The sequence below is a fragment of the Novacetimonas maltaceti genome (assembly GCF_002906255.1).
GTDB classification, from domain to species: Bacteria; Pseudomonadota; Alphaproteobacteria; order Acetobacterales; family Acetobacteraceae; genus Novacetimonas; species Novacetimonas maltaceti.
Genome location: NZ_POTC01000022.1, coordinates 1 through 51,698 on the forward strand (window position 1 = coordinate 1; position 51,698 = coordinate 51,698).

Genomic DNA, 51,698 nt, shown 5'->3' on the forward strand with positions numbered 1-51,698 from the left:
GGGGGTGGCCCGCGTGGAGGTGGCTGGGACCGTGGCGGTTGGGGCGGCGGCTGGGATCGCGGGCCCGGCTGGGGCGTGCCTTACCCGTATTACGGATATCCCGGTTATGGCTATTACGGGTATCCCGGATATTACGGCTATCCCTATGGTGGTTGGGGATGGGGGGGCTGGTAAGCCCCGTTTCCGCCTGATGACGGCCCACGGCGCGGCTTCAGGTGCAGCGCCGTGGCAGGTATGAGATGACACGGTCAAGCAGGATATCCATTTCCGGGCGCTCGATCGGATCAATGCAGGTCATGATATAGGTCCGTGCTTGCCGCTTGATCGTGTTCGCCTGGCGCAGTCCCATGTCCCGCAGGCCGCTTGTGCCGATCATGTCCGCAATCGTCATGTTGTGGTGAAATGCGGTCCGGGCGATGTGAAAGGCCGCCCGGTTCACGATCGTCTCGAATTCGGCCCGGCCAAATGCGGACTGGCAACTGTCAAGCTGGGACCCGGCCTGGACATACATGTCCAGCGCAGGGCGGGTGATATGGCGATGGAAATGCCGCCTGTGCCATGCACGCGCCTGGATATGTTCCCGATGGGCGGTTTCATATTCCTGCACATTGGCATGGCTGTCGGCGATCAGCGCATGCACTGCCTGCGCTGACAGCCACATGCTGGCGAAATCGGGATAGGTCTGCCCGTTCCATAATGGCGCAAGGCCCACCGATCCTATGGCAAAGCGGAAACCGCGCTGCCCGTCGATACCGAACAGTACGCCCAGCGCCGGGTCCGTTCCGGTTTCCCCTCCCAGCACAAGGAGGTGTCCCGCATCGCCCGCATGCATGTAGCGCTGTACCGTCAGGAGGTCGAACAGGCTTTCATCCTCGAGCGAATGTTCGATATGCGCCTTTACATAGGCCATGAACAGCGGATTGCGGACATTGGTGACGCCGCGCGGACAGAAATCGAACCCCCACCAGCGTGACATCTTGACCAGGTGGAAAGCCAGCTCATTGCGAAGGCGCGTCAGTTCGGGCGGGGGGGCATGTTCGTCACACAATGCCTGAATATCGCGGAACCGCGTGACCAGTGTGTTGGCCTGTGCGGCGAAGGAAGTGCGCGGGTTGAAATAATCAAGGAACAGGGCGGGGCGGGAGTGCTCAAGGTGCCAGTCGGCGGAGCATCCTGTGGTTTCGGACATGGTGGCTTGATCCCTGCACGGAAAAAAAAGTGCGGCATCGCCCGTAGGCAGGTGGGCGATGCCGCAGAGTTTTCACGGCGATAGGGCTGGGAAATCGACGGTTGGGGAACTGTCTGATACGCCGTGAGTTCCTTTTTCATATTGCAAACGAATATCATTTGCAACAAGAAAGTGGCCACATGACAGGACATGCCCGGCAGGGGCGGGGGCCGGGCATGCGTTGGCATGCGCCGGTCCGGATACAGATCGTGCGGATGCGGGCAAGGTTCCCTGCCTGCGGGCGGAATTATGTTTCTAAAACGAAACATAGTTTCAGAAAACGTTCATAATTCCCGTGGGAAATCAGGACTATGGTCCGCAGGTCCATTGGTTCGGCAAAGGGTGGATCATGCAGGATACGTCACGTGAAAAGAAGCAGGACACCATTTGCGAATGGCGTCCCGCGCTTGTGCTGGTATGGAAGGGACGTCGGTATGAACAGGCCAGAAACACGCAGCCGCCTTCCTGCGACCTGTCCTCCTGCGACCTCCCGCCTGTGGATGATGAGGATGCCTATATCCACGACGAATTCTGAACATGGTGCATGGGCCATGCCCCTGCGGTGCAACCTGAACGGGATGCGGGTTCCTTCATGAATTACAGGTCTGGTCACGATCGCGACATGCCGGACAAGGTTCGCATGCGTGAAGAAATCCTTGATGACCTTGATGAGGAAATCGAACTCGAGCTTGACGATGCCCGCCTCGGGACGGGGGAGGGGTGTGATCCGCTGGATTTCCGGCAGACCTACTTCCGCGACCTCCTGCGCCTGCAGGGCGAACTGGTGAAACTGCAGGACTGGGTCAAGGAGACCGGGCACCGGCTGGTCGTGATCTGCGAAGGACGCGATGCAGCGGGAAAGGGCGGTGTCATCAAGCGGATCACACAGCGCCTCAACCCGCGCATATGCCGCGTCGCCGCCCTGCCTGCGCCCAATGACCGCGAACGCACGCAGTGGTATTTCCAGCGATATGTCAGCCATCTGCCTGCCGCAGGTGAAATCGTGCTGTTCGACCGCAGTTGGTACAACCGCGCCGGGGTGGAGCGGGTGATGAATTTCTGCACCGATGCGGAATATGAGGAATTCTTCCGCTCCGTGCCGGAGTTCGAGCGGATGCTGGTGCGCAGCGGGATCCAGATTGTCAAATACTGGTTTTCAATTTCCGATGATGAACAGGAACTGCGGTTTCGGGCCCGGATGGAAGATCCACTGAAACAGTGGAAGCTCAGCCCGATGGACCTTGAAAGTCGCCGGCGGTGGGAGGCCTATACCCTTGCCAAGGAAATCATGCTGGAACGCTCCAACATTCCAGAGGCCCCATGGTGGATCGTGCCTGCTGTCAACAAGAAGAAAGCGCGCCTGAACTGCATCAGCCACCTGCTGTCGCAGATTCCTTACCGGGACGTGGAAAAGCCCGAAGTCACCCTGCCGGAGCGCGTGTTCAATCCGGATTATATCCGCCAGCCTGTCCCTGATGACATGATCGTTCCGGATTTGTATTGAAAAAAGGGACAGGCATGTCACCGTCCGGAAGGAAGGCAGGGCCATGTCCTGCCTTTGGTGCGTTATCGTGATTTCATTATTGTGGGATGTCATGCGGAAACATTATCTATTGCCAGTGCTGTGTACGTCGTTGTTCATGGTTTCGGGAAATTGCGTGGCACTGGCGCCACAGCCTGCAAAAGTGCCAGATGCGGGATACCTGACCCCAGCGACACAGCCGGACGCGACCCGGTACCTGCCGCCGCCGCCTCAGGCCGGGTCGGCGCGACAGGCGGCCGACGACCATGCCTTTCAATCCACGCGCGGGTTGAAAGGGGGCGCGCGCTGGGCGCTGGCGACATCCGATGCGGACCTGAGCATGGAGTCCCTGCTGCGCAGTTATTCCTGTGCTGCCGGGTTTACGCTTGATGCCCGCAAGGCACCGCGCCTTGTCGCGCTGATCAGCAGGATGGATTCCAGCGAAGGCCCCGCCATGCGATACGCCAAGTCCACATGGCATCGGCCGCGTCCCTTCGTGGGGAACAACCAGCCGATCTGCACGGAATCGGACCGTGCCCATCTGGCCACGTCCGGGGCCTATCCGTCGGGGCATACGATCCTGGGGTGGAGTACGGCGCTGGTGCTGGCGGAACTGCTGCCGGACCGGTCGACCGAAATCCTGCAACGCGGGCGTGTGTTCGGTGAAAGCCGCATCGTCTGCGGCGTGCACTGGGCCAGTGACGTGCTGGAAGGATACATGAGCGCGTCGGCGGATATCGCCGCCATGCACGGCAATCCGGCGTTCCGTGCCGATCTGGATGCGGCGCGGACGGAACTGGCGGGCCTGCGTCAGGCGTCTTCCGCCCCCAATGCGCAGGCCTGCGCGATCGAGCAGGACGCCGCGACCCATTCCCCCCTCTGACCCATGTAACGGGGGCAGGGGCGAAAGCAGCGCCTGCCCCCGTTTGCATTGACGGGCATGATGCCCGGCATGTCGCGGCCCCGCCGTGGCATCTGTCGTGTTTAGGAGAGTCCCCGTTCCGCTGGTGTGCAAACGGGACCGCAACTGGAAAAAGACTGATGGACAAGGCCATGCTGACACGCAGGCGGGCACTCATACTGGCGGGGGGTGTCGCCATGTTCCCGGTAAGGCCGGGCCATGCCGCCCCCGCGCTGGCGCCCGTGCCGCTGGTCATGGCGCACCGTGGCGCGTCCGCCCTGCGCCCGGAACATACGCTGGCGTCCTATGCCCGGGCCATCGCGGATGGTGCCGATTTTATCGAACCCGACCTCGTCCCCACCAGTGACGGCGTGCTGGTGGCGCGCCATGAAAGCAACATTGCAGGGACATCGGATGTTGCCGATCATCCGGAATTCGCATCGCGGAAACGGACCGTTGTCATTGACGGCGTGTCGGAAACAGGGTGGTTCACGACGGATTTCACGCTGAAGGAACTCAAGACCCTGCGCGCGCGCGAACGCCTGCCCGCGGTGCGTGCGCACAACACGCGTTACGACGGGCATTTTGATATCCCCACATTTGAGGAGGTCATCGATTTCGTCGCGGCGGAGGCCGCCGCGCGGGGACGTGTGATCGGCCTGATCCCCGAAATCAAGAACTCGACCTATTTCCACAAGCTCGGCCATACGCCGGAGGAGACGTTCCTGCAGGTTATCGGCGCGCATGAATATACGCGTTACTGCCCGCTGGAAGTGCAGTCCTTTGAGACCACGAACCTGAAGATGCTGTATGGCAGGGTCAGGGCGATCAACCCGCAGGCACGCCTGATGTTCCTGATGGGGGAACGTACGCAGCGCGTACCCGACCTTGCCGCGTCCGGCCATGGCACGACATTCGGGGATCTGATGACGCCTGCGGCCCTGCGTGACGTGCGGCAGTATGCCGATGTCATCGGCCCGTCGAATGTCGATATCATCCCGCGCGACGGGTCCGGGGCATGGCTTGCGCCATCGTCCCTGATTGATGACGCACATCGGGCGGGACTTCTGGTCCATTCCTATACATTCCGCCCGGAAAACTGTTTCCTGCCGCTGCAACTGCGCAATGCAATGGGGGACAATGTCCGCAATCCCGAAGGGTCGATTGCGGAAATCCGGCGGTATCTCGACCTCGGGCTCGACGGGTTCTTCACCGACGATCCGGCCCTTGGCCGCCAGGCCGTGCGGATGTGATTTTGCTTATTAACATTGCCTTTATGGCCGGCTGATTTTTTACGGGCATAACGAAAAAAAAGGGGGCTGGCACATGATATGCCAGCCCCCTTTTTCATAACCCCTGCACGGGACGGGTTCAGCTTCCCTGAAGCCCGCGCAGCACGTCCGCCGGACGCACCGGCATATGACGCAGCCGCACGCCCACGGCATTGAAGATCGCGTTGCCAATGGCCGGACCGACCACCGTGGTGCCGGGTTCACCCAGGCCCATCGGTTTTTCGGTGCTCGGCAGGAACTCGATGTCCATCTCCGGCGTATCCGCAATACGCAGCGGGGTATAGGTGTTCAGGTTCCGGTCCACCGGCTGTCCGTTCACGATTTCCGTGTTTTCGAACAGGACCATGCTCAGGCCCCACAGGGCCGCGCCCTCGGTCTGCGCGCGTGCGCCGTCGGGATCGACCACGGTGCCCGCATCGACCACGATCGTCAGCTTTTCGCAGCGGACAACCCCGGTGGCACGGTCCACATGAACCTGCGCACAGCATGCGATCCATGTCGGCATGCCACGTTCCTGGCCCGCCGTGGTGCAGATGCCCAGCGCCGTGTCCTTGGGCAGCTTCTGCTTGCCCCAGCCAACCTTTTCGGCCAGACGGCGCAGCACCGCCGCCTGCCGCAGCGCACCACCGACCGCATCCGGGGCCTCGCCCTTGTTGCGGCCCGCACCGGTCAGCAGTTCCAGACGGAACTGCACGGGGTCCTTCTTCTGCGCATGGGCAACTTCGTCAAGGAAGCATTCCACCCCCCAACTGGTCCAGCCGGGACTGACCGAACGCAGCCAGCCGGGACGGAAGGTCTTTTCCGCCAGGTCGTTGCGCAGCGCGCGCACGCGGAACGCACCGACCTCGTACCAGTGGTCGGCACCCGCAATCGCGAACTGGTCATAGGGCACGTCATTGACGCCCTTGGACATGAACGCTTCGGCCATGACGCCGGTGGGCCAGCCCGCCGCCGCCTGGTAATCCATGGCGGTGATCTTGCTGGACGCATCGAACGCCATGCGCACCCGCTGCACCGAAGGGGAGCGGAAGGAATCGAACACCATGTCGTCCGAACGCGTCAGGATCAGCTTGACCGGCTTGCCACCCAGCGCCTTGGAGGCAAGGGCGGCCGGGATCATGTAATCCCCGTTCAGGCGACGCCCGAACCCGCCACCCAGCAGGTAGCTGCGCAGCAGCACCTTGCTTTCGGGCACTTCCAGCGCCTTGGCCAGTGTCGGCAGGATCAGCGACTGCCACTGGTTGCCGGCATGGATCTCGTACACGCCATCCTTGACGAAGGCGAGGGCATTCGTCGGCTCCAGCTGGTAATGCAGGACGGAGGCGCAGGTATATTCCTTGTCCATGACCGTATGGGCCGAACTGAATGCCTGGTCCACGCCATCGTCATTGAAGACGTAGACGCCACCTTCCTTGTGGTTGATCAGTTCGCGACCGCGATCCTGGATGTCGCGTTCGCTGACATGGGCGGTTTCGCCGGGGATCCAGTCCACCTTCAGCGCATCGGTCGCACGGATGGCGGCGGCATAGCTGCTGGCCAGTACCACGACCCATCCCTGCACGACGCCCGACGGGTCGTCGATCTTCAGGTAACGGATATAGCCCTTGACCTTGCGCGCCTCGCTGTCATCAACCGAACGCACCTTGGAGCCATAGCGCGTCGGCGGCATCTTCGGGCGGGCATAGACCATGCCCTCGACCTTCGCGTCGATGCCATAGATGGCCTCGCCCGTGGTCTTGGCAGGGATGTCCAGCGCCTTCTTGAGTTCGGAATTGCCGATCAGGCGACGCTCGCTCGCGGGCTTCAGGGGCAGCTTGGCCATTTCTTCGGGGGTGAAGGAATGGCTTGGATGGCCCTGTGCGACAATGTCGCCAAAGCTGATCTGCTTGCCGTTGGCGGCCGACACGATGCTCCTGCTGACGGTGCACTTGTCCGGTGTCGTGCCAAGCAGGCGTGCGGCCTCTTCCACCAGCGCCGTGCGCGTTGCAGCCCCCGCCTGGCGGAAGACGTCCCACGTCATCCACACCGACCAGCTCCCGCCCGTGACCATCAGGCCCCACTTGGGATCGGTATCGACGTAATTGATGCGGACCTTTTCCCAGTCGGCTTCCATCTCGTCCGCGATGATGCGGGCAAGGGCGGAGCCGATATGCTGGCCCATTTCCGCTCGGATGATGTTGACCGTGATTTCCCCATCCGGCGCGATCGAACACCAGATCGTGGGCTCGAACGCCCCGTCGCCGGGACCGGATTTGTCAAGCGGGAAAATCTGGTTGGCCGAAGCCTGCCGGGCAAAGCCGAACATGACGCCCGCGCCAAGCGAGGTGACAAGGAAGCCACGCCGCGACAGTCCCTGTCCAGCGCCGGAGCCTTTCCCGGTAAGAAAACGGTTCAGTCTACCCATTTGACGAATCTCCGCGTGCGGCTGCCGCGGCCTTCTTGATGGCCTCGCGTATGCGAATGTAGGTCATGCAGCGGCACAGGCTCCCGGCCATGACCGCGTCGATTTCCTCATCCGTGGGGGAGGGATAATCCTTGAGCAGGCTGACGGCCTGCATGATCTGCCCGGACTGGCAGTAGCCGCACTGCGGCACCTGCAGTTCGCGCCAGGCTTCCTGCACGGGATGCTTGCCCTCGGGGTCGAGGCCCTCGATCGTGGTGATGTCGGCGCCTTCGGCGGCGCTGACGGGCGTGATGCACGAACGCGTGGCGCGACCGCCGATATGCACGGTGCACGCACCGCACATGCCGATGCCACAGCCGAATTTCGTCCCGGTCAGGCCGACTTCGTCACGGATGACCCACAGCAGGGGGGTATCTTCCGGGACGTCAACGGTGACTTCGCGTCCATTGAGGTGAAAGGTCGTCATGTTCTAGCTCCGTCTTTCATCTCAATGAGAAGAGGCGACAGGAGAGGCAGCCAGCGTCTTGCGGACATCCGCGGCTTTCTTCTCAAGGTCGGTCCAGGGTTTCAGGGTCGTCCGCGTGGCGCGCAGGTAGGCGGCCAGACGTGCGAGGTCCGCGTCGGAGAAGGAATGATAGAAGCTCGGCATCGAGGCGGTGGAGATGCCTTCTGTCGTTCCGATCCCATGCAGGATCACCTGGTACAGGTTGGTCGGTTCATCCAGCCACAGCGCATTGTTCAGCGCCAGGTCGGGGCGGCCTTCGACCGGCTGCGGCCCGGCATTGGCGTGGCACGCGGCGCAGGCCCCGGCATACAGCCGTGCGTTCGGGTCCGTCTGCGGGCCGACCAGGTCACGCATGGAGGCCTTCATGGCCCAGGCGATGGCCTTGGGGTCCTCGCTGACGCGGCTTGACGCCTTGTCGATATCCGCAAGGTAGTGCGCGATCGCATGCACGTCGGATTCCGGCATCTCGCTCAGGCCGCCATGGACGACGGGCGACATCGGGCCGGCGGCACTGCCGTGCAGCGGGGCGGAGCCATAGCGCAGGTACTTGAAGAACTCGTCCTCGGTCCACACGACCGGGGTCGGGTTGTGTTCATTGAGCGGGGGCGCGATCCAGTTATCGACCGGCGCACCATCATAGGGCGCGCTGCTCTTTTCCGCGCCCATGGCGTTGCGTGGCGTATGGCAGGCGGAGCAGTGGCTCAGCCCTTCGGCCAGGTACGCGCCACGGTTCCATTCCGCATCCTTCGCGTTGTTGTTCTTCAGCGGCCCTTCATGCAGGAAGAGCAGCTTCCACCCGGCCTGTTCGAGGCGGATGTTGAACGGGAAGGCGACCGTGTTTTCACGCTTGACCGAATGCACCGGCTCACGCGTCATCAGGAACGCATAGACATCGTCGATGTCCTGGTCCGTCATGTGCGTGAAATGGTCGAACGGGAAGGCCGGGAACAGCTGCGTGCCGTCACGCGAAATGCCCTTGCGCATCGCACGCTTGAACGCCGCTTCGGACCAGTGGCCGATGCCGGTTTCCGGGTCTGGCGTGATGTTGGAGGAGAAGATGGCGCCAAAGGGCGTGTCCATCTTGTAGTCGCCAGCCAGTTCGATGCCGCGCTTGCCATCGGTGCGGGTATGGCATTCCGCACAGTAGCCGCCTGCGGCAAGCACGCGGCCGCGTTCGATCTGCGCCTTGCTGAAGGAGGAAGGAGGTGGCGGTGCGACCGGAGAAATCTCCGGATACCACGCGTAAGCAAGGAATCCGACGCCTCCGGCGACACCGATTCCCACAATCGCTGCTGCAATGCGTTTAATCACGATGTTCTCGCGGTTGTGAAAGTCATTAGATCACCCCGTATCATCCGCCCCGAGTTTCGGCGCTACGTCTTCAGAAACAACGAAATCAGCATGCGCGTGCACGCTGCCTTCCGGCACCGGATGGCAGGACGCGCATCGGCGCTCCTCCTCGCGGCGGACAGTAAGTCTTCTGTTTCCTAGTCAAGGGCTTCCACCCAACGTAAGGTGAAAACGCCTATAAGACTTATTTGGATTTTCATACCCCATGGGAAATCTTCTGTAAAAGCCTGAATAAGTGGCTTTTACAGGGGCCTGATGGCAGATGGGGCAGTGTGCACGGGGAAATGAATTTTCCCGGCGGGATGTCTATATCCGCTTATATACAGACACGCGCCGCCGGGTCAAGCGGGGACGACACGGATTGTCGTCCCCGGCATGTTGCGGGTGCCGGCTGTTATTCCGGCAGGCTGTAGGCGACCACGTAATCGCCCATCTTCGTGCCGAACGAGCCATGGCCGCCATCGGCCGTCACGATGAACTGGCGCCCGTTGACGGCATAGGTCATGGGCGTCGACTGCCCACCGGCAGGCAGGCGGTCCTGCCACAGCTGCTGTCCGGTCGTGACGTCATAGGCACGGATATAATAATCGAGCGTGGAGGTCAGGAACGCCACGCCACCTGCGGTCGTCAGCGGGCCGCCAAGGCTGGGCACGCCCATCTTGAACGGCAGCGGCAGCGGCGCGCTGTCACGGATCGTGCCGTTGCGGTGCTTCCACACGATCTTGTTCGTGCGCAGGTCGATGCCCGACATGTATCCCCACGCGGGCTGCTTGCACGGCAGGCCCAGCGGCGACAGGAACGCATGCAGGTCCACGCCATAGGGCACGCCGAACTGCGGCTGCACGCCACTTTCGCTGCCGGACGGCAGGGACTTGTCCGGGGTCGCGGGGTTGTTCGGGCCACGCGGGATCAGGGTGGAGACGAACGGGATGGCGATCGGGTTGGCGATCGCGATCTGCCGGACCGGGTCAACCGCAAGCCCGCCCCATTCGAACATGCCCAGGTTGCCGGGGAAGACCAGCGTGCCCTGAAGCGACGGCGGCGTGAACGGCCCGTCATAGCGAAGCTGGTGGAACATGATGCGGCAGATCAGTTGGTCGAACATCGTGCCACCCCACATGTCCGCATCCGTCAGATTCTTCTTGGGACGGAATGTCAGTTGGGAGAAAGGCTGCGTCGCCGACAGGTGATCCCCCGGCGCCGCACCCTGCGGGACGGGACGTTCGGGCGCGGGCACCACCAGTTTCCCGTTGCGGCGGTCCAGCACGAAGATGTTGCCGGTTTTCGCAGGGGCATACAGGGTGGGGACGATTTCGCCATCGGCATTGCGGATGTCCACCAGGCTGGGCTGTGCCGGGATATCCATGTCCCACAGGTCATGGTGCACGGTCTGGTAGCTCCACGCCAGTTTGCCGGTCGATGCGTTCAGGGCGACGATCGAACTGGCATAGCGTTCGGCATCCGCATTGCGGTTTCCGCCCCAGATGTCGGGGGTCTGCACGCCCATGGGGATATAGACCAGGTCCAGGTGCGGGTCATAGGACGCCGTGATCCACGAATTGGGTGAATTGGGCACGAAATGATGCTGCTCGGACGGCATTTCGTTCGGGTCCGGGTTGCCCGGGTCGAACGCCCATTTCAGTTCGCCCGTGTTGACGTCGAACCCGCGCGTGACGCCAGAGGGTTCATGCGTGGAATAATTGTCCGTCACCGCGCCGGAGACAATGACCATGCTGTCGGTCACCACCGGCGGGGATGTGGGTTCGTAAAATCCGGGTGTCTTGACCGTCATGCCGTCCTTCAGGTCGATTTCCCCGTCCTTGCCAAACCCGTGGCAGCGTTCGCCGCTATGCGCGTCAAGGGCGAACAGGCGGCCGTCATTGGTCGGCAGGAAGATGCGCTGCGCACATTCGGTAGGTGCGGCATCGGCGTCGGCCTTTGCCTCGTGGTAGGAGACACCACGGCAGGTCAGGTGCTGGAAGGTCGGGTTGTGGACGATCTGCGGGTCGAATTTCCACCGCTGCTTGCCCGTGGCGGCGTCAAGCGCGAACAGGATCTGGTGCGGGGAGCACAGATAGACCGTATCGCGGATCTTGATCGGCGTGACCTCGTCCGTCGTCTCGCCCGGGTCGCCGGGACCGCGCATGTCGCCGGTGCGGAAGGTCCATGCGACCTTCAGTTTGCTGACATTGGCGGCCGTGATCTGCTTGAGCGGGGAGAAGCGGTCCCCGAATTCCGTCCGGCCATAGGCCTGCCAGTCCGCGTCGGGCATTTCGTTCGCGTCACCCGGCGTCGGGGCGTTCTGCGCCACGGGCGGCAGGCTGCCGGCGATGTCCTGCGGGTCCTGCGTCAGGGCGATCCCGACCACGGCCACCGCCACGGCAATGACAGCGCCGAGCGCAAGGCGCGGCGGGCGCGCCTGCGTCGAGAGCGAGCGCGTGACACCCGGCAGGAAGAACAGGAGTCCGATCGGCACGAGGATATCGCCACGCGGGGCGAGCGCCCAGAAATCGAACCCGACCTCCCGCACGGCCCAGATCATCGTGCCTGCCAGCAGGACGGCATAGAGGCTCAGCGCGGCCTGGGAACGTATCCACAGCATCCATGCCGTTGCCAGCAGCGCCGCGCCAGCGAGGACATAGTAGAAAGACCCCCCGAGAACCGCCAGCCACAGGCCACCACCAAGCAGATAAAGACCGGATATCGCACATACGGCGATGACGATGAGGAGAGTGGGGCCGGGACGGGGAGGGGGCGTATTCATGATCATCCTGAACAAAGCGAAAAAAAGGCGCGCGAACGCTTTGCTCAAGGAGACAGCTTATAAAGCGCCCCCAGGTCAAGAGGTTATTTTTGACGATGACGTGTCATCCCGTCCCGCCATGGGGGTATGGCAGGCGGGAAGGGCGACAGTTCATGAAGGTGGGAAAGGGAGGGGGTTATTCTGCCGTGAGGACGACCTCCGCCAGTGTCCGGCGTGTCCCATGCGTGCGGATGGACTGCCGGATCGTGCGATAGCGCGTGACGAAATCTTCGGAGTCCGCAAGGCCCCAGCCGGAAAAGACCGTCATGCCCAGCGCCGCATCAATGTCCGCGCCGGTGGCAAGGGCACGGTCCTGCGCACTCAGGTGTGGCTCCACGATCGGATAGGTCGCGCCGTTATCGTCATGCCCACGCAGGTATTCAAGGTAGCATGCGATCAGGAACGCGATGCGCACGGGATTGCGGTGCGTCGCCAGCACCCCCATTGCGGTCTCGCGGACGAACATCTGCAGCTTGGACGTGCTGTCCGACGCGATGCGCAGCAACTGGTCACTGATCGCATGGTTGCGGAAACGCCGCAGCAGCAGCGGTTCGGCGTCATAGCCGAGGTAACGCTCCACCAGCGCCACTTCATACATGTCGGCCATGATGTCGCTGACGATGCGGTATCCCGACAGCACGCCCGACAGGCCAAGAAGCGAGTGCGAGGCATTGAGCATCCGCAGCTTCACTTCCTCATACGGGTGGACGTTGCCCGTGAACTGCACGCCCACCGCATCGAATTCGGGGCGGCCCGCGCAGAATTTGTCCTCGATCACCCACTGGATGAAATCCTCGCAGAAGACGGGGATGCGGTCGTCCAGTCCGCTGGCGCCGTCAAGGCGGCGCACGTCGTCGGGGCGCACCGCCGGGGTGATGCGGTCCACCATCGTGCACGGGAAGGTCACATTTTCTTCCATCCATTCCGCCAGTGCCGCATCGCGCGCGCGCGCCCACGACAGGACGGCCGTGCGTGCGACATGGCCATTCTGCGGCAGGTTGTCGCACGACAGGATGGTGAACGGCCCGACCCCGCGGTCACGGCGCAGGCGCAGCGCCTCGGTCAGGACGCCGAAGGCGGAGTGGGGGACGTCGCGTTTGAGGTCTTCGGCGATGACGGGAAGGTCGAGCGGGAAATGACCGTTTTCATCGACGTAGTATCCCCCCTCGGTAATCGTCATGCTGACGATGCGGATCGCGGGATCGGCCAGCCGTGCAATGACGGCCGCGCGATCAGCGGGGCCATGGACGTATTCGACGATCGAGCCGATGACATGCACCGTATCGGGCGCGTCGGGGGCGCAGACGGTCAGGGAATACAGGCCGTCCTGCGCCTTCATGGCGTCGGCCTTGTCCGTCTCGGCCGGGCTGTCCATCAGGCCGATGCCCACGATGCCCCAGTCCGCCTGTCCCGGGCGGCCAAGGATGCGTTCGATATAGACGGCCTGGTGGGCGCGGTGGAAATTGCCGACACTCAGATGCGCGATGCCCGGTCTGACCTTGGCACGGTCATAGGCGGGAACCGTGATCTCCGGCGGCAGGTGGGGCAGGGTAGTCGAATTGAGTATGGTCATGACCATTTTCCACGGCAAAGTATTCACGACGCCTAATCAGAAAAGGAAAATGTGACAACCCGCGAAAGTGATGTGCCTGCCGCCGGTTTTTGGAAAGGGGTGGCGCGGGGGACGCGCTTTGGCAGGATTTCGCGCATGGTGGGACATGGCGGGGCGGTATTACGAAATATTGCTGGGTAATCCGGGGCGTTTTTTCATGCGCCATGCAGATACTGGAAATAGGGGAAATGGCATGTTTCCCGGACGCCTGCCTGCCTGCCCGTTCCCCATGGCGACGGTCAGGCGGGAAGCCCGGCCGGCAGGGCCGGGGTGGGGCTGTCAGGCCGACAGTCCGCCGTCCACGTTCAGGGCCGCGCCGGTGATGTTGGCGCTTTCGGGACGGGCAAGGAACGCCGCCATGGAGGCGATGTCGGCGGGCCTGCCATATTCCGGCACGCACAGGAAACTGCGCAGCATGTCAGCACCCGCGCCATCGGCGGGGTTCATGTCGGTATCGATGGGGCCGGGCTGGATCACGTTGATGGTAATGCCCTCCGGCCCGAGGTCGCGCGCCGCGCCCCGCACGAATCCGCCAAGCGCCGCCTTGGTCGCGCTGTAAAGCGAGATGCCGGGGAAGGGCGCGCGTTCGCCAAAGGTGGAACCGATCAGGATGATGCGCCCGCCACGCTTCATGTGCTTCACGGCGGCCATCGTCTCCAGCATCACGGCGCGCACGTTCAGGCCGAGCGTCGCATCCACCTGCTCCACCGTCATGTCCTGTACCCTGGCATAAGGATAGATGCCCGCATTGCACACCAGCGTGTCCAGGCGCCCGAAATCACGCACGACCTGTTCGATCAGGTCCCGCGCCGCGTCGTTGCCTTCGCCCGCGCGATAGGCCCGCGCATCGCGGCCAAGCGCCCTGACCCGCGCCAGCGTCTCTTCCGCCGCCGTCGCGTTGCGGGCATAGGAAATCGCGATGTCGAACCCGTCCTTCGCCAGGGCTTCGGCAATGCTGGCCCCAATTCCGCGGCTGCCGCCGGTCACTATCGCCACGCGTCGTGCTGTCATGCTCGTTTCCTTCCGTCCGGGGGCTGTCCGCCCCCTGTTTGCCCCCACCTTATAGGCGCGCGGCAGGGGAGAGACAACGCGCCATGGCCGATCAGGGCTTGATTGGTGTCGCGGCCTTGTCTATAGGCAGCGATGTTCGCGCGTCCGGGCCTGAGTCAAGGGCATGCCCGGCCGCAATGTCACGTTCGCGTTCCCGCCGGCCCGATGGGCAGGCGGCGCGCGAAAAACCGATGGAGATGAAAATGCCCAAGATGAAGACCAAGTCGTCGGTCAAGAAGCGGTTCAAGATCACCGCGACCGGCAAGGTGCTGGCTGGCCCCGGCAACAAGCGTCACGGCCTTATCAACCGTTCGCAGAAGATGAAGCGCACCAACCGTGGTTCGCAGACCCTGACGGAAATGGATGGCCGCACTGTGAAGCAGTGGGCGCCCTACGGGCTGGCATAAGGAGCATCTGACACATGGCACGCGTCAAGCGGGGCGTTACCTCACACGCCCGTCACAAGAAGGTTCTGGAACTCTCCAAGGGTTACCGTGGCCGGTCTTCCACCAACTACCGCATTGCGCTCGAACGGCTTGAAAAGGCCCTTCGCTATGCCTATCGCGACCGTCGCAACAAGAAGCGTGAATTCCGCGCCCTGTGGATCCAGCGCATCAACGCCGCCGTGCGTGAGCATGGCCTGACCTACAGCCGTTTCATCAACGGTCTGGACAAGGCGGGGATCGAGATCGACCGCAAGGTGCTGGCCGCCATTGCGTTCGACGACGCGGCGACCTTTGCCGAAATCGTCAAGAAGGCGCAGGCCGCTCTGGCCTGAACCTGTCATCCACCCCGCGTGGTGACAGGTCCGCGAAACGGGTCGTCCTGCCGGGCGGCCCGTTTTGTTTTTAAGTTCCCCGGGTGCATCCCCGCGCGCGACAGCGGCGCCGTGGTCGCATCCCACCCTATCCAATGACCGGCATGGCCGCCATTTGTCGAATGCGCCTCGGCCTGCCAGTCCGGTGAGCCTGTGCGAGGTAGCATGAGTGACGATCTCGAAACCCTGAAGCAAGACACTCTCAAGGCGCTGGCCGCAGCCCCCGACCTGCGGGCATGGGACGAGGTGCGTGTCGCGACGATGGGCAAGTCAGGGCGCCTGACCGGCCTGCTGAAGGAACTCGGCCGGATGTCGCCGGAGGAGCGCAAGGTCCGCGGCAGCGCGCTCAACCGCCTGCGCGACGAACTCTCGCGCGAGATCGCGGCCCGTGGGGAGGCGCTCGAGGCCGAGGCCCTCAATGCCCGCCTCGCTGCCGAACGGGTCGATGTCACCCTGCCTGCCGCACCGCAGGCCGAAGGCACGCTGCACCCGATCACCCGCACGATCGAGGAAATGACCGCGATCTTCGGCGCGATGGGCTTCAAGGTCGCCGAAGGCCCGGATATCGAGACCGACTGGCACAATTTCGCGGCCCTCAACACGCCATCGCACCACCCCGCGCGCACGGATCAGGACACGTTCTACCTCCCGCAGGAGGAAGGCGGCACGGTGGAGCGCGTGCTGCGGACCCAGACTTCGGGCGTGCAGATCCGCACCATGCTGGCGCATGAACCCCCCATCCGCATCATCGCGCCGGGCCGCACCTACCGCGCCGACCATGACGCGACCCATTCGCCGATGTTCCACCAGTGCGAGGGGCTGGTGATCGACCGTGACATCACGCTCGGCCACCTCAAGGGCTGCCTGTCGGATTTCCTGCGCGCGTTCTTCGCACAGCCCGACCTGCCGGTGCGTTTCCGGGCCTCCTACTTTCCCTTTACCGAGCCGTCGATGGAGGTCGATATCGGCTGGTCGCGCAGGACGGGGCAGATCGGCGGCGGCGGCGACTGGCTGGAGGTCCTCGGTTCCGGCATGGTGCATCCGCGCGTGCTGGCGAACTGTGGCCTCGACCCGCGGGAATGGCAGGGATTCGCGTTCGGCATGGGGATCGAGCGCCTGACCATGCTGCGCCATGGCATTCCCGACCTGCGCTCCTTTTACGACAGCGACGTGCGCTGGCTGCGCCATTACGGAACCAGCCCCCTGTCTCCCGCCCTGCTGCATGAAGGTCTGTGATCGATGAAGTTTTCACTGTCATGGCTGCGTGAACATCTGGATACCACGGCAAGCCTTGAGGAACTGTGCGCACGGCTGAACACGATCGGGCTGGAGGTCGAGGGGATCGAGGATCGCGGCGCGGTCCTCGCCCCGTTCCGCACCGCGCGTATCCTTACGGCGGAACAGCACCCCAACGCCGACCGCCTGCGCGTCTGCCAGGTGGACGCGGGCGAGGGGTTCGAGCGCGTGCAGGTCGTCTGCGGCGCGCCCAACGCGCGCGCGGGCCTGTCGGTCATCTTCGCACCGCCGGGCACATGGATCCCCGGCAGCGACATCACCATCAAGGCGGGCAAGATCCGGGGCGAGGCCAGCGGCGGCATGCTGTGCTCCCTGCGTGAACTGGGGCTGGGTCAGGAAACCGGCGGCATTGCCGAACTGCCCGACGGTACGGTGGTGGGGCAGTCCTATGCCCTGTTCGCGGACATGGATGACCCGGTCATCGAAATCGCCATCACGCCCAACCGGGGCGATGCGCTGGCCATCCGTGGCATCGCGCGCGACCTGGCGGCGGCGGGGATGGGAACGCTCAGGCCATGGCTGGCCGAAACGGTGGAGGGACACTTTGCCTCTCCCCTGATATGGGCCGACAGCTTTGCCGAGGCCTGCCCGTGGGTGCTGGGGCGCACGATCCGTGGCGTGCGCAACGGCCCCAGCCCGGAATGGCTGCAGCGTCGTCTGGAATCCGTGGGCCTGCGCCCGATTTCCGCGCTGGTGGACATCACCAACTATTTCGCGTTCGACCTTGGCCGCCCGCTGCACGTCTTCGACGTGGCGAAGGTGGGGGGCAATGTCCTGACCGTCTGCCGTGGCGCGGGCGAGACGCTGCGCACCCTTGACGGGGGCGAGCATGTGATGACGGTGGATGACTGCGTCATCGCCGATGCCAATGGCGTGCAGTCGCTGGCCGGCATCATGGGGGGCGAGGCGACCGGCGTGGACGAGGGGACGACCGATGTCTTCGTCGAATGCGCGCTGTTCGATCCCGTGCATATCGCCCTGAGCGGGCGGCGGCACAACCTGCATTCCGACGCGCGCCAGCGTTTCGAACGTGGTGTGGACCAGGCCCTGCCTCCCGCGGCGCTCGAAGCCGCGACGCGCATGATCCTCGACCTGTGCGGGGGGGAGGCCAGTGAGGTCGTCTCCGCCGGGACGCCGCCTGCATGGCAGCGTACGGCGCACCTGCGCTTTGACCGGATCAGGACGCTGGGTGGCCTGACGGTTGCGCCGGATCATGCCGTGGCCTCGCTCGAAGGGCTGGGGTTCGAGGTGCGCGAGCGTGATGCGGAGCATGTGGTCGTCAGCGTCCCGTCATGGCGCAATGACATCGCAACGCCGATGGTGCTGGACCAGGGACGCGACCTGCCGCCCGAACAGGCCGCCCGTGCGGCGCAGGGTGCGATGGCGGTGGATTCGGAAGTGGACCTGATCGAGGAGGTCCTGCGACTGGAGGGCATGGATGCGATCCCGGCGGTTTCCCTGCCGCCGGTGTCTGCCGTGCCGGTGCCCGCGCTGACGCCCGCGCAGGTGCGTGCGGCGTCTGCGCGGCGGCATCTGGCTGCGCGTGGCCTGCTGGAGACGGTCGGCTTCTCCTTCGTCGCGCACGCGCAGGCGGCGGCTTTTGGCGAGACGCCCGAAAGCCTGCACCTGCTCAACCCCATTGCTGCCGACCTAGACCAGATGCGGCCCACGCCGCTGGTGAACCTGCTGAATGCCGTGCATCACAACGCGGCGCGCGGCTATCCCGACCTGGGCCTGTTTGAAATCGGCGCGGGCTTTGGCGAGGCCGGGCAGCGTCAGATCGCGGCCGCCATCCGCAGTGGCCATTCGGCGCGCACCCCCGGCCATGCGGCAACGGCAGTGGACCTGTGGGCCGCAAAGGCGGACATCCTTGACGTGCTGCGTGTCGCCGGTGCCCCGATGGAGGGGCTGAGCATCACGCCTGACGCGCCCGCGCATTACCATCCGGGCCGTTCCGGCACGGTGCGGCAGGGGCCGAAGCTGGTGCTGGGCCATTTCGGGCAACTGCATCCGGCGCTGCTGGCCGAACGGGGGATCGACCTGCCGGTGGTGGGATGCGAGGCGTTCATCGAGGATGTGCCGGAACCCAAGCGCCGTCGCCGCGCGGTGCCCAACCTGTCGCCATTCCAGCCGCTGCACCGGGACTTCGCCTTCATCGTTGCAGGCGACGTTCCGGCGGAAAAGCTGCTGCGCGCCGTCAGGGGGGCTGAACGCAACCTGATTTCCGCTGTCAGCCTGTTTGACGTGTATGAAGGCGACAAGATCCCGGCGGGCCACAAATCCATGGGCATCGAGATCACGATCCAGCCCACGGACCGCAACCTGACCGATGCGGATATCGAGGCGGTATGCGCGCGCGTGATTGCGGCTGCGCAGAAAACCTGCAATGCCGAACTGCGTGGCTGAAGGCGCGCGATGCGATGGGGCGCCGTGCCGCGTCGCATCCGTGCATCTGTCATGCGTATGTCCATCAGGGGAGAGACTCCATTGCGCGCCATAGGGGGATGGATCGGGACGGGGCTTGCCGTCCTGGTGGCGGGATATGCCAGCACCGCGGACGCCACGGCGATCACGGGGGCCGGGTCCAGCTTTGGCGCGCCAATCTATGGCGCGTGGGGCGAGGATGCGGCACGGGATGTGGATATCACCCTGAACTACCAGACGATCGGGTCTGGCGCGGGGCAGAACCAGGCGCGTGCGCGCACGGTTGATTTTGGTGCGTCGGATGCGCCGATGTCGGCCGCCGCGCTGAAGGATGCCCGGCTTGCGCAGTTCCCGACCGTGATGGGGGCGATCGTCCCGGTCATCAACCTGCCGGGGATTGCCGATAACCAGTTGCGCCTGACCGGGGCGCTTGTGGCGCAGATCTATGACGGGGAAATCACGTCATGGAACGATGCGCGTATCGCCGCCGTCAACCCGGGACTGGCCCTGCCGGACATTCCGGTCGCCCCCGTGCGCCGGGCCGACGGGTCGGGGACGACCTTCGTGTTCACGACCTACCTGTCGCAGTCCTGGCCGCAATGGAAAGCTCAGGAAGGGGCCGGGACCTCGATCCAGTGGCCGGTGGGAGAGGGCGCGCGTGGCAATGACGGCATCGCCGCCGCCGTGCGCAATACGGAAGGGAGCATCGGCTACCTCGAATATGCCTATGCCGCAGGGAACCACATGGTCATGGTGCGGATGCGTAACAGCCATGGCGAGGACGTGGCCGCCGACAACGACAGTTTCGAGGCCGCCGCCCATTCCGCGAAATGGGAGGATGACGCCACGCGCCGCGTCGATATCCTTGACGCGGCGGGGGAAGGCGCATGGCCGATCATGTCCGCGACCTATGTCCTGATTCCCACCGATCCCACGGACCGTGCGCGGGGACGGGCGGTGCGCGATTTCTTCATCTGGGCGTTCGAGCGCGGGGATGACACGGCGCGCAAGCTGCAATATGTGCCCCTGCCGCAGGAGGTGAAGGCCGGGATCGAAAGCTTCCTGAAGCAGGAATAGCGAAGATGCAGGTGCGGATTTTTTTTCAAAAGGCGGGGTTCTTTGAAGCTTTTTGGAAAAAAGCTTCACCAAAAACTTTTGAATGATGATTACGTGTTGAAATGTCCCTTGCAATGAATTGGAGGGATATCGGACCTGTGAATTAAGTCATGGTTTCCAAAGGGCAATGCCCTTTGGCGGGTTTCAGGGCAGAGCCCTGGGAGGCTGCATGAAGCACCTGACAGCAGCATTTGAAAAAAGCACATGAAGTCGGCATGACGGGCGCGGATATGGCACCATGCCGTGACCATTTTCCGGGAAACAGGCATTGATGACACCACCGACCCCTTCCGCCGCGCCCGCCCCCGCCCCCACAACAAAGCGGACGATCTGGATACTGGCGGGAGAGGCGAGCGGCGACGTGCTGGGCGCGCGCCTGATGGGCGAACTGGCGCGACGCGACCCCGGCCTGCGGTTTGTCGGGGTTGGCGGCGCGCGGATGGAGGCGGCGGGCCTGCAAAGCGAATTTCCCATGCGTGATCTTGCGGTCATGGGACTGGTGGAAGTCCTGCCGCGCCTGCGTTTCCTGTCGCGTCGACTGGCGCAGGCGGTGGCGCATATCCATGCGGTCCGGCCCGACCTGATCATCACGATCGACAGCCCCGGATTCGCCCTGCGCCTGCTGCGGCGGGTGGCTGCGCTGTCGGTGCCACGGGTCCATTATGTCGCGCCGCAGGTCTGGGCATGGCGCGAACATCGTGTGCGCAGATTCCCCGGCCTGTGGGAACGCATGCTCTGCCTTCTGCCGTTCGAGCCCGCGTTTTTCGCCCGCCACGGGGTGGAAGGCCGCTTTGTCGGGCATCCGGTGGTGCAGTCCGGGGCGGATACGGGCAATGGGGCGGCGTTTCGTGCGCGTCACGGCATTGCGCCCGATGCGCCGGTGCTGGTCCTGATGCCCGGCAGCAGACGATCGGAGGCACCGCGCCTGCTGCCCGTGTTTGGCGAGGTGCTGCGCCTGTTGCGGTCACGCTGTCGCGGCATCGTGCCGGTCGTGCCCGTGGCCCCGGTCATTGCCGATACCATCCGCAGGGGGGTCGCCAACTGGCCCGTGCAACCCATCATCGTGACCGACCTGCAGGACAAGCACGATGCCTTTGCCGCCGCAGGGGCCGCCCTGACCAAATCCGGGACATCCACGCTGGAACTTGCCCTGGCCGGGGTGCCGATGGCGGTGACATACCGCGTCAATCCCATGACCGCCGCGATCGCGCGACGCCTGATCCGGGTGCCCTATGTCGCGATGGTCAACCTGCTGGCCGGACACCGGCTTGTGCCCGAACTGCTGCAGGAACGCTGCCGGGCGGACCTGCTGGCGGAGACCATCGTGCGCCTGCTGACGGACGGGCACAGCGCGCGCATGCAACGGGCCGGGTTCCGGGACATTATCGCAACATTGCACGGGCCGCAGGGCGACCCGACGGCCGCCGCGGCGGATGAAATCCTCGACCTGCTGCAGGTCGAGGCATCCGTGGCGCCGCCGCAGTAGGAAACGGCGGGCTGCACCCGGTTCTTACTGCTCGTTGTTGGGGGTCTTCGACGGTTGCGGGCTGCCGGCGGGCGGAACCGGGGTGGCCGGGGGCGTGGGCTTGTCGCCATCGGGTTGCTGCGGCAGTTCCACCTGCGCATTCACAAGCGCGCGCACCTGAGAGACGACCATGTATCCGCCAAGCAGGACGGTCAGGAAAATCGTCAGGATAATCCAGGCCAGCTTGGCGCGAGGATCCTGTTCCGGGGGAAGGTCGGCGGGCATGTGCTCTCTACTTTCCTGCTGCGATGATGGGGATCAGGCGTGTTTGTACAGTTCGTCCGCCCCGATCAGCGGCTGCGAAATCTCCACCAGTCCTTCGGGCCGCATGGCGTTGAAGAAACAACTGCGCCGCCCGGTATGGCATGCCACGCCCTTCTGATCCACCAGCACGAGGACCGCGTCACGGTCACAGTCGAGCCGCGCATCCACCAGCGTCTGCACCTGTCCCGATGTCTCCCCCTTGCGCCACAGCGCCTGGCGGCTGCGTGAAAAATAGCAGACCCGGCCCGTGCGCAGCGTCTCCTCAAGGGCGGCGGCGTTCATCCAGGCCAGCATCAGCACCTCGCCCGTATCATGCTGCTGGGCAATGGCGGCAACCAGCCCGGCATCGTTGAAACGGACCTGTGCGATCATGCGGGCGCAGGTGGCGGCGTCGGGCGGGGTATAGGCCATGGCGATCAGTCAATCCGGTAAAGGGAACATGCCCCAGTCACATGCCCGCAACATCGGGACATGTCTAGCCTTCGCCATCCTTTTGCGGCAGGCGGAACCAGTCGGGCACGCGCACGCTGATGGGGTGTCCCGCCGCCGTCAGGCCCGGGCTGTGGATGTGGGTGCTGCGGATCATGGCCATGCCCGCCTGATCGCGCGAGGAGCGGAGTTCGCCGACCTCACGCCCCTCATGCACGATGGGGGTTGCCGGCGGGGGCAGGTCGCGTGTGCCGGCAACCGGCAGGAGGTGGCGCTTGACCAGCCCGCGATAGCGGGTGCGTGCCGTCAGTTCCTGACCCATGTAGCACCCCTTGGTCCAGGAAATGCCGTTGAGTCGGTCGAAATTGGCCTCCAGCAGCAGCGTTTTCCCTGATTCGCAGTCGCGCACCCCATCGGGCAGGCCGAGCGAGAGGCGGTGGCGGTCGTAATCGACATCGTCCGCCGTGGCATCCGTCGCGGCATGCCCGCGCAGGGTGCGCCACCCGGCCTGCGGCAGGCGGGGGTCGGCGCTGGTGGGGAACCGCCCGTCATCAGGTGCCGCGCTATCCCATCCCGCGTGCACGGCGTATCCGGTTTCACCGATGTCCACATCGGCGCGCAGGCGATAGCGCGAGAGGCGCTGGCGGAGCATCTGCGCCTGCGACGCATCGCAGTCGAGCAGCAGGCGTTCGCCATGCTGGTCGGCGAAGACGAAGAAATCCGCCAGCCATTTCCCCTGTGCGGAGAGGAAGCCGGTCCATGCGGCTTGGGCCGGGGTTACGGTTGTCATGTCATTGGACACAAGTCCCTGCAGGAAGGAAACCCGGTCCCTGCCGGAGACAGCCAGCACCGCGCGGCCCGGCAGATACGCAAACTTCACCATGGCATGCACTGTGCTGACATGCGCGCCGCCAGGCAAGGGGATAACGGAGATTTGGCATCCCCGCTGAAGACGCATATGCACCGTTGCATGCGCATCCTGTTCATTACCTCCACCCGGTTGGGGGACGCCGTGATCTCGACCGGACTGCTGGACCACCTCCTGCACCGATATCCGCAGGCGCGGTTCACCATTGCCTGCGGCCCCGTCGCGGCGGGCCTGTTCGCGCACATGCCGCGACGGGAGCAGACGATCGTCATGACCAAGCGCCCCTATGACATGCATTGGGTGGACCTGTGGCGGCAGTGCATGGGGACGCGGTGGGACCTGTGCGTGGACCTGCGCGGGTCGGTCATTCCGTTCCTGCTGCGTGTGGGCAACCGGCGGGGCATGCGTGGCGGGCGCAGGCCGGGGCCGCGCGTTGCGCATCTGGCGCAGGTGCTGGGCCTGTCGCCGCCGCCCGTGCCGGTGGTCTGGACCAGCGCCGCCGAACGTGACCGCGCGCGCGCGCTGCTGCCGGGGGGGGAGGGGCCATGGGTCGCACTGGCCCCGACCGCGAACTGGGCGGGCAAGGTCTGGCCCGCCGAACGATTCGTCGCGTTCTGGCATGAATTCGTGGCAGCCCATGGCCCCGCCCGGCCCGTGATCCTGTACGGGCCGGGCGATACCGAACGCCGGATGGCGCAGGGGGTCATCTCCGCGCTTGGCAACGCGCTCGATACCGGGGGGGGGCTGTCGGTGACACAGGTCGCGGCGGTGCTGCAGCGCTGCATGCTGTTCGTGGGCAACGATTCGGGCCTGATGCACCTTTCCGCCGCGGCGGGCACGCCGACGCTGGGCCTGTTCGGGCCAAGCCGCGTCGATGAATACGCCCCGTGCGGGCGCGCCGTGGCCCATGTGGTCGCCCCCGGCCCGGCGGGGCAGGCGGACATGCGCGACCTTGGCGTGGCCAATGTCGTTGATGCAGCGCTGAACCTGCTGGCGGACAGCCGCGAAGCAGGGTAAAGGCGCGCCGCGCGTCCGTGGCGGCGACAGGGCGGTGGCTGCCCCGTTCTTGCCACGACGCGCCTTTACACCCCTGTGCCAACATAATTTTCGCAAGGTCCGAGGACGATACATGATGCACATGCGCGGCGGTTTCATGGCCCGTGGTTTCATGGCCCTGTGTGGGGTCGCAGTACTGCACTGCGTGCTGCCTTTCGCTGCGGCGCGGGCGCAGCCTGCGGCGGGGGGATGGGTGCCCAGGGGGTGCGGGGCCGCCCCGGTCGCGCCAAAGGTCGATTCAGCCGACGTGTCGCGTTTCAACGCCAGCGTCGACCGGGTCAACGCCTATGAAAAGGCCGCCCGGACCTATGCCACATGCGTGTCCGCGGCGTCGGCGAAGGAACAGGCGGCCATCAGCGCGGATGCCAGCGCACGCATGCACCGTGTCCATGATTCCGCGACACAGGTGCAAAAGCAGGTTTCCGAGCAGTTCACGCGCCTGTCAGCGGAAATGAAAAAGGGCCATGACCGCCTGGCCGCCCGTTAGCCCCGTCACCGCGACGGTGCGGGGAATGGCGTCGGCCCGGTAATGGGGCCGGCGGCGCCACGTGGGGGCTTCACGACGCCTGCAGGATCGGTACATCCGGGTTTGCTGTCGCCGCGCAGGACAGGTATGGTCTGCCATTCATGACAGGTATCGTCCAGGCGGGACGGGCGCCGTGCATCCTGCGCGGCAGCAAGCGGAGAGCGGGTTAAACGTGGCTGACGACATCTTCAGGGAAGTCGATGAGGAAATGCGCGCCGAGCGGCTGCGCGCACTGGCGCGGCGCTACATGATGCTGGCTGGCGTCATTGTCGTGGCCATCTGCATCGGTGGCGGGGCATGGCAGTACAACGCATGGCGCGTGCAGCAGGCGGACCAGGCCAGCGCCGACGCCTATTTCGCGGCGCTGAAAAATGCGACGGCGGCGCATGCCCCCGATGGGGACGTGACCGCGCTCAACGCCCAGCAGAAAACCGCGCTGACGCAGCTTGAAACGCTGGAAAAGACCGCCCGTCCGCCGCTGCGCGCGCTGTCGCGCATGGAACGCGCCGCCCTGCTGGTCAACAGTGGCGACACCACGCAGGCGCTGGCGCTGTGGGCGCAGGTGAACGCGGATCAGGCCGCCGATCCCACCATCAGTTCGCTTGCCGGACTTTTGTGGGTGCAGCACCAGATCGACACGGCGGATCCCGCGATGCTGCGGTCGCGACTGGCGCTGCTTGACGGGGCGCAGCAGCCGTGGCGTGGCCTTGCGCTGGAGTGCGAGGCCCTGCTGGACCTGCGCCAGGGGCATGAGGATGATGCCCGCCACCGGCTGGAACGGCTGAGCATGGACATGAACGTGTCTGACGGGGTGCGCACCCGCGCCGATGGACTGCTGCAGACGCTGGGGACCGGCCATGCCGGCGGATAAGGTGTCCCCCGGCATGGTACGCTCCCCCCACCCGACAGGCATGAACGCAATGAAAAAGACCCTGACCCGCCGCCGTACCCTGCTCGGGGCGGCGCTTCTGCCGCTGCTTGCGGAATGTACCGGCGGGACGCAGAAGAAAAAGCCGCTGCTGATCGGGCGACGGACGGATGTGCTCAGCACCGGGGCGGGCCTTACGGTCGATACGGACGAAACCGCCGCCGTGACGGTGCCCGCCGCGACACCGGTCAGCGCATGGCCGCAGCCGGGACTGACGTCGGGGCATGGGGGTGTGAACGTCGCATGGGCCGGCAACATGCAGCACCAGTGGAGCCACCGGATCGGCGCGGGCAATTCGGAACCTGAATTCCTGTCCTATGTCGCGCTGGGCAAGTCGGGGCGCGGCATGATCCAGTCGCCACCCGTGGTCCAGAACGGGCGGCTGTATGTGGCGGACGCGCAGGGCGTCATCCGCGCCTTCACATGGCCCGGCATGCACAAGGTCTGGGAATACAACCCCAAGCCGAAGAAGATGCTGTCGAACAACATCGGTGGTGGCCTCACCATTGATGGCGACACGCTGTATGTGGTCGATGGCATCGGGCAGGCGCTGGCGGTGGATGCGCATACCGGCAAGCTGAAATGGCGGCTGCAACTGGGGACGCCGGGACGTTCCGCGCCGACCTATGCCAATGGGTGCCTGTTCTTTGGCACCATTGATGAAAAGCTGTTCGCCGTGAATGCGTCCAATGGCGACATCCTGTGGACCTATACCGCCACGTCGGCCGACACCATCATCGCGGGACAGCCCGCACCCGCCGTGATGGACGGCGTCGTGCTGGCCGGGTTCGGCTCGGGCGACCTTGTCGCGCTGCGCGCCGAAGGCGGCGAGGTGGTGTGGGCCGATACGCTGGCCAGTTCCAACGGGCAGGGGGCGCTGATCGATTTTTCCTGCGTGCATGGCATGCCGGTCATCAGCAACGGCACGGCATACGCCATCAGCACCGGCTCTGTCCTTGTCGCGATCGACATGCGTTCGGGGCGGCGCCTGTGGGAACGCGCGATTTCGGGGCAGAACACTCCCGTTGTGATCGGGGACTGGATCTTCCTCCTGTCGATGGACGAGGAACTGGCCTGCCTTGACCGGGAATCTGGACATGTGCGCTGGATCACGCAGCTGCGCCAGTATGAGAACACCACCAAGCAGAAGGGCGGCGTCGTATGGACCGGCCCGCTGCTGGCGGGGGGGAAGCTTGTGTGCATCTCCAGCCTGCCGCAGAACGGTGTCGTGATCATAGACCCCGCGGTGGGGCACATCATGTCGCTGCATACCCTGCCTGATATCGTTACCGTGACCCCGATTGTTGTTGACGGGCTTATGCTCCTGCTCAACAACAGCGGCGGCCTCATGGCCTATAGTTGAGAAAGTTCCAGTCGTGACCTCATCATTCCCGTCCGATCCGGGGCACGACCTGCCCGTCGTGGTCATCGCCGGCCGCCCCAATGTGGGCAAGTCGACGATCTTCAACCGTCTGGTCGGCCGCCGTCAGGCGCTGGTCGCGGACACGCCCGGCGTCACCCGTGACCGCAAGGAGAGCGAGACCACCGTGCGTGGCCGCCGTATCCGCCTGATTGACACGGCCGGGCTGGAGGAAGCCGCCCCCGACACGTTGTTCGGGCGCATGCGTGCGTCGTCCGAATCCGCCGTGGCGATGGCGGACCTCGTGCTGTTCTGCATAGACGCGCGCGCGGGCATCACGCCCGCAGACGAACATTTCGCGGCATGGTTGCGCAGGCAGGGCCGTCCGGTCCTCGTCCTTGCAAACAAGGCGGAGGGGCGGCAGGGCGCCGCCGCCGCGATGGAGGCATTCTCCCTCGGGCTGGGCGCGCCGCTTGCGATCTCTGCCGAGCATGGCGAAGGCCTTGCCGACCTGATGGGCGAAATCGCCGACCGTATCCCCGACGGCCCGACACAGCCGCGCCGCCCGTCCCGGCGCGAACGGGCCGAGGGCGAGGATGAGGAGGATATCCGTCCGCCCGGTCCGCTGCGCCTTGCCATCGTGGGACGGCCGAACGCGGGCAAGTCCACGCTGCTCAACCGCCTGCTGGGCGAGGAACGGATGATCACCGGCCCCGAACCGGGGCTGACACGGGATTCGGTGTCCGTCATGCTGCATGACGACGAAGGTCCGATCCAGCTTGTCGATACCGCCGGGCTGCGACGCAAGGCCCGCATTGACGAGACGATGGAGAAGATGTCCGTCTCCGCCTCCATCGAGGCGCTGAAGATGGCCGAAGTCGTCATCCTCGCGCTTGATGCGACGCTCGGCGTGCATGAGCAGGACCTCCAGATCGCCCGCCTGATCGAGCGTGAGGGGCGGTGCTGTGTCCTTGCGCTGAACAAGTGGGACGCGGTGGAGGATCGCAACGCCACCCGGCAGGCCATCCGTGACCGTATCGAGACATCCCTCAGCCAGATGAAGGGCATTCCCGTCGTGGCGTTTTCCGCCCTGACCGGGGCCGGGGTCAACAAGCTGCTGCCGACCGTGCGCCGTGCCTATGATGTCTGGAACCGCCGTGTGCCGACGGGGGAACTGAACCGCTGGTTCGAAATGATGGTTTCGCGCCATCCGCCGCCGCTGGTGCAGGGACGGCGGCTGAAGCTGCGCTATATCACGCAGGCCAAGTCGCGGCCGCCGACCTTCATCCTGTTCGGCACCCGGACCGACCAGATGCCCGAGGATTACCAGCGTTACCTGGTCAATGGCCTGCGCGAGGCGTTCGACCTGCCGGGCACGCCGATCCGCCTGCTGCTGCGCGGTTCGCAAAATCCTTACGCGCCGACGAAATGACACTCTGAGCCAGAGGTAAAAGTTTTTGGACGCCGCCTTTTTTGAAAAGGCGGCGTTCTTTGAAGCTTTTTGAAAAAAGCTTCACCAAAAACTTTCTTATGATTCTGCGGTATGTCAGGCAACCAGTGACGCCAGCAGCGTAAACAGCAGTCCCAGCACGGCGATCAGGGTTTCCACGACCGACCATGTGCGGATGGTCTGCCCCACCGTCAGGCCCAGATATTCCTTGATCTGCCAGAACCCCGCATCATTGAGCGGGCCAAGGGCGACCGACCCCGCGCCCGTGACGATGACCATCAGTTCGGGCGAGACCCCGTGCGCATGCAGCAGGATCGGCCCCACGATTCCCGAAGCCGTGCTCATCGCCACGGTGGCGGATCCTGTGGCGACGCGCACCACGACCGCCAGCAGCCACGCCAGCACCAGCAGAGGCACATGCGCGCCCAGCGCCAGCGTGGTGATGGCCGATGAAATCCCGCTATCGACCAGTTCGCGCCCGAACCCGCCACCCGCGCCGACCAGCAGCATGATCAGCGCGGTCGGGCCAAGGCACTCATTGGTGAATTTCAGGATGGTCGCGCGTGAAAAGCCCCGCGCGATTCCCAACACGTAAAACGACAGCACTGTCGCGACGGCCAGTGCGATGTCGGTATTGCCGATGAAATGCAGGAAACCGTTGGCCGTCCCGCCCGGATGTGACAGCAGGTCCGCCATTGATCCCACCAGCATCAGCAGGACCGGGCACAGGATCGAAAATACCGTGGTCAGGAACGGTGGCAGGTTCGTGGGGGCCTTGTCGGTGACGAACTGGCTGGCAAGCGCCGCCTCGTCCGTCGGTCCGATCCGTGGGGCGATGAACCGGGCATAGACGGGGCCGGCTAGGGCCGCGACCGGTGTTCCGATCACGGCGCCCCACAGGATGGTGCGGCCCGTATCCGCGTGATAGGCCGCCAGCGCCAGCAGCGTTGCGGGATGGGGCGGGATCATCGCATGGGTAACCGACAGCGCCGCCCCCATGGGGAGCGCCACCATCAGCAGCGGTGTCTGCGTGCGTCGCGCAAGGGTGAAGGCCAGCGGGATGAGCAGGACGAACCCGACCTCGAAAAAGACCGGGAGGCCGACCAGAAGGCCGATGACCATCATGGCCCAACTGACGCGGCGCGGGCCGGTGATGCGGGTGATGGTCAGGGCGATCTGGTCCGCGCCGCCGGATTCCGCCAGCATCTTGCCCAGCATCGTGCCCAGCGCGATGACGGTGGCGACATGGCCAAGCACCTTGCCCGCGCCTTCCTCGAAGGAGGAAATGGCCTTTTGCGGCGGCATGCCCGCGCATAGTGCAAGCAGTACCGACACGCCGAACAGCACGATGAACGGATTGATCCTGCAACGCCCGATCAGCACGACCACGGCGAGTATGGCCATGGTGGCCAGGGTAACGGCAATGAAAGGGGACATCATCACATCTGGAAAATTATTATTGTCGGGTGATCTGTCGCGACATGTGCCGCATGCGGAGGCGGAAGGCGATCATGGAACACGACCATGGCATAACATGGGCGATGTTACGCACGACGCGGCGGTACGGTGTCCCCGTGTCGGGATGGTGACTGGAAAAATAAATCCTTTTCCATAAGCTGCCCGGACATGCCCGACATGGGGAGACATCCGTGTGGCGGTAGCATCGCGAGCAATGACAACAGTTGCAAATAACAAGACAGAATGAAAGACGCCCGCGCTTTCATCATAAGAACCGGATAAGGAAACTGTCATGTCGTCACTTCAGCCCCCGGAACCGGTAACACGGCAGGAGGGGGCGCAGGCCTCTTCCGAATTCCTGGCCCGTTCCGTGGGTGTCAGCCTTCTGGCGGCCCTTGCCGGACTGATGTTCGGCCTTGATACGGGGGTCATCGCCGGTGCCCTGACCTTCATCGGCGATGAATTCCATGCCTCGGCACAGATGCAGGAATGGATCGTCTCCTCCATGATGGCGGCTGCCGCCGTGGGGTCGATCGTGGCGGGGAACCTTTCGTTCCGTTTCGGACGGCGCAGGGCGCTGATGGGGGCAGCGATCCTGTTCCTTGCCGGGTCGATCACCTGCGCGCTGGCGCCGTCCGTCTTGGTGCTGGTCATCGGCCGCGTCTTCCTGGGCCTTGCGGTCGGGATCGCGGCATTTACCGCGCCGCTCTATATTTCCGAGGTGGCGATGGAATCCGCGCGCGGGTCGCTGATTTCATGTTACCAGCTGATGATGACGCTGGGCATCTTCCTTGCCTATGTCGTGGACAGTTTCCTGTCCTATGGCGGGCACTGGCGGTGGATGCTGGGACTTATGACGCTGCCGGCGGTGGTGTTCTGCATCGGGTGCCTGTTCCTTCCCGACAGCCCGCGCTGGCTGATGATGCGTGGCGATACGCGCCATGCGCGCCTTGTCATGCGCTACCTGCGTTCCAGCCCGCAGGAGGCGGATCGTGAAATCGACGACATCGCCACGGAACTGAAGAAGGAACACGGCAATGTGTGGACCTTCTTTCGCACCAATCCCAATTTCCGCCGCTCCGTCGGGCTGGGGATGCTGCTGCAGGTGATGCAGCAACTGACGGGCATCAACGTGCTGATGTATTACGCGCCCAAGGTGTTTCAGGCCGCGCATTTCGGGGTCGCGGCCGCCACCTGGTCCACGGCCATCATCGGGCTGGTGAACATGGCGGCGACGGGGCTTGCGATCCTGTTCATCGACCGCTGGGGGCGCCGGCCGCTGCTGCTGCTGAGTTGCGTCGTCATGACGCTGAGCATGGCGGTCGCGGGCGCGCTGGTGGCGATGGGGGCCTCGACCCTGCCGCAGGAAATCGGGATGGTGGTGGCGCTTTTGCTGTTCGTCGCGGGATTCGCCATGGGGGCGGGGCCGCTGGTGTGGACGCTGTGTTCGGAAATACAGCCGCTGCGCGGGCGTGATTTCGGCATCGCATGTTCGACATTCACGAACTGGGCCGCCAACTGGCTGATCAGCAACACGTTCCTCTCGGTCCTCGAGATGCTGGGGGAGGCGCGGACCTTCTGGCTTTTCGCGCTGATGAACGCGATATTCATCGTCATTACCCTTGGCTTCGTGCCAGAGACCAAAGGTGTTTCCCTCGAGGCGATCGAGGATCACCTGATGAAGGGGCGCAGGCTGCGTGACCTTGGTCGCTGATGCCGGTTGCCGGGGGAGTGTTGACCCAATGGCGGAATTGCAGGTTTCATGATTATCCGGACTGACGAAACATTCGATATCGACACGCCCTCAGGCCGGATGCGCCTGCATGTCTTCCGCCCCGTGGCGGAGGGCCGATACCCCGGCATTGTCCTGTTTTCCGAGATCTATCAGGTCACGGCCCCCATCCGCAGGCTTGCGGCCATGGTGGCGGGGCAGGGATATGTCGTCGCGGTGCCTGAGGTATACCATGAATATGAACCCGCGGGCACGGTGCTGGCCTATGACAGGGCGGGCACGGATCGGGGTAATGAGCTGAAATATACCAAGCCGCTTGCGGCCTATGACCATGATGCCCGCGCCGCGGTGTCGTGGCTGGTGGATGACTGCACGGCCTGTTCCGGGCAGGTTGGCACGCTGGGTGTCTGCCTTGGCGGGCATCTGGCGTTTCGTGCCGCGTTCGATGCGCGCGTGCGGGCGGCGGCATGCTTCTATGCCACCGATATCCACTGTGCCTCCCTTGGGGCGGGGAAGCATGATGATACGCTTGAACGCATGTCCGGAATCGGTGGGGAGGTGATGATGGTCTGGGGGCGTCAGGACCCGCATGTCCCGTTTGCCGGCCGGCAGTTGATCCGTGAGCGGATGGAGCAGGCCGGGCTACGGTACGAGTGGCATGAGTTCAATGCGCAGCATGCCTTCCTGCGTGATGAGGGGCCACGTTACGACGCGGCGCTGTTCCTGCAGTCCATGGACATGGCCAGGGCGCTGTTCCATCGCAACCTGACATGATGATGACAGGGCGGGGGAACATGTTTCCCCGCCCGCAGCGGTTCAGGGCGCGCCGCGCGTCAGAAGTCCGGCCACCAGCACCAGTGCGACGGCAAGGCCCGTTTCACGGTTGAAGCGGAACAGGCGCAGGCATTGCGGTGCGTCATGTTCGTCCAGGCGCATGACCTGCCATGCCAGCAGGGCGGCCGGCAGCGGCAGCCCCGCCCAGAACCCCAGCCCCTGATGCGACAGGGCACCTGCCGCCGCAATCCCCACGAGTGCCAGCGCGTAACACGTCCCGACGAATCCACGCGCCCGGTTCACCATCAGGCGCGAGGTGGATTTCACCCCGATCCGGGCATCGTCTTCCATGTCCTGAAAGCCGTAGATCGTATCGAACCCCAGTTGCCAGACGATGGTGGCGGCATAGAGCACGCCCTGCGCCATATCGATCCGGTCCGCCGCCGCCGCGTATCCCAGCGGCGCGCCAAACCCGAACGTAAAACCCATGACCAGTTGCGGCCACCACGTCACCCGCTTGGCCAGAGGATACAGCGCCACGAGCAGGAGCGAGGAGGCGCCGAGCACCCGTGACAGCGGATTGAGGCACATCAGGATATTGAACCCGATCAGCAGCAGCGCGATCAGGAACAGCCCGGCCTCGCGCATGCGCAGCGCGCCGCTGGCCAGCGGGCGCCCGGCAGTGCGCGCGACCATGCGGTCGATGTCGCGGTCCCACATGTCATTGACCACGCACCCCGCCGCGCGCATGACGATGCTGCCGATGCCGAACAGCACGATCAGGCGCAGGCGTTCGCGTGGTGCCACGCCGGCGGGCAGCAGGATGCCCCACACACCCGGCAGGAACAGGAGCCACGTCCCGATGGGCCGGTCGAGGCGCGCAAGCAGCGCATAGGGACGCAGGGGCGCGGGAAGACGTCCGATCCAGCCGTCAGTACGGATGTCGGTATGCGACGCGGACTGGGTCACGACATGTATTCTCCCGGCTGTGCGGCCCGACATGACGATGACGCCGGGCGACCTGGCTGCTAATGCGGACACAGATGGGCCGGATGATCGTGCATGGTCAAGTCCGCGCCATGACGTGAACCACGAAGACAGGCGGAAACGCCACGGAGCGAAGGAAACATCATGAGGGACAGTCCCCGCCTGTTCATGGACCCGCAGGCATACCCGCAGATGCAGTCCGGCATGGTGATCCGGCTGGAGGCGGACCGCGCGCATTACCTGGGCAATGTCCTGCGCCTGGGGGCAGGGGCGCGCGTGGTCGTGTTCAACGCCCGCGATGGCGAATGGTCCGCCACCATAGAGACGCTGCGCCGTGATCGCGGGGAAATCCGCCTTGTGCACATGGATCGCCCGCCCTGCGTGACGCGGGGGCCGGATATCCTGTTCGCGCCGCTCAAACGCGATGCGACCGAAATGGTCATCCGCATGGGAACGGAACTTGGCGTAGGCTGTTTCCATCCCGTCATTACGGAACGCACCAATACCCATCGCCTGAACGGGGCGCGCCTGTCGGCCATCGCGCGGGAGGCCAGCGAGCAGTGCGAACGGCTCGACGTGCCCGCCATCCGTCCCATCCGGCCGATGACGGATGCGATTGCGCACTACCCGGCGGATATGCAACTGTTCGTTGCACTTGAACGTCTGGACCCCACGGCACAGGAAGATGAAATTCCCCGTGCGCGTCCCGGCGATGCCCTGCTGATCGGTCCGGAAGGCGGGTTCTCGCCCCCGGAGCAGGCGTTCCTGCGCCGCCAGCCTGTCACACGGGTCCTGTCGCTCGGCCCGCTCGTGCTGCGGGCGGATACGGCGGCGGCGGCGGGACTGGCCCTGCTGGGGGCTGGCATCCGCAGGGAACCGGCCGGAGGGGATTGATCCGGTCGCTCTCTGGCATAGGGACCAGATCCGGTCCACAATGGTTTCGCACTTTTCTGTAACGAGGATTCCCGCCACGTCATGTCCAATCCTGGCGACCAAGATACAACTCCGATCGAATCGGTTACCCAACTGGCCGGCCTGCTGGCTGCGGGGTCAAAACCACAAGATGCGTGGCGGATCGGCACGGAACATGAGAAATTCGGCTTCATACGGCCCCAGGCCACGCCGCCGGGCCATGCGCCCTGGCTGCCCCCCCCGTATGAACCCGGTGGCATCCATGCCGTCCTGTCGGGCCTGCGGGATCAGGATCGCGGGGCATGGCACGATATCCGCGACACGGGCGCGCTGATCGGCCTGAAGGGGCGCGAGGCGCACAGGGGGGCGTCAATCTCGCTGGAGCCTGCCGGGCAGTTCGAACTTTCGGGCAGGCCGCTGGTGGACCTGCATGAGACCCGGGCGGAGATGCAGGAACATTTCGACAGCCTGCGTCCCATCAGCGACCGGCTGGGGCTGGGGTTCGCGCCGCTGGGCTTTCATCCCTTCGCCCGGCGCGAGGACATGCCCGCCATGCCCAAGAGCAGGTACGCCATCATGCGCAACTACATGCCCAAGGTCGGCACGCTGGGGCTGGACATGATGCTGCGGACCTGCACGGTGCAGGTCAATCTCGATTTCGCGTCGGAACAGGACATGGCGCGCAAGATGCGCGTCTCCCTCGCGCTGCAGCCCGTGGCCACCGCCCTGTTCGCGAACTCGCCATTTTACGAGGGCCATCCCAATGGCCTGCTGTCGAACCGTGCCCATGTCTGGACCGACACGGACAACCGGCGTTCAGGCATGCCCCTCGAATTCTTCGCCCCCGGTTTCGGGTTCGAGGCGTATGTCGAATGGCTGCTGGACGTGCCGATGTATTTCGTCATGCGCGACGGGCGGATCCACGATGTGGCCGGCCGTTCCTTCCGCGCATGGATGAAGGGTGACAGCCAGCAGGGCCTTGAAGGGCTGACCCCGACCGTGGGCGATTTCGAGGACCACATGACCACGGCCTTCACTGATGTCCGGCTGAAGCAGTTTCTGGAAATGCGTGGCGCGGATGCCGGGTCGCCGGCGATGATGCTGGCGCAGTCCGCGCTGTGGGTCGGCCTGCTGTATGATGATGCAGCGCTGGCCGCAGCGGATGCCCTTGTGCATGAACAGCCGTGGGAAAGCTATCGCGCCCTGCGTGCGGCGGTGCCGCGCCTTGGTCTGCATGCGCCGTGGGCGGGGGGCGTGCTGCGTGACCTTGCGAAACGCATGGTCGAAATCGCCACGCAGGGGCTGCGTGCCCGCGCGCGAAAGGATGCCGCCGGACGGGACGAGGCACATTACCTTGACCCCCTGCATGAAATCACCCGTGGCGGGCCGACGCAGGCCGAGGCCTGGCTGCAGGCCTATCATGGCCGCTGGGGCGGGGATGTGACCCGTATCTTCGACGAAGCCGCGATCTGAACCCATCGCATGATGGGATTTGCATGGGGCCGGTCATCAGGAATTGATGGCCGGCCCCATGTATGTACGGACCCTGTCTTGTATTGCGACGCGCTCTCAATTCCTGGTGCCAGTAATGTTCTCGTGTTATTGATCGTTCTTGTGGGCTGTTATTGTATAATGAGAATTATTTTCGTCTTGTGAAATGGCTTGAATGCGATAACTTCTTTCTGCATACAGTAATTCATGCGCAAATTCTCGACATTGACGGATCAGGAAATCCTTGCCCTCGCCATTTCGAACGAGGAAGAGGATGGTCGCATCTATTCTGATTTCGCCTATGCCATGCGGGAGAAATTTCCCGACACCTCGAAAATCTTTACCGACATGGCGAAGGAGGAAGACCAGCATCGCCGTGACCTGATCGACCTGTACGCCAGCAGGTTCGGGCAGCATATTCCCCTGATCCGGCGGCAGGACATTGCGGGCTTCCTGATCCGCAAGCCCGCATGGCAGATCCAGGGGCAGGGGATCGATGCGGTGCGCCGCCATGCGCGGCAGATGGAACTCGACGCGGCGCGGTTCTACCGTCAGGCGGCGACACGCACGACCGATATCGCGACACGCAAGCTGCTTGGTGACCTCGCGCTGGCGGAGGACCGGCATGAACAGGCGGCGGGCGCCATCGAGCTCGACCGGCTTCCCGCCTCCAAGCGTGAGGAGGAGGATGAGGACGCCCGCCGCCGCTTTGTCCTGCAGATCATACAGCCCGGCCTTGTCGGGCTGATGGATGGCTCCGTCTCCACGCTGGCGCCGGTCTTTGCCGCCGCCTTTGCGACGCACCTGCCGTGGAATGCGTTCCTCGTCGGAATGGCGGCTTCGGTCGGGGCAGGGATTTCCATGGGCTTTGCGGAGGCGCTGTCCGATGATGGCAAGCTGTCTGGCCGTGGTGCGCCGCTGCTGCGCGGGCTGATCTGCGGGCTGATGACGACGGCGGGGGGAATCGGCCATACGCTGCCGTTCCTGATCGATAATTTCACCACCGCCCTGATGGCTGCCGTTGTTGTTGTGGTGCTCGAACTGTTCGTCATTTCATGGATACGCTGGCGGTATCAGGATACGCCGTTCGGGTCCGCCATCGTGCAGATCGTCATTGGCGGTGCGCTGGTGTTCGCCGCAGGCGTCCTGATCGGCAGTTCCGGCTGATGCGCCAGCCCCTGTCCGCGCTTTGCCTTGATCTTGACGAAGTGATGGGGCACGCACGTGCATGTGCTTTTTCTGGCCGGACAATTTCCCGATGAAACACCCTGACCGTTTCCACCTTTCGCGCCTGTGGGGCCTGTGCCCAGTCGTGCTGGCGATGCCGTTGATGCTCGGCCTGGGGACATATGCCCATCCGGCCCGGGCACAGGCGCAGATGGTCGTGGGGGCGTCGGATCAGGATCATGCCCTGATCACCCGAATCGAGGAACACCTCAATACCATTACGCTGCTGACCGCGAAGTTCCACCAGGTCGCATCGGACGGGAAGCAGTCCACCGGCACCGCATGGCTGGACCGCAGGAACCGCCGCATGCGCTTCCAGTATGACCCGCCCAGCCCGCTGCTGCTTGTGGCCAACCATGACCAGGTTGTCTTCAATGACAGTGAACTGGGCCAGACGACCACGATGCCGATGGACAAGACGCCGATCGGGCTTCTGCTGCGCCCGCATCTGGCGCTGTCGGGGGATGTGCAGGTCACGGCGCTGCTGCATGAAGGGCCTGAGGTCGAAATCACACTGGTGCGCACGGACTCGCCCGGTGATGGCAGCCTGACGCTCATTTTCCATGAGGACAGGGGACTGCTGCTGCGGGGATGGATCGTTCAGGACGCGCAGGGGGAAAGCACGCGGGTGGACCTGCTGCATGCGTCCGTGGGCGGGGCGGAACCGCCGGACAGCCTGTTCAATACGGATATTGGCGACAAGTAAGGGCAGCGGCCCTGCCGGTTGCCTTAATCCTGCGCGCGCGTCAGTTCCAGTGCGCGGGCATAGACGGTGCGCCGGGGCAGGTTGACGATCCCGGCCACCAGTGACGCCGCATCCTTGATGGACAGGGACTTCAGGGCCTCGCGCAGGTGGGTGTCGAGATCCTGCGGCCCCGTATCGTCGGCAGGTGGCGGCCCGAGGATGACCGTTATTTCCCCGCGTGGGGCATGTTCCTGGTAATGCTGCGCCAGTTCGCCCACCGGACCACGCCGGACTTCCTCAAACCTCTTGGTCAGTTCTCGTGCGACCGCCGCCGGGCGGTCCGGGCCGAACACCGCCGCAAGGGAGGCGAGCATGTCCGCGAGGCGATGCGGGGCCTCGTGCCAGATCAGCGTTGCGCAAAGTCCCGCCTGCTCCGCCGCGCGCAGGACCGACAGGTTTTCGCGCCGCGCGGTGTCGCGTGGCGGCAGGAAGCCGGAAAACAGGAACGGATGGGGGGGCAGGCCCGACAGGGTCAGTGCCATGACCGCCGCATTGGCGCCCGGCACGGCCGTGACGTGTCCGCCACCCGCAATGACGGCGCGTACCAGGCGGTATCCGGGGTCCGACATCAGGGGCGTGCCGGCATCGGAAATGACCGCGATCCTGCGGCCTTCATTCAGCAGTTCAAGCAGCGCGGGAATGCGTTCCTGCTCGTTATGGTCATGCAGGGGGCAGGTGCGGGTCCTGATGCCATGCGCCTGCAGCAGTTTCGCGCTTGTGCGCGTATCTTCGCACAGGATCAGGTCGGCTTCGTTCAGGCACTGTACCGCGCGCGTGGAAATGTCGCCCATATTGCCGATCGGCGTTGCCACCAGCGTCAATATGCCCCCATCATGTGATGACATGACCTGTATATCCTCTCTCTCCGCATGACGCGGCTTCGCATCTCCGCTATGGATCGTCGCTGGTCGAGATTGCAAAGGCGAAAGACATGAGTCGTCAGACATTGGTAACCCGCAAGCTTGGACAGGATCCTGTTTCTGCCATGCAGGGATTTCCTTGCAAGGCCTTATTGCTGGCCGGGGTGCTTATGTCCACGCTTGCGGCGTGTGCCGGTGGGGGGGAAGGGGGAAAAACACCCCATGCCGGACGCAATGTCGGCGTGTTGCTGCCGCTGACCGGCAACAATGCACGGCTGGGCCAGGAAATGCTCAGCGCGGCGCGCATGGCCATGAACACGCCCACGGCGCCCAAACTCGACGTCCATGACACGACGGCACCCGGTGGGGCCGCCGCCGCCGCGCAGGCCGCGGTCAAGGCAGGGGACGGGATCATCCTGGGCCCGTTGACGGCAGGTGATGCAACGCAGGCGGCAGCCATGACGGCGCAGGTCAACCTGCCGATGCTTGCCTTTACGTCAGACGTGTCCGTCGCGCGCCCCGATGTCTGGATACTGGGGATTGCGCCCGAACAGCAGGTGCGCCGCATGGTCGGGGCCGCCGTGAGGGAAAACCGGCAGCATTTCGCGGCCTTCCTGCCCAATACGGCGCTGGGCCACGCCATGGGCGATGCCCTGAAGCAGAGCTGTAGCGAACATGGGCTGCAATCGCCCCAGATCATGTATCATGGCGCGACCGCCGCTGAAATTACCGAGCAGTTGAAGACGCTCTCCGCCTTTGAAAGCCGGGCCGCCACTGCCGCGGCACAGGCGGCAGCGGCAGCACCAGCGCAGTCCGCGCCGCCGGAGGGTGTCGATCCGGCCAGTCCCGAAGCCGCCACGATGGATGCGGCTCCCTCCGCCACCACCACCCAGCCATCCACTGACGTGCCCCTGCCGCCACCGCCATTCGATGCGCTGCTGCTGGCGGATACGGGACTGCAGCTGGGCCATGTGATCGAGGGGCTGCGTGCGGCGCAGGTGTCCTCCACCCAGACGCGCATCATGGGGCCGGGCCTGTGGGGGGCGTTCGCGGGCAAGCTGGCCTCGTTGCAGAATGCCTGGTATGCCGCGCCGGACCCGGCAAGCCGGCAGCATTTCGTGCAGCTTTTCATGGCGCAGTACCATCACATGCCGACCCCGCTGGCCGACCTGTCCTATGACGCGGCGGCACTGGTGAAGGCACTGGACCAGGCACCACGGACGGGTGGTGCGAAAAATGGCTATTCGTTGCAGGCCCTGACCCGCAACGAAGGTTTCTCAGGGGTGGATGGCGTTTTCGGCTTCACGGCCAATGGCCGCACACGCCGCGACCTGGCGATTTTCCAGATCCTGCCCGAAGGTGGCAGCCAGATGGTGCAGGCCCCTTCAGGGCGGTTGCAGAACGGAACGAACTGACGGGAACTCTGCCCGTTCGGAGGCGTCAGTTGGGATAGCGGGCTGCGGCAATCATGCCGCAGCAGTCGCGCCACAGGACAGCACCGGACGGATGGCATACAATGCCGCTTCGAAACTGCGATACGATGACAGGCGGCGGTCGCGCAACTGGTCGATCAGGACCCAGCGCATGCCCTCGGGCTGGATCATGTAGGCCGGGTCAGCATTTTCACGCACCCAGACCAGCACATGTTCAATGCCATCGCCTTCCTCGGCGGAGGCGACATCGACATCGCACAGTCCCATGCAGGTGCCTGCTTCCAGCCAACGCATCAGGTATTCGTAATGACGGGGGAGAAACCCCTGCCGAAGCGGAATAACATTGGAGGCAGAAATCTGATGATCCATCATGCTCATAATGTCGGCCCTCTGACATATCCTATGCGTTAACGGCACGTCTCGACCGTAAGTCTTGCATGAGTGCTTGCCAAACTGAATCTGTCTCGGGAAGCCGCAGAAAGAGGCAGAAATTGCCGACCGTGACAAAAAAGCAATGCTTTGTTGCGCTTTAGAGTCATTAAATGGTTATTTATTGTTCAGATGCCTATTCCATCGGCGGTGCAGCCAGAGCCAGTTGCCCGGATGTTGGCGTATTTTCTGTTCAATGTAGTCATTGACCATCTGTGTCAGCAGTTGCTGGTCGCGCTTGCGTTCGCCCGTATCGGGAAGTTCCAGCGGCGCGGAAACATGGACGCGCAGGCGCGCGGGGCCCAGTCGCTCCACATATCCGGCAATCACCGGGCATTTCTGCCGCAATGCCATCGCGGCCATGGCACTTGCCGTCATGGCGGGCTTGCCAAAGAATCGGGCCTCGATTCCGTCATTCATCTTCTGGTCGACCAGCATCCCCAGGTTGCCGCCACGGATCAGGTGTGCAAGCGCCTGCCGTGCGCCACGCGCACCCTTGGCGAACAGGGGGACGGCCTGTCCCATGGCCTCGTCACGCAGGTCGCACAGCATCCGGTCCACGTAGGGATTGTTGGGCGCGCGGTAGAAGGAGGAGAATGCAAGCCCGTAGCGTGCCACGGCGGGTGGCAGCATTTCCCAGTTGCCGATATGTCCAGACACGAACATGACCGGCTGTCCCGTATGGGCATGGGCGCGCAGGTGTTCTTCCCCCACGACGTCCCATCCCGGACCGGAGGCCGGGTTGTGCGGCAGGCTGGCAAGGTGGGGGAGTTCCCCCGCATTGCGGCCGATATTTTCCCACATGTCGCGGATGATGCGCCATCGCGACCGTCGGCCCAGGTGCGGCATGACATATTGCAGGTTGGCGTCGGCCACCTTTGAAACCGGCAGCCATGGCCCGACCAGTCGGCACAGCCATCCCGCCGCGTTGGAAGCATGTTCGGGCTTCATGCGCCGCAATCCGGCCAGCAGCAGGGACAGCAGCGCCGCCTCCACCCACATGCGGCGTGGTAGCCTCCGGTCGCGCGACGCGCTCATCGGCCCGCTCCGCGCAGCCATGCGTCCAGCAGGCGTTCGGGCGCCTGTGGGTCGGCCCAGCGGAGGGAAACGCCAACCGGCGTGACCCGTGCCTGAAAATCGGCGGGCAGGCGGACAAAATCCTTGGGTGTCGTCACCAGTCGGGCCTTCATGTCGTGGGCGGTCTTCAGCAGTTGCGCCAGTTCGGCGGGACGGTAGGGGTGGTGGTCGGCAAAGGCGACGGTGTGCTGCACATTGACGCCTGACTGGCGCAGTCCGTCGAAGAATTTGGAAGGCCGTCCGATCCCCGCGAACGCCACGACAGGACAGTGCGGGGGAAGGGCGGTCCCGTCCTGTTGCAACATTGCATGATGGCAGGGCAGGACGGATGGCAGGGCATGCAGCAGGCCTGTCCGGTCCGCCCCGATCATGAGCAGCGCCTGCGCGCGTGACAGGCCAGTGGCCACGGGTTCGCGCAGGGGGCCTGCCGGCAGCACGCAGCCATTGCCGAACCCCTGGTATCCATCCACCACCACGAGCGAGAAATCACGCCGCAGGCCCGGATTTTGCAACCCGTCATCCATGAGGAGGCAGTCCGCCCCGTCCGCGATGGCAAGGCGTGCCGCCTGCGCCCTGTCCGCACCGGCATAGCATGGGGCCACGGTTGCCAGCAGCAGGGCCTCGTCCCCCACGTCGCGTGCGGTATGGCGTCCCACCTGCACGCGCGTGACCTGCCGGATGTTGCCGCCATATCCCCGTGTCAGGAAGACGACCCGGTGGTTGCGGGCGACAAGGCGGCGGCCAAGGTCCAGCGCCACGGTCGTCTTGCCGGTGCCCCCCACCGTCAGGTTGCCACAGCACAGGACGGGAACGGGCGCGCACCACGGACGGCGGCGCTGGCGCCACATGCCGATGGCGGCATAGAGCCATGAGAACGGAGACAGCAACAGTAACGGCACCCTGCGGGAGCCTGCCTGCCATTCCCAGAAGCGGGGGGCCTGCATCAGCGATACACCACCTTCAGGATGCCTGCGGCGACACGTCGGGCAACCTGCGTATCACTGGTCGCGGCAGTGCTGCTGGCGGCGATGGCGGCGTGCATCCTGTCTTCGTCTGAGAGCATGTCCACCACCCAGCGCGCCAGTTCATGCGCGTCCGTCACATAGGTCACGGCGTCCCCCAGCATCGCGAAGGCCTGCCGGAAATTGGCGATGGCGGGACCGCTGGCGATGGCGTTGCCAAGGCGTGCGGGTTCCATCGGGTTATGGCCACCGCCCTGTAGCGCGGGCAGCAGGCTGTTGCCCATCAGGACAGGGCAGTGCAGGGCGTAGAACAGCCCCATTTCCCCCAGCGTATCGCAGATCCATATGTCATCGCGTGCAGTGGGGACCTGCCCCAGCGCGCGGCGCGGCGTCTGCGGCCCCGCAAGCGGCATCAGGGCAGCGCCGCGTTCGGGATGGCGCGGCACAATGATCGTCAGCAGGTCCGTGACCTGTTCACGGGCGAGTGCTGCGGCCTGCAGGACAATCTCTTCTTCCCCCGGATGGGTGGATGCCGCGATCCAGACAGGCCGGTTGCCAATCTGCCGTTTCAGCAGGGCAGGGTCGATGTCGCTGCGTGATGCCGGGACCGCATCCTTGAGGTCGCCCAGCAGCGCGATATCGGACCGGCCCAGCGCCTGCAGGCGCCGCGCATCTTCCACCGAACGGGCGCAGACCCATGCAATCGCGCGGAGCATGGCGCCCACAAGGCACGGCAGTCGCCGCCACATGGCATAGGACCGATCGGACATGCGTGCGTTGACCAGGATAACGGGCACGTCTTCCTGCCCGCAGGCCGCGATCATGTTCGGCCACAACTCGCTTTCCGTCAGGATCGCCCCATCGGGATGCCACGTACGCACGAACCGCCTCATCCATGCCGGTACGTCAAGCGGCATGAACTGGTGGATGACCCGTATGCCAGTCGGCAGTTCCGCCATGCGCCGTGCCAGCAGGGATGCCGACGTGGTCGTGGCGGTGGTGACAAGGAAATGCAGGTCGGGCCGGTCATGATGCAACGCGGCGATCAGCGGAAGGATGGACAGGGTTTCGCCCACGCTGACGGCATGCAGCCACAGGAGCGGCCCTTCGGGACGCACATGGGTGGCGATGCCCCGCCGTTCGCACACACGGGCGGCAATTTCCTTTCCCCGCCTTATGCGCCGGTCAAGGTATGGCCGGAGCATGGGGGCGAGTGCCGTGGCAATGCCCGCCCACAGGGCACACGACAGTCGGGCACATATCCTGTCGCGGAAGGTCAGGCTGCCTCGTTGCGGTACGCGCGTCTGCATGTCCCTGCGGTAGCATGGGCAATGCCGGGGTGAAAGCACAAGCTCATGCCTGTGGCTTCACCCCGTAAGGGCCTCAGGCATCCAGAAAGCGGCGAAGGCCAAAGCCCTGGGGCTTTTCGTTCAGGACGGAGGGCTGGTAGGCCACGGTGAAACGCGTATGTGCCTTTTCCCATACGGACGGGTCCGCCCCGTCGGCAAGTTCGACCGTGGTGATGCCACAGCGCAGCATGAACTCATACTGGTCAGGCAGGGCATGGCCCGTGGCGCGGATTTCCCCCGTGAAATGCAGGTGTTCACGCAGGGCGCGGGCCTGCGTGAAGGCCCGCCCGTCACGAAAGCCGGGGAAATCCACACTCACCAGCGCCAGTCGTGGCAGCACGGTGCGCAGGGCCGCAACATCCTCGTCAGGCGTCAGGCGCACCCCCACCGGGGCATTGCCCGCGCGCGCCAGCGCCTCTTCCACCCGGGCAAGCGGCACGATGACAGCCCCGTCCGCAGGGCAGGGGGCATCATCGGCAGGCTGTGTCCACGTATCCGCGACAATCCGGCCATTTTCAAGTAGTGGCATAGACAGCATCCTTGAAGACGGCAGCGCCAAGCCGCCGATAGGTATCAACAAACCGCTCACCTTCATGCCGATGCACGAGATACGCATCAATCAGGGCCGCGATGGCGTCCACGGTCTCGTCCTCAGGCAGGGCCGGGCCGATGATCTGGCCGATGGCCGCATCGTTTTCCCCTGAACCGCCCAGGGTCAGCTGGAAATATTCCTCCCCGCGCTTGTCCACGCCAAGGATGCCGATATGGCCCGCATGGTGATGCCCGCAGGCATTGATGCAGCCGGAGATGTTGATGCGCAGCGCGCCAATGCGTTCCTGCAGGCCGGGGTCGGCGAAACGTGCGCTGAGCTTCTGGGCAATGGGAATGGAGCGTGCATTCGCGAGCGAGCAGTAATCCAGCCCCGGGCAGGCGATGATATCCCCCACAAGGCCGATATTGGGCGTCGCCAGTCCCGCTGCCGCCAGTTCCCGCCACAGTTCCTGCAACTGGTCCTCCCGCACATGTCCCAGCACGACGTTCTGCATGTGGGTAATGCGGATTTCACCAAAGCTGTAGCGTTCGGCAAGGGCGGCGATGGTGTCCATCTGGTCCGCCGTCACGTCACCCGGAATGCCCCCGTCGGGCTTGAGCGAAATCACGGCGGAAATGAATCCGCTGACCCGGTGCGGGTGCGTGTTGGTGCGCACCCAGCGGTCGAACGCGGGGGTGCGTGCGCGATCGGCCTGCAGCCGTTGCGCCGCATCCGCAGGGGCCTGCAGGTCCGGCACGGCGAAGCGTGCGCGGATGCCCGCGACAATGGCCGGGTCCAGACGGTAGCGCGCGCGGTCCATCTGCGCGAATTCGGCATCGACTTCCTCGCGGAAACGCTCGATCCCCAATGCCTGCACAAGGATCTTGATGCGGGCCTTGTACATGTTGTCGCGGCGTCCATGCGCGTTATAGACACGCACGATCGCCTCCAGCCACGCCAGAAGGTCTTCTTCCGGCAGGCCGTCACGCAGCAGCACGCCGATGATGGGGGTCCGGCCCAGGCCACCGCCGACATAGACATCGAAGACCGCGCGCCCGTCCTCGCCAGGACGCGCGACAAGGCCGACATCGTGGAAACGTGCCGCCACCCGGTCATGGGGGCTGCCGGTGATGGCGATCTTGAATTTGCGCGGCAGGAAGGAAAATTCCGGATGCAGGGTGGACCACTGCCGCAGGATTTCCGCATGGATGCGCGGGTCGAGCACTTCGTCCGCCGCGGCCCCCGCGAATTCGTCGCATGTCACGTTGCGGATGCAGTTGCCGCTGGTCTGGATGGCGTGCATGTCCACGTCCGCCAGACGGCCAAGGATATCGGGCGTATCCTCCAGCCGGATCCAGTTGAACTGGATGTTCTGCCGCGTGGTGAAATGCCCGTAATCCCGGTCATAGGTCCGCGCGATATGCGCAAGTTCGCGCATCTGTGCCGCACCCAGCATGCCATAGGGGATGGCCACGCGCAGCATGTAGGCATGCAGTTGCAGGTACAGGCCGTTCATCAGGCGCAGCGGCTTGAACTGGTCCTCGCTCAGTTCGCCCGAGATCCGGCGCGCCACCTGGTCGCGGAACTGTTCCACCCGCTCACGCAGGAACGTGCGGTCCACCTGGTCATAGGCGTAGCGACCGACGGCGGGCGCCACGGCTGTCTGGGACATTGTGTCAGACATGGGCTGTCTCCTCATGGGAGGGAACGAACTGGGGATGCACGGTCGGGCCAAAGGCACGGATACGCTCACGCACCGTAAGCGGCATGATCCCCTCCGCCCCGTCCGCAAGCTGCACGCCATACACGCCCACGACGCCCTGTTCCTGCTGGTTGCGGGCGGTATCGGCGATCACGGCCTCGATCCTGTCATTCGGCCAGACCGCGGCACGGGCGATATCAACGGACCATGTGCCCTGGTCCGTCAGCCAGACGATCCGCCCGTCGAGCAGGCGATTGGCCGTGACAACGCTGGAACCTGTTGTTGTGCGGCGGTTGTTCCTGACATCCACTTCTGGTCAATCCCTTTCAGGCGAGGCAGGCACTGGCATTCCACCCTGCTGGATGGAGAGGCGCGTGATTCATACGGGTGTGCACGTATATTTTATATTTCCCCATGACGCCAGACATATCGACCGCAGCCACGGGCGCGGCGGCATGGGAAAGGGCGGGCGAAGCAGTGGGAAAACCCGTCCGCCTCGCCCTGTTCCTCAGGTCGCGGGTGCGGCCTTGCGGTCCAGCGCGGTCGTCTCCGCAATGAACGTGACAAGGTCACGCGCACTGGCGGCGGCATCGCGGTTTTCGGTCGCAAGCCGCAGTTCGGGCTTTGCCGGGGCCTCGTAAGGGGCATCGATCCCGGTAAAGCCGGAAATCTTTCCTGCCCGCGCCGCTGCATACAGGCCCTTCGGATCGCGCGATTCACAGGTGGCCTGGGGGGTATCGACAAACACCTCGTGGAATTCATCGCCCACGATCTGGCGTGCGAGTTCCCGATCCGCAACCGTGGGGGAGATCAGGGCGACAAGCACGACCTGCCCGCTGTCGGCAAGGATGCGCGCCACCGCCGCCGCACGGCGGACGTTCTCGCGCCGGTCGGCCTCGCTGAAGCCAAGGTCGGAACACAGGCCCGCGCGCAGCGTATCCCCGTCAAGCACGGAGACATCGACCCCGCGGGAGAACAGTTGCACCTCCGCCGCGCGGGCGATGGTGCTCTTGCCCGCGCCGGGCAGGCCGGTCATCCAGAAGACGCCGCCATGGTGCCCCTTGGCCTGCGCGCGGTCCCACGTGGACACCGTGCTGCCGGTCGGGTGGATGGCCTTCGTCCCCCTTGCGATCTCCGCCACCCCGATCAGCGGCACGCCACCGACGATCTGCTGGTTGCGGTCCACAAGCACGCCGCGCCCGTCCGCCGTGCCCGGCAGGAAGGGGTCGAACTGCATCGTTTCCGACACCGCAAGGGTGATTTCGGCAAAGCCTTCGGGCGGGACGACATCGGCGGGATGTTCGGTCAGGTCCTCAAGCCGCACGACGGAATCGATGGAGGCCACCGTCACCTGATGTTCCGCCGTCGCCAGGCGCAGGCGGAAGCTTTCACCCACGCGCAGCGGTTCCTGCCGCAGCCAGAACAGGCGCGCGCGCACCCGTGCCCCCTGCAGCGGGGCCTCGCCGGGCGGGAACAGCAGGTCGCCACGGTCGGGGATCACGTCGGGTTCCAGCGTGATGGCCACCGACTGCCCCGCAATGGCGGAGGTCTGCGGCGCAGTGTGCCAGCTTTCGATGGTGGCGATCTTTGCAACCGTGCCATGGCGGCCGATGACGACGCTGTCGCCGATGCTGATGCGGCCGCGTTCGATGCGCCCGACCACGACGCGCTGCGCGTCAAAGCGGTAGACATCCTGCACCGGCAGGCGCAGCGGCAGGTCGGAACGCGACGAGGGCGCGGGGACAAGCGCCAGCGCTTCTGTCAGGGTCGGACCCTTGTACCAGGCCATCCGTTCCGAACGCGATGCGATGTTGTCGCCTTCGCGCGCGGAGGCGGGCACGAACAGGGTCGGTTCGATCTCCAGTTGCTTGAGCAGGGCGGCGACGCTCTTTTCCGAAGCGGTGATCTTCGCCTCGTCGTAATCGAGCAGGTCCACCTTGTTCATCAGCACGATGACATGGCGGATGCCGATCAGGCGCAGCAGCATCGCATGGCGGCGCGTCTGCTCCTGCGCACCTTCGGCGGCATCGACCACCAGCACGGCGGCTTCGGCATCGGCGGCGCCGGTAATCATGTTGCGCAGGAACTGCCGGTGGCCCGGCGCATCGACGATCACGAACTGCCGCTGTCCCAGGCGGAAGGGGATGCGCGTCGAATCGACCGTGACCCCCTGGTCGCGTTCGATCTGCAGGCTGTCGAGCAGGAAGCTCCATTCAACCGACAGGCCGCGCTTGGTGCTGGATTCGACGATCTGCGCCACGCGTCCGTCAGGCAGACTGTCGGTATCGTACAGCAGTCGCCCGATCAGGGTGGATTTGCCATGGTCCACATGCCCGACGATGACGATCGGGGTTGCGGCCTCCTGCGAGACCGGAGGGGAAATCGTATTCATGTCCTTGATGCTCCGCTCGGCTCGACGTTCACAGGTAACCGGCAACACGAAGGCGCTCGAACGCGTCTTCGGATTCATGGTCCATCGCGCGTCCCGCCCGTTCCGACGTGCGCGAGGTTTCCAGTTCGGCAATCACTTCGGCCACCGTGCTGGCGTTGCTTTCGACGGGATTGGTGATGTCCTGATCCCCGAGCGAGCGGTAGCGCTTGCCATTCTTGGAGAAATACAGGTCCACCAGCGGAATGCCCTCACGCTCGATATAGCGCCAGATGTCGATCTCCCGCCACGCCAGCAGGGGATGGACGCGGATGTGCATGCCCGCTTCGTGCGGGGTGGCGTACTGGTCCCAGAATTCGGGCGGCTGGTTGCGCACATCCCACTTGTGGCCCGCGCCACGGGGGCTGAAGACGCGCTCTTTCGCGCGGGTGGCCTGCTCGTCGCGGCGGATGCCAGCGATGACGCCCGCAAGCTTGTATTTCTCGATCATCGCGGCGAGGCCCGCCGTCTTGCGCGCGGCCGAACGGGCGGCCGGCGGCAGGGTCGGGTCGATTTCCTCCACCGCCGGGCAGTCGCCAAGCAGCAGGTCGAGGTTCCACTTCTTGGTGTATTCGTCGCGGAACTGGTACATCTCGGGGAATTTCTTGCCCGTATCGACATGCATGACCGGAAACGGCACGCGCCCAAGGAACGCCTTGCGCGCAAGCCATACCATCACGTTGGAATCCTTGCCCAGCGACCACAGCATCGCCAGCGGCTTGAGCTTGCGATAGGCCTCGCGGAGGATGAAAATGCTCTGGGCTTCGAGCTGATCAAGATCGTCCATGGACTTGCAGACCTTCCTTTCCGGGGAAGAAATAGGGGCGGGATGAGAAGATGGAGACTGGTTTACCATAAGGTTGGGGATGTGGCCTTGCCGTGAGGGTCAGGAAACCTTGCGGACATGGATGCCGCATTCGGTCTTGTTCTGTCCCGCCCACCGGCCGGAGCGCGGGTCCGCGCCAGCATCGACGGGCAGGGTACACGGCGCGCAGCCGATCGAGGGATAGCCACGCAGGCTGAGCGGGTGGCGCGGCAGGTTCCGGCGCGTCATCTCGGCATCGAGCTGGCGCGGGGTCCATTGCGCCAGCGGGTTGACCTTGATGCGGCCGTCCTCGGTCATTTCCACGACGGGCAGGTTGACGCGGGTGGCGGCCTGCGAACGCTTGCGCCCGGTGATCCACCCGTCGAAGGGGATCAGCGCCTCGTCAAGGGGTTCAACCTTGCGCAGGGCGCAGCAGGCGTCAGGATCGAAGGCCCACAACTGTCCTTCCGGGTCGCGGTTACGGATCTGCGCCGGGTCGGGGTGGATGTCATGCACGTTGGTCAGGCCAAGGAAACGCGCAAGTTCCTGCCGGTATTCCAGCGTTTCGGGAAAATGCTGCCCGGTCTGCAGGAACAGGACGGGCACCGCCGGGTCGATTTCCGCGGCCATGGCCAGCAGGACGGCGGATTCCGCGCCAAAGGACGATACCAGCCCGATGCGCCCGCGCATCTCTCCCGTCAGGGCGATCCGCAGGACGTCATGTGCCGTATTTCCCTCGGCCTGCAGTGACCGTATAATTGACGGATCAACCCGCACCTTGCAATCTCCCTCCACGGTTCACGATATTAAATCGTTATTTTGGTGAGGAGTTAATCACTATTTCCCACGGATGCAAGGGGAATAATGTGCGTCCCCCGGTTTACGCATGGCAAGCCCATGCGTTCGGGAGGACTTAATGCACTATTTTTAATCGTGCATTAACGGCTCATGAAAACCGACAGTTTCCCGTTCTCCAGCACGTGGCGCGTCACCCCGCCAAGGATCATCTGGCGCAGGCGGGAATGGGAATAGGCCCCCATGACCATCATGTCCGCATTGAAATCGTGGTATGCTTCCAGCAGGGCGGCGCCGACGCTGCGGCCTTCGGCGTGGAATTCGTGCATCGTCGTATCCACGCCATGGATGTCGAGATAGTGCCTGACGTGACGCGCCTCCGGGCCAAGCCGCTGGTAGCTGCGGCTGTAGAGGATGCGCACCTCCTCCGCCTCGACGATCCAGGGCAGGGCATGGCGCAGGGCGGTCGCGGCTTCTGTCGTGCCGTTCCATGCGATGCAGATGCGCCGTCCCACGCTGACGGGGCGTTCGATCGGGGCGACGACGACGCACCGTCCGCTGTCGAACAGCGTGGCATGCAGCGCATCGGAGGAGGAGACCTGCCCGCTGGCCCCGGTATTGCGCACGATGACGATGTCGGACATCCGTGCCTGATGGGCGACAACGGTGTACATGTTGCCCGCCATGGCCGTGAAGCTGGCGCTTGGCCGGTCCATCGGGATGGTTGACAGCGCGGAGCGCGGGGCGACGAGAGGCAGGCCCGCATCCTCGATGAAGCTGTGGAATGCGTGGCGGACTTCCTTGAGGTGCCCGGCACTTTCATGCAGGGCGGCGGCGATCATCTCCTGCACCATGGCCCCTGACAGGCCTTCGCCCGCCATGGGGCTGACCTCCTGCCAGTCGCTGCCGACATGCAGCCCGGCAAGGTGGGCGTTGAAACGCTGTGCGAACATGACCCCGATGCCCAGGGCGCTTCCGGCATTTTCCGCGCCTGACAGTGGCAGCAATATCTTGCGGATGTGCATGCACGCCCCTTTCATGGCCGTTTCCCGATCTTTTTTCGTGGGTTGTGACACTCACTCTTTCAGGAAACGGATGAAGGGGCCGCAAGTTCAGGGATAAAGACGCTGCCTGGTCCAGTCGTTGCCGCCCGTGCGGGTCCATGTCGCGCGGTCATGCAGGCGGTAGGGGCGATCCTGCCAGAATTCGAAACTGTCGGGCACCAGGCGGAACCCGCTCCAGTTGGCGGGGCGGGGGATGGGGGTGTCCTCCGT

47 protein-coding genes are annotated in these 51,698 nt (G+C 64.6%); 22 read left to right on the forward strand and 25 right to left on the reverse strand.

Going from position 1 to position 51,698, the window contains the following annotated elements:
• Window positions 1-211: 211 nt before the first annotated feature.
• Window positions 212-1,189: a hypothetical protein gene (locus KMAL_RS09070; RefSeq protein WP_110095395.1), complete on the reverse strand. Its 978-nt coding sequence runs from the start codon at window positions 1,187-1,189 to the stop codon at window positions 212-214.
• A gap of 388 nt (window positions 1,190-1,577) precedes the next feature.
• Here KMAL_RS09070 and KMAL_RS09075 point away from each other — a divergent pair, with 388 nt between their 5' ends.
• The 4 genes from KMAL_RS09075 (at window position 1,578) to KMAL_RS09090 (ending at window position 4,904) form a co-directional block, all read left to right on the forward strand.
• A complete protein-coding gene (locus tag KMAL_RS09075) occupies window positions 1,578-1,763 on the forward strand; it encodes a hypothetical protein (protein WP_110095430.1) in 186 nt (61 codons plus the stop codon).
• A gap of 57 nt (window positions 1,764-1,820) precedes the next feature.
• Window positions 1,821-2,732 carry a polyphosphate kinase 2 gene (gene ppk2 / locus KMAL_RS09080; protein WP_239020045.1) on the forward strand — a complete coding sequence of 304 codons (912 nt, stop codon included), beginning with the start codon at window positions 1,821-1,823 and terminating at the stop codon, window positions 2,730-2,732.
• A gap of 154 nt (window positions 2,733-2,886) precedes the next feature.
• Window positions 2,887-3,633, forward strand: a complete 747-nt coding sequence (locus KMAL_RS09085; RefSeq protein WP_239020046.1) for an acid phosphatase — start codon at window positions 2,887-2,889, stop codon at window positions 3,631-3,633.
• A 170-nt stretch (window positions 3,634-3,803) separates the two neighbouring features.
• A complete protein-coding gene (locus KMAL_RS09090) occupies window positions 3,804-4,904 on the forward strand; it encodes a glycerophosphodiester phosphodiesterase (protein ID WP_110095432.1) in 1,101 nt (366 codons plus the stop codon).
• A 118-nt stretch (window positions 4,905-5,022) separates the two neighbouring features.
• Here the strand turns inward: KMAL_RS09090 and KMAL_RS09095 are convergent, their stop codons facing one another.
• The 6 genes from KMAL_RS09095 to KMAL_RS09120 form a co-directional block, all read right to left on the reverse strand.
• Window positions 5,023-7,347 carry a xanthine dehydrogenase family protein molybdopterin-binding subunit gene (locus tag KMAL_RS09095; protein ID WP_110095397.1) on the reverse strand — a complete coding sequence of 775 codons (2,325 nt, stop codon included), beginning with the start codon at window positions 7,345-7,347 and terminating at the stop codon, window positions 5,023-5,025.
• On the reverse strand, window positions 7,340-7,813 hold the full coding sequence (locus KMAL_RS09100) for a (2Fe-2S)-binding protein (protein ID WP_110095398.1): 474 nt from the start codon (window positions 7,811-7,813) through the stop codon (window positions 7,340-7,342). The genes KMAL_RS09095 and KMAL_RS09100 overlap by 8 nt, the downstream gene beginning before the upstream one ends.
• A 21-nt stretch (window positions 7,814-7,834) precedes the next feature.
• Window positions 7,835-9,163 (reverse strand): cytochrome c, encoded by a 1,329-nt coding sequence (locus KMAL_RS09105; protein ID WP_110095399.1) that lies wholly within the window; start codon window positions 9,161-9,163, stop codon window positions 7,835-7,837.
• 433 nt (window positions 9,164-9,596) lie between these two features.
• Entirely contained in the window at window positions 9,597-11,966 is a 2,370-nt protein-coding gene (locus tag KMAL_RS09110; RefSeq protein WP_110095400.1) for a glucose/quinate/shikimate family membrane-bound PQQ-dependent dehydrogenase, read from the reverse strand.
• 175 nt (window positions 11,967-12,141) lie between these two features.
• Window positions 12,142-13,578, reverse strand: a complete 1,437-nt coding sequence (locus tag KMAL_RS09115; RefSeq protein ID WP_239020047.1) for a mannitol dehydrogenase family protein — start codon at window positions 13,576-13,578, stop codon at window positions 12,142-12,144.
• Between the two features lie 318 nt (window positions 13,579-13,896).
• Window positions 13,897-14,628, reverse strand: coding sequence for an SDR family NAD(P)-dependent oxidoreductase (locus KMAL_RS09120; protein WP_110095402.1), 732 nt, complete (start codon window positions 14,626-14,628; stop codon window positions 13,897-13,899).
• Window positions 14,629-14,870: 242 nt separating this feature from the next.
• On the opposite strand from KMAL_RS09120, the gene rpmI reads away from it, so the two are divergent.
• From rpmI to lpxB, 6 genes are all read left to right on the forward strand, one after another.
• On the forward strand, window positions 14,871-15,074 hold the full coding sequence (gene rpmI, locus KMAL_RS09125) for a 50S ribosomal protein L35 (RefSeq protein ID WP_012554749.1): 204 nt from the start codon (window positions 14,871-14,873) through the stop codon (window positions 15,072-15,074).
• 14 nt (window positions 15,075-15,088) lie between these two features.
• Window positions 15,089-15,445: a 50S ribosomal protein L20 gene (rplT, locus tag KMAL_RS09130; RefSeq protein WP_003620466.1), complete on the forward strand. Its 357-nt coding sequence runs from the start codon at window positions 15,089-15,091 to the stop codon at window positions 15,443-15,445.
• Between the two features lie 204 nt (window positions 15,446-15,649).
• Window positions 15,650-16,720: a phenylalanine--tRNA ligase subunit alpha gene (gene pheS, locus KMAL_RS09135; protein WP_110095403.1), complete on the forward strand. Its 1,071-nt coding sequence runs from the start codon at window positions 15,650-15,652 to the stop codon at window positions 16,718-16,720.
• A 3-nt stretch (window positions 16,721-16,723) separates the two neighbouring features.
• Window positions 16,724-19,186 carry a phenylalanine--tRNA ligase subunit beta gene (gene pheT / locus KMAL_RS09140; protein WP_110095404.1) on the forward strand — a complete coding sequence of 821 codons (2,463 nt, stop codon included), beginning with the start codon at window positions 16,724-16,726 and terminating at the stop codon, window positions 19,184-19,186.
• 51 nt (window positions 19,187-19,237) lie between these two features.
• A complete protein-coding gene (gene pstS / locus KMAL_RS09145; protein WP_408887910.1) occupies window positions 19,238-20,281 on the forward strand; it encodes a phosphate ABC transporter substrate-binding protein PstS in 1,044 nt (347 codons plus the stop codon).
• A 310-nt stretch (window positions 20,282-20,591) separates the two neighbouring features.
• A complete protein-coding gene (lpxB, locus tag KMAL_RS09150) occupies window positions 20,592-21,806 on the forward strand; it encodes a lipid-A-disaccharide synthase (RefSeq protein WP_110095405.1) in 1,215 nt (404 codons plus the stop codon).
• A 24-nt stretch (window positions 21,807-21,830) separates the two neighbouring features.
• Here lpxB and KMAL_RS09155 read toward each other — a convergent pair whose 3' ends face one another.
• The 3 genes from KMAL_RS09155 to ygfZ form a co-directional block, all read right to left on the reverse strand.
• Window positions 21,831-22,070 carry a hypothetical protein gene (locus tag KMAL_RS09155; protein WP_110095406.1) on the reverse strand — a complete coding sequence of 80 codons (240 nt, stop codon included), beginning with the start codon at window positions 22,068-22,070 and terminating at the stop codon, window positions 21,831-21,833.
• 33 nt (window positions 22,071-22,103) lie between these two features.
• Window positions 22,104-22,520, reverse strand: a complete 417-nt coding sequence (gene hisI, locus KMAL_RS09160; protein WP_110095407.1) for a phosphoribosyl-AMP cyclohydrolase — start codon at window positions 22,518-22,520, stop codon at window positions 22,104-22,106.
• Between the two features lie 64 nt (window positions 22,521-22,584).
• Complete coding sequence (gene ygfZ / locus KMAL_RS09165) at window positions 22,585-23,421, reverse strand: CAF17-like 4Fe-4S cluster assembly/insertion protein YgfZ (protein WP_110095434.1); 837 nt, start codon at window positions 23,419-23,421, stop codon at window positions 22,585-22,587.
• An 87-nt stretch (window positions 23,422-23,508) separates the two neighbouring features.
• Here ygfZ and KMAL_RS09170 point away from each other — a divergent pair, with 87 nt between their 5' ends.
• The 5 genes from KMAL_RS09170 (at window position 23,509) to der (ending at window position 28,708) form a co-directional block, all read left to right on the forward strand.
• Window positions 23,509-24,423, forward strand: coding sequence for a glycosyltransferase family 9 protein (locus KMAL_RS09170; protein ID WP_110095435.1), 915 nt, complete (start codon window positions 23,509-23,511; stop codon window positions 24,421-24,423).
• A 112-nt stretch (window positions 24,424-24,535) separates the two neighbouring features.
• The gene (locus KMAL_RS09175; RefSeq protein ID WP_146044189.1) at window positions 24,536-24,949 is read left to right on the forward strand and encodes a hypothetical protein; all 414 of its coding nucleotides are present in this window, start codon (window positions 24,536-24,538) and stop codon (window positions 24,947-24,949) included.
• 211 nt (window positions 24,950-25,160) lie between these two features.
• On the forward strand, window positions 25,161-25,859 hold the full coding sequence (locus KMAL_RS09180; protein WP_110095409.1) for a tetratricopeptide repeat protein: 699 nt from the start codon (window positions 25,161-25,163) through the stop codon (window positions 25,857-25,859).
• 49 nt (window positions 25,860-25,908) lie between these two features.
• On the forward strand, window positions 25,909-27,279 hold the full coding sequence (locus KMAL_RS09185; protein ID WP_110095410.1) for an outer membrane protein assembly factor BamB family protein: 1,371 nt from the start codon (window positions 25,909-25,911) through the stop codon (window positions 27,277-27,279).
• Window positions 27,280-27,292: 13 nt separating this feature from the next.
• On the forward strand, window positions 27,293-28,708 hold the full coding sequence (der, locus tag KMAL_RS09190) for a ribosome biogenesis GTPase Der (protein WP_110095411.1): 1,416 nt from the start codon (window positions 27,293-27,295) through the stop codon (window positions 28,706-28,708).
• A 114-nt stretch (window positions 28,709-28,822) separates the two neighbouring features.
• On the opposite strand, the gene KMAL_RS09200 is transcribed toward der, so the two are convergent.
• Window positions 28,823-30,163, reverse strand: a complete 1,341-nt coding sequence (locus tag KMAL_RS09200; protein WP_110095436.1) for a GntT/GntP/DsdX family permease — start codon at window positions 30,161-30,163, stop codon at window positions 28,823-28,825.
• A gap of 313 nt (window positions 30,164-30,476) precedes the next feature.
• On the opposite strand from KMAL_RS09200, the gene KMAL_RS09205 reads away from it, so the two are divergent.
• On the forward strand, window positions 30,477-31,898 hold the full coding sequence (locus KMAL_RS09205; RefSeq protein ID WP_110095413.1) for a sugar porter family MFS transporter: 1,422 nt from the start codon (window positions 30,477-30,479) through the stop codon (window positions 31,896-31,898).
• Between the two features lie 48 nt (window positions 31,899-31,946).
• Window positions 31,947-32,690 (forward strand): dienelactone hydrolase family protein, encoded by a 744-nt coding sequence (locus KMAL_RS09210; protein WP_110095414.1) that lies wholly within the window; start codon window positions 31,947-31,949, stop codon window positions 32,688-32,690.
• A 42-nt stretch (window positions 32,691-32,732) separates the two neighbouring features.
• Here KMAL_RS09210 and ubiA read toward each other — a convergent pair whose 3' ends face one another.
• A complete protein-coding gene (gene ubiA, locus KMAL_RS09215) occupies window positions 32,733-33,659 on the reverse strand; it encodes a 4-hydroxybenzoate octaprenyltransferase (RefSeq protein WP_180999785.1) in 927 nt (308 codons plus the stop codon).
• 162 nt (window positions 33,660-33,821) lie between these two features.
• On the opposite strand from ubiA, the gene KMAL_RS09220 reads away from it, so the two are divergent.
• The 4 genes from KMAL_RS09220 (at window position 33,822) to KMAL_RS09235 (ending at window position 38,013) form a co-directional block, all read left to right on the forward strand.
• Entirely contained in the window at window positions 33,822-34,571 is a 750-nt protein-coding gene (locus tag KMAL_RS09220; protein ID WP_110095416.1) for a 16S rRNA (uracil(1498)-N(3))-methyltransferase, read from the forward strand.
• An 81-nt stretch (window positions 34,572-34,652) separates the two neighbouring features.
• The gene (locus KMAL_RS09225) at window positions 34,653-36,062 is read left to right on the forward strand and encodes a glutamate--cysteine ligase (protein ID WP_110095417.1); all 1,410 of its coding nucleotides are present in this window, start codon (window positions 34,653-34,655) and stop codon (window positions 36,060-36,062) included.
• A gap of 225 nt (window positions 36,063-36,287) precedes the next feature.
• Window positions 36,288-37,247 (forward strand): iron exporter MbfA, encoded by a 960-nt coding sequence (mbfA, locus tag KMAL_RS09230; protein WP_110095418.1) that lies wholly within the window; start codon window positions 36,288-36,290, stop codon window positions 37,245-37,247.
• Window positions 37,248-37,338: 91 nt separating this feature from the next.
• On the forward strand, window positions 37,339-38,013 hold the full coding sequence (locus KMAL_RS09235; RefSeq protein ID WP_239020048.1) for a LolA family protein: 675 nt from the start codon (window positions 37,339-37,341) through the stop codon (window positions 38,011-38,013).
• Between the two features lie 23 nt (window positions 38,014-38,036).
• Here the strand turns inward: KMAL_RS09235 and rsmI are convergent, their stop codons facing one another.
• Window positions 38,037-38,897, reverse strand: coding sequence for a 16S rRNA (cytidine(1402)-2'-O)-methyltransferase (gene rsmI / locus KMAL_RS09240; protein ID WP_110095419.1), 861 nt, complete (start codon window positions 38,895-38,897; stop codon window positions 38,037-38,039).
• 140 nt (window positions 38,898-39,037) lie between these two features.
• Here rsmI and KMAL_RS09245 point away from each other — a divergent pair, with 140 nt between their 5' ends.
• Window positions 39,038-40,327 carry a penicillin-binding protein activator gene (locus tag KMAL_RS09245; RefSeq protein ID WP_239020049.1) on the forward strand — a complete coding sequence of 430 codons (1,290 nt, stop codon included), beginning with the start codon at window positions 39,038-39,040 and terminating at the stop codon, window positions 40,325-40,327.
• 51 nt (window positions 40,328-40,378) lie between these two features.
• Here KMAL_RS09245 and KMAL_RS09250 read toward each other — a convergent pair whose 3' ends face one another.
• From KMAL_RS09250 to KMAL_RS09305, 12 genes are all read right to left on the reverse strand, one after another.
• Window positions 40,379-40,717: a hypothetical protein gene (locus KMAL_RS09250; protein WP_110095439.1), complete on the reverse strand. Its 339-nt coding sequence runs from the start codon at window positions 40,715-40,717 to the stop codon at window positions 40,379-40,381.
• 174 nt (window positions 40,718-40,891) lie between these two features.
• Window positions 40,892-41,812: an LpxL/LpxP family acyltransferase gene (locus KMAL_RS09255; protein ID WP_110095420.1), complete on the reverse strand. Its 921-nt coding sequence runs from the start codon at window positions 41,810-41,812 to the stop codon at window positions 40,892-40,894.
• A complete protein-coding gene (gene lpxK, locus KMAL_RS09260) occupies window positions 41,809-42,795 on the reverse strand; it encodes a tetraacyldisaccharide 4'-kinase (protein WP_110095421.1) in 987 nt (328 codons plus the stop codon). Before lpxK ends, KMAL_RS09255 begins: the two co-directional genes overlap by 4 nt.
• The gene (locus KMAL_RS09265; protein WP_110095422.1) at window positions 42,795-44,123 is read right to left on the reverse strand and encodes a 3-deoxy-D-manno-octulosonic acid transferase; all 1,329 of its coding nucleotides are present in this window, start codon (window positions 44,121-44,123) and stop codon (window positions 42,795-42,797) included. The genes lpxK and KMAL_RS09265 overlap by 1 nt, the downstream gene beginning before the upstream one ends.
• A gap of 73 nt (window positions 44,124-44,196) precedes the next feature.
• Entirely contained in the window at window positions 44,197-44,691 is a 495-nt protein-coding gene (locus KMAL_RS09270) for a DUF934 domain-containing protein (protein ID WP_110095423.1), read from the reverse strand.
• Window positions 44,678-46,366: a nitrite/sulfite reductase gene (locus KMAL_RS09275; RefSeq protein ID WP_110095424.1), complete on the reverse strand. Its 1,689-nt coding sequence runs from the start codon at window positions 46,364-46,366 to the stop codon at window positions 44,678-44,680. The genes KMAL_RS09270 and KMAL_RS09275 overlap by 14 nt, the downstream gene beginning before the upstream one ends.
• A gap of 4 nt (window positions 46,367-46,370) precedes the next feature.
• On the reverse strand, window positions 46,371-46,706 hold the full coding sequence (locus tag KMAL_RS09280; RefSeq protein ID WP_110095425.1) for a DUF2849 domain-containing protein: 336 nt from the start codon (window positions 46,704-46,706) through the stop codon (window positions 46,371-46,373).
• A 198-nt stretch (window positions 46,707-46,904) separates the two neighbouring features.
• Window positions 46,905-48,788: an adenylyl-sulfate kinase gene (cysC, locus tag KMAL_RS09285; RefSeq protein WP_110095426.1), complete on the reverse strand. Its 1,884-nt coding sequence runs from the start codon at window positions 48,786-48,788 to the stop codon at window positions 46,905-46,907.
• Between the two features lie 28 nt (window positions 48,789-48,816).
• The gene (cysD, locus tag KMAL_RS09290; protein ID WP_110095427.1) at window positions 48,817-49,611 is read right to left on the reverse strand and encodes a sulfate adenylyltransferase subunit CysD; all 795 of its coding nucleotides are present in this window, start codon (window positions 49,609-49,611) and stop codon (window positions 48,817-48,819) included.
• Window positions 49,612-49,710: 99 nt separating this feature from the next.
• Window positions 49,711-50,406, reverse strand: a complete 696-nt coding sequence (locus KMAL_RS09295) for a phosphoadenylyl-sulfate reductase (protein WP_110095428.1) — start codon at window positions 50,404-50,406, stop codon at window positions 49,711-49,713.
• A 161-nt stretch (window positions 50,407-50,567) separates the two neighbouring features.
• Complete coding sequence (locus KMAL_RS09300) at window positions 50,568-51,449, reverse strand: universal stress protein (RefSeq protein WP_110095429.1); 882 nt, start codon at window positions 51,447-51,449, stop codon at window positions 50,568-50,570.
• Between the two features lie 87 nt (window positions 51,450-51,536).
• On the reverse strand, window positions 51,537-51,698 hold a 162-nt coding region (locus tag KMAL_RS09305), incomplete at its 5' end, for a pyridoxine 5'-phosphate oxidase C-terminal domain-containing protein (RefSeq protein WP_275403675.1).

Bases quoted from the DNA above. Each gene is read 5' to 3' on its own strand.
- KMAL_RS09070 (WP_110095395.1), bottom strand. From the start codon at position 1,189: ATGTCCGAAACCACAGGATGCTCCGCCGACTGGCACCTTGAGCACTCC.
- KMAL_RS09075 (WP_110095430.1), top strand. From the start codon at position 1,578: ATGCAGGATACGTCACGTGAAAAGAAGCAGGACACCATTTGCGAATGG.
- ppk2 (WP_239020045.1), top strand. From the start codon at position 1,821: ATGAATTACAGGTCTGGTCACGATCGCGACATGCCGGACAAGGTTCGC.
- KMAL_RS09090 (WP_110095432.1), top strand. From the start codon at position 3,804: ATGCTGACACGCAGGCGGGCACTCATACTGGCGGGGGGTGTCGCCATG.
- KMAL_RS09095 (WP_110095397.1), bottom strand. From the start codon at position 7,347: ATGGGTAGACTGAACCGTTTTCTTACCGGGAAAGGCTCCGGCGCTGGA.
- KMAL_RS09100 (WP_110095398.1), bottom strand. From the start codon at position 7,813: ATGACGACCTTTCACCTCAATGGACGCGAAGTCACCGTTGACGTCCCG.
- KMAL_RS09110 (WP_110095400.1), bottom strand. From the start codon at position 11,966: ATGAATACGCCCCCTCCCCGTCCCGGCCCCACTCTCCTCATCGTCATC.
- KMAL_RS09115 (WP_239020047.1), bottom strand. From the start codon at position 13,578: ATGACCATACTCAATTCGACTACCCTGCCCCACCTGCCGCCGGAGATC.
- KMAL_RS09120 (WP_110095402.1), bottom strand. From the start codon at position 14,628: ATGACAGCACGACGCGTGGCGATAGTGACCGGCGGCAGCCGCGGAATT.
- rpmI (WP_012554749.1), top strand. From the start codon at position 14,871: ATGCCCAAGATGAAGACCAAGTCGTCGGTCAAGAAGCGGTTCAAGATC.
- rplT (WP_003620466.1), top strand. From the start codon at position 15,089: ATGGCACGCGTCAAGCGGGGCGTTACCTCACACGCCCGTCACAAGAAG.
- pheS (WP_110095403.1), top strand. From the start codon at position 15,650: ATGAGTGACGATCTCGAAACCCTGAAGCAAGACACTCTCAAGGCGCTG.
- pheT (WP_110095404.1), top strand. From the start codon at position 16,724: ATGAAGTTTTCACTGTCATGGCTGCGTGAACATCTGGATACCACGGCA.
- pstS (WP_408887910.1), top strand. From the start codon at position 19,238: ATGCGTATGTCCATCAGGGGAGAGACTCCATTGCGCGCCATAGGGGGA.
- lpxB (WP_110095405.1), top strand. From the start codon at position 20,592: ATGACACCACCGACCCCTTCCGCCGCGCCCGCCCCCGCCCCCACAACA.
- KMAL_RS09155 (WP_110095406.1), bottom strand. From the start codon at position 22,070: ATGCCCGCCGACCTTCCCCCGGAACAGGATCCTCGCGCCAAGCTGGCC.
- hisI (WP_110095407.1), bottom strand. From the start codon at position 22,520: ATGGCCTATACCCCGCCCGACGCCGCCACCTGCGCCCGCATGATCGCA.
- ygfZ (WP_110095434.1), bottom strand. From the start codon at position 23,421: ATGGTGAAGTTTGCGTATCTGCCGGGCCGCGCGGTGCTGGCTGTCTCC.
- KMAL_RS09170 (WP_110095435.1), top strand. From the start codon at position 23,509: ATGCGCATCCTGTTCATTACCTCCACCCGGTTGGGGGACGCCGTGATC.
- KMAL_RS09175 (WP_146044189.1), top strand. From the start codon at position 24,536: ATGATGCACATGCGCGGCGGTTTCATGGCCCGTGGTTTCATGGCCCTG.
- KMAL_RS09185 (WP_110095410.1), top strand. From the start codon at position 25,909: ATGAAAAAGACCCTGACCCGCCGCCGTACCCTGCTCGGGGCGGCGCTT.
- KMAL_RS09200 (WP_110095436.1), bottom strand. From the start codon at position 30,163: ATGTCCCCTTTCATTGCCGTTACCCTGGCCACCATGGCCATACTCGCC.
- KMAL_RS09205 (WP_110095413.1), top strand. From the start codon at position 30,477: ATGTCGTCACTTCAGCCCCCGGAACCGGTAACACGGCAGGAGGGGGCG.
- KMAL_RS09210 (WP_110095414.1), top strand. From the start codon at position 31,947: ATGATTATCCGGACTGACGAAACATTCGATATCGACACGCCCTCAGGC.
- KMAL_RS09220 (WP_110095416.1), top strand. From the start codon at position 33,822: ATGAGGGACAGTCCCCGCCTGTTCATGGACCCGCAGGCATACCCGCAG.
- KMAL_RS09225 (WP_110095417.1), top strand. From the start codon at position 34,653: ATGTCCAATCCTGGCGACCAAGATACAACTCCGATCGAATCGGTTACC.
- mbfA (WP_110095418.1), top strand. From the start codon at position 36,288: ATGCGCAAATTCTCGACATTGACGGATCAGGAAATCCTTGCCCTCGCC.
- KMAL_RS09235 (WP_239020048.1), top strand. From the start codon at position 37,339: ATGAAACACCCTGACCGTTTCCACCTTTCGCGCCTGTGGGGCCTGTGC.
- rsmI (WP_110095419.1), bottom strand. From the start codon at position 38,897: ATGTCATCACATGATGGGGGCATATTGACGCTGGTGGCAACGCCGATC.
- KMAL_RS09245 (WP_239020049.1), top strand. From the start codon at position 39,038: ATGCAGGGATTTCCTTGCAAGGCCTTATTGCTGGCCGGGGTGCTTATG.
- KMAL_RS09250 (WP_110095439.1), bottom strand. From the start codon at position 40,717: ATGATGGATCATCAGATTTCTGCCTCCAATGTTATTCCGCTTCGGCAG.
- KMAL_RS09255 (WP_110095420.1), bottom strand. From the start codon at position 41,812: ATGAGCGCGTCGCGCGACCGGAGGCTACCACGCCGCATGTGGGTGGAG.
- lpxK (WP_110095421.1), bottom strand. From the start codon at position 42,795: ATGCAGGCCCCCCGCTTCTGGGAATGGCAGGCAGGCTCCCGCAGGGTG.
- KMAL_RS09265 (WP_110095422.1), bottom strand. From the start codon at position 44,123: ATGCAGACGCGCGTACCGCAACGAGGCAGCCTGACCTTCCGCGACAGG.
- KMAL_RS09270 (WP_110095423.1), bottom strand. From the start codon at position 44,691: ATGCCACTACTTGAAAATGGCCGGATTGTCGCGGATACGTGGACACAG.
- KMAL_RS09275 (WP_110095424.1), bottom strand. From the start codon at position 46,366: ATGTCCCAGACAGCCGTGGCGCCCGCCGTCGGTCGCTACGCCTATGAC.
- cysC (WP_110095426.1), bottom strand. From the start codon at position 48,788: ATGAATACGATTTCCCCTCCGGTCTCGCAGGAGGCCGCAACCCCGATC.
- cysD (WP_110095427.1), bottom strand. From the start codon at position 49,611: ATGGACGATCTTGATCAGCTCGAAGCCCAGAGCATTTTCATCCTCCGC.
- KMAL_RS09300 (WP_110095429.1), bottom strand. From the start codon at position 51,449: ATGCACATCCGCAAGATATTGCTGCCACTGTCAGGCGCGGAAAATGCC.